We start from the raw sequence: 57,671 nt of genomic DNA, 5'->3' as shown, positions 1-57,671 counted from the left end.
TCGACGATGCGCTCCGCGGCAAGCCTGGTGAAAGACTCGCGGAGGGTATTGCGCGAGCAGTGAAAGCGCTCAGCCGCCTTGACCTCGCTGAGCTGCTCGCCCGGCTGAAACTCGCCGGCGGAGATGGCCTCGCGCAACTCGGAGGCGACAGACTGGGAAAGCATGACCACAACTGTACTAAAAAGTTATGCACCTCACATTCAAGATGAGGTGCATAACGATGGAGCGAGCGCTAATCGATGGTCGCGATGACCTTGGAGGAATCCAAACGGTCACCTTCTGCGGCCAGGAGCTTGATGGTACCGCCGCGCGGAGCCTTGATGGCCGATTCCATCTTCATGGCCTCGACGGTGGCGATTGCATCGCCCTCGGCCACGGTATCGCCGTCCGCGACGTTCCAGGCCACGAGGTTGGCCTCGAACGGGGAGGTGACCGCATTGTCATCGGTGGACTGCGCGCCGGCCGAAGATGGTGCGGTGGAGGCAGAACCACCGGCCGAGGCGGCGCCCGGCGCGGCGAGGAAGTCCACGGGGACGCCGACGTTGACCAGCTTGCCGTCGATTTCTACGGCCACAGTGCGGCGCTGGGTGTAAATGGCCTCGACCTTTTCTACCTGGTTGGCGGCAGACGGGCGGTAGTTGTGGTCCACCCAGTCAGTAAATACGCCAATCTCGGAGGCGCCGGCGGCAGCGGCATCGTCTGCTGGGGCGGCGGTGCCGATGAGTGCAGGCTCATCCATCATGTCGCGGTGGAACGGCAGCACGGTGCGCACGCCGGTGACGGTGAACTCACGCAGGGCAAAGCGGGCGCGAGCCAGGGCGATCTCGCGGGTAGGGCCCCACACCACCAGCTTGGCAATCAGGGAATCATAGTACGGCGGGATGATAGAGCCAGAGCGTACCGCGGAATCTACGCGGATGCCCGGGCCGGTCGGCGGCTCGAAGGAGACGATGGTGCCGGGGCACGGGGCGAAGCCATTGAGGATGTCCTCGGCATTGATACGGAACTCAAAAGCGTGGCCGTGGGACTCCGGATCCGCATCGAAGGACAGCGGCTCGCCGGCCGCGATGCGGAATTGCTCGGCGATGATATCGGTGCCGGTGACTACCTCGGTAACCGGGTGCTCGACCTGTACACGGGTGTTGACCTCGAGGAAGGAGATGGTGCCGTCTTCGGAGACGATGTATTCCACGGTGCCGGCGCCGGTGTAGCCTACCTTGGAACAAATGGAGCGGGCGCCTTCGATGATGCCGTTGCGTTGGGCGTCGGAAAGCGCGGGCGCCGGAGCCTCCTCAATGAGTTTTTGGAAGCGGCGCTGGGTGGAACAATCGCGGGTTCCGAGCACGCGCACATTGCCGTGCGTATCGGCCAGCACCTGGGCCTCGACGTGGCGCGGGTGGGTGAGGAACTTCTCCACATAGCACTCCGCGCGGCCGAAAGCCTCCATGGCCTCGCGGCCGGCGGAGTTAAATGCTCCCTCGATCTCTTCCATATTGTCCACGACCTTCAAGCCGCGTCCGCCACCGCCATAAGCAGCCTTGATGGCAATGGGTAGACCGTGCTCTTCGGCGAAGGCGCGGGCCTCCTGCCAGTCATCGATGGGATCGGAGGTACCCGGTGCCAGTGGCGCGCCGACTTCCTCGGCCACGCGGCGCGCAGCGATCTTGTCACCGAGCAACTCGATGGACTCCGGGGAAGGGCCAATCCAGATCATGCCGGCCTCGGTAACCGTGCGGGCGAAGTCGGCGTTTTCGGACAAGAAGCCGTAGCCCGGGTGGATGGCATCGGCACCGGCGCGCACCGCGATATCAAGCAGCGCGGGCACGTTCATGTAGGTATCGGCCGCGGTATTGCCCGGCAGCGCATAAGCTTCATCCGCTACTTGGGTATGCAGGGCACCTGCGTCCGCTTCGGAATAAATGGCGATGGACTTAATGCCCAAGTCGTGGGCGACGCGGGCGATACGCACGGCAATCTCGCCGCGGTTAGCAATGAGGACGGTTTTAATCTGCATTCTGTTCTCCAGTGTTCAAGGCTTGGGGTGCAACGAGTTCAAAGTTCACGCGCGCGCCGGGTGGCAGCTGCGCGGCAATATCAATATCTTCTTCCAAGACGGTGGCGATGACCGGGTAGCCGCCGGTCACGGCATGATCGCGCAGGAAGACGACGGGCTTGCCATTAGGTGGGATTTGGATGGAGCCGGCGACCATGCCCTCGGAGGGGAGCTCGCCGTCTTTAACGCGTTCAATCGTCTCTTCGCCATCGAGACGCAGGCCCACGCGGTTGGAATCCGAAGTGACGTTCCACTCGGTGTCCAGGAAGGCGGAGACATTATCGCCAAACCAGTCATCGCGCGGTCCGAGCACGCAGCGCAAGGTGGCGCGGGTTTTGCCGTCGGAGCTTTCGCGCACGCGCAGTGGGTTGGCCAGCTGGGCGTCGGTCATGCCGGTAGAGCGCGGCAGCACGCCGATGACATCGCCGGTGGTGACCGGGTCCGGGCCAAGGCCAGAAAGGACGTCGGTGGCCGCGGAGCCAAGCTCGGATTCAGCAATAATGCCGCCGCGGATGGCCACGTAATTGCGCATGCCTACTGTTGCAGGGTCTACCGTGACGGTGTGCCCGGCCGTGACCAGCACGGGGCGGGCGAGGTGGACCGGCATCTCGCCGAGGCGCACACGCGCGGTCGCGCCGGTGACACAAATGACGGTATCGGTGAGCGCGTGGAGCTTAATGCCGCCGATATTCTCCAGCACTGTTGCCCCGCGCGGATTGCCCACGGCCACGTTGGCGGTCGCGGCGGCGGCGCGGTCGGCAGCGCCGGAGGGGGTCACGCCGAGATCGCCCACACCGGGGCGGCCCAGGTCTTGGTAGAGGGTGAGTAGGCCGGCATCGATAACCTCCATGCGCGGCAAGCGGGCAGGGGCGCGTTTCGAGCGGGCAGAGTGATCAACGAGCTCCGGCAGCTTATCCACGCTGCGATAGCGCACGCGGTCGCCCGGCTGTACCAGCGCCGGCGGGTTAGCATTGGAATCCCACATCGGCGTATTGGTGGTGCCCAGCAACTGCCAGCCGCCCGGGGAAACGCGCGGGTACACCGCGGAAAACTCACCCGCGATACCCACAGCACCGGCCGGAACTGCGGTACGGGGATTGGACCGGCGGGGCACCGCGCGCGCCTGGGAGGGGTCCGACGGTGCACAGTAGGTAAAACCCGGGGCAAAGCCACCGAATGCCGCGGTCCACTCGGTAGAGGTATGCCAGTTAATGAGCGCTTCGCGCGAAAGCCCCAGCAGGTCTGCGGCCTCGTCCACATCCTCGCCGTCATAGAGCACATCAATTTCTACCGTGCGCGCCTCCGCAGCCGTCGCGGCGGCAGGGGAGAAGTCCTGCAAAAATTCCGCCGCATCGCGCGCCGAATCGGGTGCTTCAAAGGTCAGCAGCAAGGTGGTGGCGGCCGCGATGCAGTCCACCTGATTCTTCAACGGCTTGGCAGAAAGCGCCGCGTGCCAATCCATCACCTGGTTCAATCCATCCAGGTCAATGAGCAACGCGCGCGTGCCCACAAAATTAATGTGCATTAGATAAAGCTCCGAATCTCGATGCCTTCTTCCCGCAGGCGCTCCACTACGCCGCGCAGCAACTTCACCGCGCCGGGCGAATCGCCGTGGGTGCATACGGATTGTGCATCTACCTCTAACTTCGTGCCATCCACGGCCGTGATCGACCCGGTCTGCGCCACCTCCAGTACTCGCTGCACCACCTCATCGGCGCTACCCAGCACCGCATTGGCTTCCTTGCGCGAGACCAGCGTGCCATCGGGGTTGTAGTTGCGGTCTGCAAAGGCTTCACGGATGACGGTAAGCCCGCTGCGCTTGGCGACGTCCACCGCTACTCCCCCCGGCAGTAGCATCACCGGCAAGTCACCAAAGGCCTTAATGCCCTTGATGACGCCTTCTGCCTGCGCCTTATCCTTCACGATGGCGTTATACATCGCACCGTGCGGCTTCACATAGGAAACCTTGGTGCCATTGGCGCGGGCCAAAGCGTCGAGCGCGCCAATTTGGTAAGTCACCTCGTCTGCGAGTTCGTCGGGGTTGTAATCGATAAAGCGGCGGCCGAAACCTGCGGCGTCGTTATAACCCACGTGCGCGCCTACGGCTACACCTGCTCCTGCAGCCGCCTTGAGCGTGCCGGCAATCGAGTGTGGGTCACCCGCGTGGAAGCCCGTGGCCACGTTTGCGGAGGACACCATCTCCAGCATCGCCGCGTCGTCCGCGACCGGATTGCCCGCGGTCGTTTCTCCCAAGTCCGCGTTCAAATCAATATGGAGCGAGGACATTCAACACCGTCCTTTAAAATTGTTGAACAATTTGAATGCCTTTTAGTGTAACCCTCGCCACTGTCATTTGTGAAGATGGTTACTTTTCATTTACCCGCGTGCGCACCCCCACCTAGGCATGAGAAAACCGCCCCGCCCCGGGTAAGAGGTCCGGGAGGGGGCGGGGTGGCCCGCTAGAGCCCAAGTGCCCGAAGGCCCTAGCTTGTGAAAACTTTAGCGGCCGTAGTTCTGGACAGCGTAGAGCTTGCCTTCAGAGTTGATGGCAACGCCAACGCCGATGGTCTTGGCGCGTGGGTCGAGCATGATCTTGCGGTGACCCGGGGATTCGTACCAAAGCTTGACCAAGAGGGCATCGGAGTAGTCGCTCCATGCCTGCAGTACGTTCTCGCCGCCGGCCGGGATGTTAGAAGGGTAGTAGTTCCAGTGCTGCGGGCGGTGGCTGAGCTTATTGGCGCGGACCAGCTGGTTTGCCCAATCCTGAGCCAGGCCATTGAGTGCACCATTGGCGCGAACCGGGCGCAGGCCGTGTGTCTGGCGGTAAGCGTTGGTGTGATTGATGATGCTCTGTACGCGGTTGGAGGCCGGAGCTACTGGCTTTGCGGCGGCAGCCGGAACGGCAGGCGGGTTGACGGATGGTACCGGAAGGTTCACGCGACCGAAGTCGCCGAAGGAGCTGGACGCCTCTGCAGGGGCAACGCCAAAACCGAGAGTGACGGCTGCTGCAAGTGCTGGGCGACGAACTTCTTGGCGGAGAAGTGAACTTTGGGGGTAAACATGAGCGGTACCTTTCTACTGGGACCTAGCGGGAATCTATAGGGCGGGGATCTTGGAGTGTTAACGGCTAACTTCCGTTCCTCTTCACTTAAAAGTTAATCAATTCCGCCCGGGTGAAAGCCAGATGAACAGAAAATATTGGTCTTCTTAAAGTTGATGTCGCGTAAAACTAATTGCATCTTAGTTATTTCTCGCTTTGAGCTAGGAAACCCCTAAATTCCCTCAGTGATGGCGCTTAGATCCCCGCCCCACGGGGGTAAATTTCAACAAATATCTCAGGTTCCTAGACGAATGAGATTGTTTTAAGGTATGAAACCCTTGTTTTAAGTTCGTTGCTGGCAAAACCGGTGCGATTCTTGGCAAACCTAATAAGGAACCTTGTAATTCTCTGTCCGCCTAAGGAACGTAAGAGCGCGGCATGACGATGCTTGGTCTCGCTTGAGGTCGCCTCACTATCGCTGAAACTCCCGCGAAACCGCCCTTCCGCCGCATACCTCCGTGGTGTGGGCATAAGAAAAGCGCCCAGCGGGGACAATCGCTGTGCGCTTTCAGTTACAAGACAATTTAGGCCGGGGTGGTCGAGGCTGCCTTGTCAGTCGATAGTGCAGGGGAGAGTACCGAGGAAATGATGTTGGCGGCTTCTTTGCGCGTCTTCGCTCCGTGGAGCTGTGCGCGGAAGTCTTCTTTCATGATATTGCGGGCCAGCTTGGACAGCAGCTTGAGGTGCTGCTTACCAGCGTTATCCGGAACGGCAATAAGGAAAGCCAAGGTAGTTGGGTCCTCACCCTCTGCCCACGTGACGCCCTGCGGCAGGCGGGCGAAGGCGAGCGTTGGTACCTTCACTCCTGCAGATCGAGCGTGCGGAATGGCTACGCCGTGGCCCACACCAGTGGAACGGGTAGATTCGCGTTTCAATGCGGCGCTAGCGACCGCCTCCGCATCGGACATGCGCGCGGAGGTGAGCTTCACCATGGAGCGAATGACTTCTTTGCTAGAGGAACCCAGATCCTTATCGAGGCTGATCGTATCTACAGCAACAAGCGGCTTATCCTTGCGTTGCGTCAGTCCCACGAGCAGGAGAATAAGGCCAGCACAGACAGCGATGCCGGCAAGCATGGCAATGAAGAAGCCAACGACGTTATCTACCGCGCCGAGCACCGCGACGATCGGGCCGCCGTGCATGACGTGGTCTTGTGCACCAAATAGACCGGCGAGCGCACCAGCTACGGCGCCACCGGCGACGTTGGCAGGGATAACCTGTAGCGGGCGTGCGGCCGCGAGAGGGATGGCGCCCTCAGTAATGCCGAAGAATCCCATGAACAATGCGGCGATGCCCGAATCATTTTCGGCCTTGGTAAACCACCGGCGGCGCAGGAGCGTAGCTACACCAACGGCGAGAGGCGGTACGGCAATCGCGCATGCTGCCATGCCCATGGGTGCCGCATTGCCGGCCGCGATCATGCCGCCGCCAAAGAGGAAGGCTGTTTTATTAAAGGGACCACCCATATCGAAGGCGATCATGGCGCCCAGGATAAGACCCAGCACGATGACGGAGGAGCCCTGCATTCCAGCGAGATAGTTGGTCATTGCCTCGAACGCAGCCGAGACCGGTGCGCCAATGAGCAAAATGAAGATGAGCCCCACGATGAGCGTGGTGAAAATCGGGATGACGATGATGGGCCAAATCGGTGCGATGAACTTGTGCACCGGAATCTTCTTAATGGCAAGAGCCACATAACCGGACAAAATACCGGTGACAATGCCGCCCAAGAATCCGGCACCTGCCTCAGAACCGTAAAGCGAGCCGGTGGTGGCGATGAGTCCGGTAATAAGGCCAGGGGCGAGGCCTGGGCGATCCGCGATGCCCACTGCAATGTAGCCGGAGAGTACCGGGACCATAAGCGAGAACGCCAGGGCGCCGAGCTCATTGGCCGTGCTCCAGAAGCTATCTTCCGGAATCGCCATGCCCTCAGACGTGGGCGTGCCGCCGATAGAGAGGGCGACCGCGATGAGCAGACCACCGGTCACCACGAACGGGATCATGTGCGAGACGCCGTTCATCAGTGCCTTGTACAAGGTTTGACCTACGCTGTTTTTACGCGGTGCCTCTTGTTCCGTTTGCTCGGAAGTGCCCTCCCAGCGCGAGGCGCTCAAGGATCTGCTTAGCAGTTCCTTCGGGTGTTTGATGGCCTCGTCCACACCGGTGGCTTCGAGGCGTTTGCCGTGGAAGCGGTCTTTGGAAATTACCGTATCGGCACCAATGACAATGGCATCGGCCTCTTCGATATCTCGCTTGCTAAAGGTTCCTTCGACGCCGATGGAACCGTGAGTTTCAATCTTGATGCGGTAGCCCAATTCTTGGGCTGCGGCCTCGAGGTTTTCGGCCGCCATGTAGGTATGCGCGATGCCCGTCGGACACGCCGTGATGGCGAGGATGAGGGGCGATGACTCTGAAGTGCTCATGACTCTCATTAAACGGCAAACGTTTGCGCTGGCACAAGAGGCAGTGATCCACTTCTTGGACTGTACGCTGGAAGCACTCCACTACAGAAAGGGAACGCTCGCCTGTGAGTAAAGCATCGCCGGATAATATCTTGCTCTACCTGCCGCAAAAGCAGGAAGACCAAGTACGCGAAATCTTTGCCGGCCTTGCAGAGCGCGGCTTTCCCGTCCAGCAGCAACGCCCGCACATTACTGTGACCTTTTCGCCGCATATGCAGTCGGAGGTCGTGGATTTAGCAGCGCAGCTGTTGCCGGCCGTCATACCGGCAGATTTCCGGCGGGTAGGAAACGTCATTTTCGGCACCAAGCGCAAGCAGACGGTGGCTTGGCTCCTTGAAACGACCGATGAGCTAGAAATTGCCGCGCGAAAAATCAGTGCCGCTAATCCGGATGGGCGCGGGCCGCGGTGGACCCCGCATCTGACTATGGGGTTGCGTCTGCCGCGTGAGGAGGTTCCTGGCTATATCCAAGCAATGGATGAGCTCACCTCATCGCATTTCAAGGAGCTTAGCGCTGTCGAGGCCGCCTATTGGCGGCCGCGCACGCAGGAAAAGACAGTGCTGGCCGAGGCCTAGAGCAGGGCCTGCAGAGCGCGGGCAACGCGCAGCACGGTCAGGTCCTCGCCCGGCTTGCCGACGACCTGCACCGCATCACCCACACCTTCTTCCTCTTCGCCGCGCAGCGGCACCGTAATCGCCGGCCATCCGAGCACGTTGAAAGGCTCGGTCCAGCGCCGCAGGCTCGCGGCCGATTCCGCAGTATTTTCCGCGGTGATATCGGACCACTTGAGGGGGCCGGAATCGAGGGTAGGGGTGAGGATAATGGGGACGTCGCCAAGCAGGGCAAGCGCTTTCTCGCGCAGCTCTTTCACGCCCTGTGCGGCCGCGTCATAATCTTCTTGGCTGATATTTTCCCCGCCCAGTACACGCTGCAGGATCACGTCCTGGTACTTATCGCGTTGGTCCAGCAACGGCCGGTGGACGTCATAGACCTCCTTCAAGCGCATCGGCTCGTAGAGCTCGGCTGTGGCGGCGATGGTGTCTTCCAAATCCACGCTCTCGGTGAGCTCAAAGTCCGATTGTTCCAGCGCCGCCAAAAGATCCGCGAAGCGCTCTCCCTTGGCCTTAAGAGCCGTGACATCGACAGCAGAAACGTCTTGCGCTGCGGCCGGTTCCTCATCTGCAGTGGCGATAAAAGCCTGCTCAATCAGGTCAATTGAGCTGGCAAAGAATCCAACGCAGTCAAAGCTCGGGGCGAAGGGAAAGACGCCTTCTACCGGAATGAGACCGAAGGTGGGTTTGAAACCCAGCACGCCCTGGCATGCGGCAGGCACACGCACCGAGCCGGCGCTATCGGAACCCACCGTAAGCTGCAGCGCGCCGCACGCCACCAAAGCTGCGGACCCAGAGCTAGACCCACCGCCGCACACTTCGGGATCCCGCGGATTGATAACTCGTCCATACGCGGAGGCATCGCCCAAAATGCCATAGGAAAATTCCTGCAGATTCGCCTTTGCCACCGGCAGCGCACCCTTCGCCGTCAAGCGCTGCACCACTGGCGCATCCTTGACCGGTGTGCGGCCAACATTGACCTTGGTGCCGCAGGTAGTAGCCACGCATCCCACATCCACGATGTCCTTGAATGCCACCGGTTGTCCCATGAGCGTGGGCGATTCATCCACCGCGTGCTCATCAAACGGGATGATGGTGATCACCGCGTTAAAATCCTGCTGGGCTCGGTGCAGGCGATCCGAAACTGTAGGCATAACGGAAGCTAAGTCCTTTCAACGTCGGCGTCCTTTGCTGCTGACGATGTAGTAGAAGGATGCAGATGTTACTACCGTACATCAGGGGAACGTTCTAGCAGCAAAGGCTGGAAATGCGTGGGTTATGTGCCAAACAGTAACGGTGACCAGAGGCCTTATCCCCTTTACGTTGGGCTAGACGCATGCCATCTGGCGAACACAGCGGGTCCCCTTGAAAGCTGCAGAAGCTGCAGTGCAACACCAAGGAATTGAGCCAAGCTTTCCACTATCGAGCGCAGGATTCATCAACTACGTTTAAAACCATGACTTCCACCGCCTCTGAGCCTCCAAAGCTCCAGCCCAGCTCCTATATCCCGTTGATGTTCGCACTGCTCACGGCAGTGTTTGCCTTCCAGCTCAATGCGTCGATGCTCTCGCCCGCCCTGGCGACGATGGAAGACGAGCTAGGCGCTACCACCGCACAGATCGGCTTGACGCAAACTGCGTTCTTTACGGCCGCGGCACTATTCTCACTATTCCTGCCGCGCTGGGGCGACCTTATCGGACGCAGGAAGGTCCTCGTCGGCATGATGGGCGTTGCTGCGCTGGGCTGTGTGGTTTCGGCTATTGCGCCGAACGTCGCCGTGTTGCTTATCGGCCGCATCATTCAGGGCGTGGCCGGACCTACGGTTCCGCTGTGCCTGATTATGCTGCGCCAGCAAGTGCTCAATGAACAGCAGTATGCCTTGCTGCTGGGAATTGTCACTTCCGTCAATGGTGGCATCGCTGGCGTGGACGCCCTAGCTGGCGGCTGGCTGGCGGGCAACTTTGGCTACCGCTCGGTCTTTTGGACCATGGCAGTACTATGCACCATCGCAGTAGTAGCGGTGCAGGTATTTACCAAGGAGTCCACGGCCACCGAAACCCCGCGCATGGACTGGGCGGGCGTTGTGCCCCTTGCCGTGGCGCTGGGCTGCGTTCTCACCGCATTCAACGAGGCCGGCAAGCTTGCCGAGGCCAATTGGTTCCTCGTCATCATCCTTCTCCTCATTGGCGCCGCCGGCTTCTGGGCTTTCTGGAATGTGGAGAAGAAGGTCGCCGATCCGCTCGTACCGGTGGCTTACCTGAAGCAGCGCCGCACGTGGGCACTGCTTTCTACCACGTTGCTTACCATGACCGGCGTCTTTGCAGTAATGAACGGCCTCATTCCAAACCTCGGCCAGGACCCAGACGCCGGTGCCGGCATTTCCGCCAGCACCATTTCCTGGGTCACCCTTACTCCGTACGCCCTCGCCGGCCTAGTCTTCGGCCCCATTGCCGGCTGGATGGCCTCCAAGCTGGGATATAAGTACGTCCTGCAAACCGGCCTCATCGGCACCGTCGTCGGCCTGATTATTTCTATCTTCGTGGTGGGCGTTCCGAACGCGTGGACCCTGCTCTTCGTCTCCATTTTCTTGGGCGTGACCTACGCCGGCATTGCCAATATCATGCTCAATGGCCTGGGAATTGTGCTTTCGCCAGCCGATAACCAGGGCTATCTTCCCGGCATGAACGCCGGCGCCTTCAACCTAGGCGCGGGCCTGTCCTTCGCGGTGCTCTTCGCAGTTTCTGGCTCCTTCGAGCATGGCTATCGCGCGGGCATGATCGCCGGTGTCATCATCCTGCTTGCGGCCCTGGCCTTGTCCTTCCTCATTCCGCGCCCGGAGTCCATCGATGACACCGTGGCGGCCGTCAACGCCCGAAAGTAGGCTCGTGGCATGACGCGAAAAATTATTCTGGACTGCGATCCCGGCCACGATGATGCGGTGGCCCTGCTCCTAGCCATGGGCAACCCCAACATCGAGCTGCTGGGCATTACCACCGTGGGCGGCAACCAGACCTTGGATAAGGTCTCCCACAATGCCCTGGTGGTCAAGGAAATCGCTGGTCACCCTGAGATTCCGGTTTATGCCGGCTGCGATCGCCCCCTCGTGCGCCCCGTTGAGGTCGCCGAGGCGATCCACGGCTCCACCGGCATGGACGTGGAAGGCGTCCAACTTCCGGACCCAAGCACCGCGCTTGCCGACGCCCACGCCATCGACTTCATCATCGACACCATCATGTCCCACGAGCCCGGCACCATCACGCTGGTGCCCACCGGCCCGCTTACCAATATCGCGATGGCAGCGCGCAAGGAGCCGCGCATCGTCGAGCGCGTTAAGGAAGTAGTCCTCATGGGTGGTGGCTACCACGAGGGCAATTGGTCCCCAGTCGCCGAATTCAATATCAAGATCGATCCTGAGGCCGCCCACATCGTCTTTGAAGAGCCTTGGCCCGTCACAATGGTGGGCCTCGATCTCACCCACCAGGCGCTTGCCACCCCGGAGGTCGAAGCCGAAATCAAGGCTCTGGGTACCCCAGTCTCAGAATTCGTCGTCGGTCTCTTCGGTTTCTTCCGCAAGGCCTACCAGGCCAACCAGGGCTTTGATAACCCACCCGTCCATGACCCGTGCACCATCGCTTACCTCATCGATCCGAATATAGTTCGGACCCGCAAGGCTCCCGTTCACGTCGAGCTCGCCGGCGCCCTTACCACCGGCATGACCGTCACCGATCTGCGCGAGCCTGCCGACGCCTCCTGCCACACCCAAGTCGCCACCACCCTCGACCATGCTGGTTTCTGGCGCTTGGTTACCGACGCCCTCAAAAACCTCGGCTAGGTCACCTTCGGCCCCGCGAGCCATCCAACTTTCAGCCACGTTATAGTCCTTGAACTATCAGTTTGAGGCAATAACGTGGCTGTTTTGTATCTTGAGAAAAATATTGGCCTCGGCACTAGATGCGGTTACTTAACCTGAGTTCGAGGGCTCTGCCTAAACTTGAAAGGAACACAATCAACCCAAGGAGCCACCATGAACCAGCACTGTTTTCGCCACATCGTAGTGATGGGAGTATCCGGCTCGGGCAAGACAACGGTGGGGGAGGCGCTGTCGCCGTTGGTAGGTCTGGAGTACCGTGATGGCGATGATATGCACCCCAAGGCCAATATCGACAAGATGGCTGCGGGGACACCGCTCAATGATGCGGACCGGGAGCCGTGGTTGAAGCAGATTGGTCAGTGGCTGGCGGATAGGCCAGAAGGCGCGATGGTGGGCTGCAGCGCGCTGAAGCGCAAGTACCGGGATCTGATTCGCGAGTACTGCCCAGCCGTGGTGTTCGTTCACGTGCACGGCGACTTTGATGTGCTGCATGAGCGGATGCAGCACCGGCCGGGGCACTTTATGCCGGCGTCGCTCTTGCAGTCGCAGTTCGATACCTTGGAGCCGCTGGAAGAAGACGAAACTGGCCGCGTCTTTGATGTGACGCGGCCAGCCGAGGAGATTGCACAAGAGGCTGCTGCTTGGATTAAGGTCGGGGCCTAAAAGAGCGCTGCTACTCCGTAGAGCACCAAGACCAGGGCAAAGCCGATGACGGAGATCAGAATTTGGTTGACCGTCCAGGTCTTCAGCGTGGTGACCGTATCCATGCCCATCAGGCGGCCGACGAGCCAGAAGCCGGAGTCGTTGACGTGAGAGCCGAAGACGGAACCGGCGGCGGTGGCCACGACGATAAGGGCGAGCTGTAGCTCATTGAATCCGCCGGCTTCCACGGCGGGAACCATGAGGGCGGCGGCCGTGGTTAGCGCCACGGTGGCCGAACCTTGGGCTAGGCGCAGTGCCACGGCAATGAGGTAGCAGGCAAGGATGACGGGGATGCCAAGGCCGGAAAGCGAATCGGCCAGGGCGTCGCCAATGCCGGAGGTACGCAGAACGCCACCGAACATGCCGCCGGCACCGGTGATGAGCACGACGGAACAGATGGGGCCAAGCGAGGAATCGACGAGCTTTTCCAGTGCAGTCTTTTCTACGCCGCGGCGCAGGCCCAGGACCACGAGTGCAATGAGCACGGTGATGAGCAGCGCTATCGGGGTCTGGCCCAGCATGACAAAGAACCGCACCCACGCGGCGTCGGCATCGATGGTGCCATAGGACGCCAGGGCATTGAGGCCGGTGTTGAAGAAGATGAGCACCATCGGGATGAGCAGGAGGGAAATCACCGTTGGGGCAGAGGCCGGCTTGAGGGGTTGCTCTTCTTCCGAAAGCACCGGGCCGGCGATGGCATCAGTAACCTTCAGCGGGAGTTTCTTGCCGGAAAGCAGGCCGAAGCGGTAGCCGGAGATATACCAGGTAGGAAGCGCAAGTAGCAGGCCAACGAGGAGGACGAGGCCGAGGTCGGCACCGTAGAACTCGCTCGCCGCGACGGGGCCCGGGTGCGGCGGCAGGTAGACGTGCATGACGGAAAACGCGCCGGCGGCGGGCAATCCAAAGGCAAGCACGGGGCCGTCTAGGCGGCGAGCAACGGCGAAGATAACCGGAAGCATCACAATCAGACCGGCGTCGAAGAAAATGGGAAAGCCCATAATTAGCGAAGCCAGGCCCAGCGCAAGAGGTGCTTTGGCTTCGCCGAAGCGGTGAACCATGGCGTCGGCAAGCGATTTGGCGCCACCGGAAGCCTCCACGAGCCGGCCAATCATGGCGCCTAGACCCACCAGCAGGGCCACCGAGCCTAGGGTGGAGCTAAAGCTCTCGGTCATGGTGGGCACGATGCCCTCGAGCGGAATGCCTGCGGCTAGCGCTGTAAGCGCCGACACCACCAGCAGTGTGAGAAAAGCGTGGAGCTTGAAATAGATAACCAGCACCAGAATTAAGGCGATGGCTGCAACCGCAATGCCTAGCAGCGGGCCGGTCGACAGGGTGGGGTCCCACGTATCCATAAAGCAGGGTCCTTTTCTATTGCAAACCTTTGAATAACGGCAACGTTAGCAGCAGCCCTGCTTGCCGACGCCCCCCTTCTCCCAAATGCGACCAACCCGACACCTTTGGTGGGGCTGGGAATACAAAAATTCCCTAGGCGCCGGTACGGGAACCTAGGGGAAGTGAAGGACGTTTTAGTCGAATTGGCCCTGGACGACTGCCGCCGCATCCAGCGGGGTCACGTGGTAGGAAATGGGGTTCTGGTTAGCACCGGCCATCAGGGCGCCGGCACAGGAGTGGCCTGCACCCATCATGTGGCCCAGCTCGTGGGCAATGGTGCCCTGCAATGCCTCTGGGTACATTGCGTTAGCCATCTTGATAAAGACCATCTTGTGATCCGGGTAAGCCGACCCCTGCACGTGGCCGTTTGGCTCCGGCTTGTAGATGATAGCGACAGTGTCATCGTCAGCTTCGGAAGGCTTAACTTCCTTCAGGGAAGCCTTGCCATTGAGGGCCTTGTTCCACTCGTCAACCGCGGCGTCCAACTGCTTGCGGTAGGGGAAGTCTCCGACCACCTTGTACTCCAGCACGCCGTCTTGGAAGTACGGCTTCACGGAGTCCTCATCGTGGAGGATGGAAGGATCTGGCACAGGCTTGCCATCGTTGGCCAGCTTGGTGATGGTATTACAGGTGCCTGGAGAGGTGACGGAACGAACTGGGTCGCTCTTGGCACTTGCGGCAGGTGCGGCAATGGTGCCAAGGATTGCGGCAGCAGCCACAGAGGTGGCAGATAGCTTCTTGAGGGAAGGCATGGGTAGATAGTTACCTTTCAGTTGATTTTAAGGTTCTCGGTGTGCAATTTTGTCAACAATGACCGCGCTTAGAGGCATTGTGTAAGCATCTTATGTGAGCGAGCATATATCAGGTTCTTATTGTTCGCAAAGGGAAAAATAAGAATTAAAGGAACTAACTTCCTTTTTATCGTTTTTAGTTCAGGCGTTCACCGGTGGTGGTGCTAAACAGATGCACTCGTTCTGGGTCCGGGGAAACATAGAAAGAATCGCCCACCGCATAGCGGCTGCGGGCATTTACAAGGATTCCTGTCTGCCCGCCCATGCGGGTTGAGGATTTGAGCACGCCATCCGCGGAGCTCTTTCCTGCGGCGTCGTTAAGATCGCCATAAACGTAGGTTTGATTGCCTAGCTCCTCGATGTGGACGATTGTGAACTTCGCTCCGCCACTGCCGGTATCGCTTAGCTGCCAGTCTTCCGGGCGGATGCCCACGGTAACGGTCTCAACGCCCTCAAAGTTGTAGTTGACCAGATTAATGCGGGTAGAACCGATGGTGAGCTCAGAGGAGTTATGAGTCAGATCGTAGATATTCATCGCTGGGGAACCAATGAATCCGGCGACAAAAACGTTCTGTGGGCGGTCATAGATGGTACGGGTGGTATCCACCTGCTGTAGGACGCCGGCATTAAGGACAGCGACGCGGTCACCCATGGTCATCGCCTCGGTCTGGTCGTGGGTGACATATACGGTGGTGGTACCAAGGCGGCGCTGCAGGTTAGAGATCTGCGCGCGGGTGGAAACGCGCAGCTTGGCATCCAGGTTGGACAGCGGCTCGTCCATGCAGAATACGGCTGGCTCGCGGACGATGGCGCGGCCCATGGCCACGCGCTGGCGCTGGCCACCGGAAAGTTTAGCCGGCTTGCGGTCCAACAGGTCTTCCATCTGCAGGATCTTCGCGGCCTCGTGCACGCGGGATTTAATCTCGTTCTTCGGGACCTTGCGGTTTTCCAGCGCGAAGGACATATTCTGCGCTACGGACATATTGGGGTAGAGGGCATAGTTCTGAAAGACCATGGCCACGTCGCGGTCCGATGGGCTTACCCCGGTGACGTCCTTACCACCGATGCGGATGGAGCCGCGGTCGGTGGGCTCAAGACCTGCCAGCATGCGCAGGCTGGTGGACTTGCCGCAGCCGGATGGGCCAACGAGGACCAAGAATTCGCCATCGGCAATATCCAGGTTGAGGCGGTCAACGGCGGGGCGTTCCGCGTCCTTAGAGTAGATGCGGCTTGCGCCATCGAAGGTGACAGTAGCCATGGTTACCTTTCAGAAACTAGTGGGGAAGGGGAGTGGCTGCGAGAGCCTATTTATTGATGACGGTCTTGACCTGGTTGTCATAGATGGACTGCAGGGTCTTTTGCAGATCGGTCAGCACCTTGGTGACGTCATCGCGGTTGGTGACGATCTTTTCAAAGGCGCCGCCGATTTCCTGGTCCGCGCCGGGCAGGAAGACGCGGGCATTGTCCTGCGGGCGGGTCTCAGGCAGCTGCTTGATAGCGGTTTCGAAGTTCGGGTTATCCTTCCTGAACTTTTTCTGGTCCTCGTTGTCCACCGCGGTGGAGCGCACCGGCATGTAGCCGACGTTCTGGGACCAGTAGCAGGTGTTTTCCTCATTGGTGATGAAGTCAATGAGCTTGATAGCAGCCAGCTGGCGGTTCTTGCTGATGCCAGCCGGGATGGCCAGGCCGGCACCACCGGTGGGGCAGGCGCCGTCGCCAGTCGGGTTAGGCAAGAAGGCGGTGCCGAGCTCGAACTTGGCGGTATCGGTCAGACCCGCCAGGTCACCAGTGGACAGCACAGTGGCGGCGGCGCGACCGGTGCCGAACTCCATGGCCATGTCATTGCCCACGTAGGAGTAGCCCTTCTTCTCATCGGTGACGTCCTTGAGCCACTCGACGGCCTTGATGGTCTTATCATCGGTGAATTTCAGGTCCCACTCATCGGAGTAAGCGCCGCCCTTGGACCACAGCGGGCCCTGGAAGATCCAGCCCAGGTAATCCACGGCATCGCCCCATCCGAAAGGCTTCATCGTGGAATCAGCCTCAGCCAGCTTCTTGGACCACTCATCCATCTCATCCCAGGACTTCGGGCCGCGGTCCGGCAGACCGGCCTTCTTCCACGCGTCCTTGTTGTAGTAGAACAACGGCGTGGAACGAGCGAAAGGAAGCGCAAAGTGGCCGCCGTCGTAGTTGTAGTCCTCATAAAGGGGCTGCACGTAGGTAGACAGGTCGATGCCTGCTTCCTTGGCAAGGTCGTCCACGTTGGCAATCTGGCCATTGATGGCAAAGTTGTACCACCAGACATCAGACAGCACCACGATGTCCGGCAGATCCTGGCCGGTGAGCGCAGCGTTGAACTTCTGCGCTGCTTCTTCGTAGTTCTTGCCGGCATCAACGAGGTTGACCTTGATGTCCGGGTTCTCCTTTTCAAAGCGGGAGATGATCTCCTTCTCAATGTCCTTGGAGGTGCCCGGGTGGTTGGACCACCAGGTCAGCTCGGTGACTTCACCGTCACCGCCCTTGTCGTTGCCACCCTGCGGATTGGTGGACGAGGTGCCGGCACAAGCAGCGAGTGCGGTGGCAGAAGCGGCCGTAGAGGCCAGGGCGAGGAATTTGCGGCGTAGCATGTAGTTCTCCTTAAAAAGCGTGGTTAAGGGGTGGAAAATAAAGCAAGCGGAAACGGCGAGCGTGGGTGGGGAAGAAGCCTTCTAACCCTTCACGGCGCCAGTGGTGAGGCCTTGAATCATGTACTTTTGCAAGGCCAGGAAGATGATGACCATTGGGATGATGGTGAGAATGGTGGCGGCCATTACCGGGCCCCAGTTGGTCACGCCATCGTTGTTTTGCAGCATGGTCAAACCCACCTGCAGCGGGGCAACGTCCTCTGTATCCGCCATGAGGAAGGGCCACAGGTAGGTATTCCATTCATTGACCATGGTGATGACGGAAAATGCGGTCAGCGTGGGCCATGAGACCGGTAGTAACACCTTGGTGAGCAGGCGGATAGGGCCGGCGCCGTCCATGCGGGCGGCTTCCACCAGCTCATAGGGCAGGGACAAAAAGTGGTTGCGCATCAAGAAGGTACCGAAAGCCACGCCAGCCAGCGGCACGATGATGCCCACGAAGGTATTGCGCCAGCCCAAGGAATTGGCCAGGGCGTAGTTGGAAATGACGGTGATTTCGCTTGGCACCATGAGCGAGGAAATGACCAGCAGGAATACCAAGTGGCGGCCCGGGAAGCGCAGGATGGCCAGCGCATAGGCGGAGATGACGCCCAGCACAATCTTGATGATGGACAGCACTGCGGTAATGAGCACCGAGTTGCGCAGGTAGGTCCAGAACGGCACACGGGTGGTGGCATCGGAGTAGTTCTCGGTTTCCCACACCGGCGGAAGCCAATTGACCGGGTCGGTATAAATATCGCCCTTGGCCTTAAACGAGGTCATCAGGATCCAAAACAGCGGCAGGCCAATGAGGAGTAGGACCGCCAGGATGCCCAGGTAGCCACCGGCGATTTTGGCGCGGCGGGCGGTGGGGGATTCATCCGTGACCATGTGAAGGGTAGAAGTAGCCATGTTGGGTTAACCTCGCTTATCCATGATGCGGACCTGGATCAGGGTGATGATGAGCAGGATGAGGAACAAGATGGTGGCGGCAGTCGCACCGTAGCCGGCGCGGAAGTTGACGAAGGTCTCGTTGTAGATCTGGAAGACCAGCGTCTGCGTGCCATTGCCCTGCGGGCCGCCACGGGTCATGACGTTGATGATGTCGAAGACCTGCACGGAGTTGAGCAGCACCGTAATGGATAGGAAGAAGGTGGTATTGCGCAGCTGCGGCATGGTCACGCGCCAGAACTTGCGCCAGCGTCCGGTGCCGTCGATAGCGGCAGCTTCATCTAATTCCTTATCCAGGCCCTGTAGTGCTGCCAAATAGATGACAAAGGTATAGCCCAGGTTCTTCCACACAAAGGTAAAGGTCACCATGAACATGGCCCAGCCCGGTACTGCGTAGAAGTTGGGGGAGTCCACACCGAACCAGCCCAGTATTTCCTGGATGAGGCCAAAGTTGGGGTCGAAGACGAATTGGAAGGCAATGCCAATGGCCGCGCCGGAGATGGCATAAGGGGCAAAGACCACCGAGCGCGCAAAGTTGCGGCCCTTAATGCTTTGGTTCAGCAGCAAGGCCAGCGCTAGGCCGATGACCATGGAGCCAATCACTGCGAAGAAGGTAAAGACCAGGGTGTTGAGCACGATGGTCTTCGTGTCATCGCGGCTAAACCACTCCACATAGTTATCCAAGCCCACGAAGGTGGAGGTGGGGCTGGAGATATTCCAATTGAAAAAGGAGAGGCGGATATTGTCCAGCAGCGGCCGGTAGGTAAAAACGGCCAGCAAGATAAGGTTCGGCGCTAAGAGCGCTGCGGCCAGTAACCATTCCTTGTGGCGGTTGCGCTTGGCCTTGCGGACAAGTGCCGCGGAATCACCGGAGTTTTCCGCGCGTGCGGGAGATGCGGTTGTAGTGCCGGCGACACCGGCACCGAGAGAGTCTTCCTGAAAAGTCACTCGGTCAATCTAGGGCGGGCAGGTGACGCCCAGCTACACAGAAAACAAACATCTGATGAATAATAAGAAGCCGATGAGTTAAAGGTGGACACGTCATCAAAGATTCTATAAAGTCGCAGCGCAACCCCCTATGGCGCCGGTCGCTCCGCTGCCCAACTATGTCTGCCGTTACAAAGATGTCCCGCTTGCCGGCGCCACCTTCCTGCCGCCCCACTACACTGGCTCCATAGTCCACCACGTGCCCACCAGGAGGAAGCAATGTCTGTCCGTACCATTTGCAGCAACTATGACTCCGTCAAAGCCTGGCAGGAGCCGCTCTATAAGGATCTGCACCGGCACCCGGAGCTATCCATGCGGGAAGAGCGCACGCTGGGCATCATCAAGGACAAGCTTTCTGACCTTGGCTTTCACCAAATTGAAGTAGGCGGCGGCGTGGTCGGTGTCTTAGAAAACGGTGCTGGGCCTACCGTCATGCTGCGCGCGGATTTCGATGGCCTGCCGGTTAAGGAGGATACCGGTCTGGATTACGCCTCCACCGATACCGCCGTTGACCAGGAAGGAAACACGGTCCCCGTCATGCACGCCTGCGGCCACGATTCCCATGTCGCCAGCCTGCTGGGCATGGGCGCGCTCATGGCACAGGCCACCGACCAGTGGTCCGGCACCCTACAACTCATTTTCCAACCGGGTGAGGAGATCGCCGCCGGTGCCCAATCCATGGTGGATGACGGACTTGTGGACAAGGTCGCCGCGCCGGATGTAGTACTTGGCCAACACGTCTTTGCCAGCAACTTTCCCGCCGGTACGGTGGCGCTGGCCTCCGGCCCATTCATGTCCACCGCGGTCAGTATGGACGTTAAGATTTATGGTCAAGGTTCGCACGGCTCCATGCCGCACCTCAGCGTCGATCCCGTTGTACTTGCTAGCTCCATTGTCATGCGTTTACAGACGGTCATCTCCCGCGAACTCAACCCCTCCGAATTCGGCGTGCTGACCGTGGGTGCCATCAATGCTGGCTCGAAAGCAAATATCATCCCCTTCGAGGCCAACCTGAAGATCAATGTGCGCGCCTATAGCGAGCAGGTGCGCGATAAAATCACCGGCGCCATCGAGCGCATCGTCACTGCCGAGTGCCGGGCCGCCGGCAGTCCGCACCCCGCTGAGTTCAGCTACCACGATTCCTACCCGCTTACCAGCAATGATAAGGGCACCACGGAGCGCCTTCAGGAAGCCTTCACGTCCCACTTCGGACCCGACCGTGTTCTCGACGCTGAGCCCCTCACCGCCTCGGAGGATTTTTCCACCATTGCCCGCGCCTTCGGCGTTCCCTACTGTTTCTGGGTATTTTCCGGCCGAGAAGAAGAAAAGGATGTCCCCAACCACAGCCCTCACTTCGCCCCGTTGCTCCAGCCCACTCTGCGCACCGGCACCGAAGCCCTTACCGCTGCTGCGTTGAGCTACCTGGGAAACGGCTAACCGCAAAGCTGCATTTGACCCCACAGCTCCAATGGGGTGTGCGGCCATTCCTTTTGGCATGCGCGCTGTATGCGACGGCGGGGTGGGGGAGTAGTCCGCAGGATCCATAACCGCGAATCTGGGCCCTGTATCGCTTTCCGACGCCCACTTCTTCCTCCACGCCCCAACCTGCAGACCCCTAAAACAGCTCCAACGCCCGGGCCTCGCTTGGGGCCACAGGGCGCTGGAACTGGTTCTCTCTATCTCTCTTGCGTTCTCTCGAACACTAAATTCAAGATAACGCGCTAGGCTGCCATGGGTCTGAAATTTGTCTGTGAATATAGTGGCAATCATTTGGTGGAGAGTAAAAATGGCTCAATCAGCTTACGAGTATAAAGGTGGAGGCCTTTGGATTGCTGAACATGATTCACAAGAGGCTTCTTTTGCGTAAGATTCTAGGAATGCTACAAGTGCGCTATCGGGTTGGGGTCGACAAGTCTTTAATTGTGCGCCGAGAGCAATGTTAGAGGAGGAGATATGGCACAACAATTTGATCCAGAGATGCATCGGCAAATGGGTGTCGAGGCGGACGTTGTATTGCGGGTGGGAATGCTCCTAATGGGTGCCGGCACCTCTGGTTATCGCGTACTTAGAGGGATGAAACGGAGTGCGCGAGCTTTGGGCTTTGACCATCTAGATGCCACAGTGGGTCTGACGCAGATTACCTGTACGTTTCACCGCGGCGAATACTTCCGGACGGTCATTGCTCGACAACATTCGCCTGCAGTTGATGCCTCTCGGATTGAAGCCTTGGAAGATTTAACCCGCAATCGCCTCTACGCAGGGATCACTGCTCAGGAGTTAGCGGCGATGTTGGATACTATTGAGCATAATGTCAAAAAGCGCTGGGGCGGTCTAATCCTTTCTTTCGCCGCCGCGATCGCATGTGCGGCGTTTGCGTATCTTAATTTTTTCCCGCTGGAAGCAGTGGGGTTGGTTGCTTTGGCGGCGTTTGCAGGCCAGTTTGTTCGTTATACAGTTCTCCACCGTCACGTTCATCAAATTGGAGGAGTGATTGCTGGTGGAGCGACGGCAAGCATTGTTTTCTTTTTGTTGACGGAGATTTTCGGAGCTTTAGGTTCGGTGGAGCCTAGTGAATTGTCCTCGGGCTTTGTAGCAGCTGTTCTATTCTTGATTCCTGGGTTTCCACTTTTCTCTGCTTTGATCGACATAGCCCGCTTTGATCTTGATGCGGGTATTGTCAGGTTGGGGTATGCGTTTACCGTTATATTTACGGCCGCCTTCACGGTCTCAATGGTTAGCTGGCTGACTAAACTTAGCCCTGACCCACCTGCACCTGCACAGGATATGCAATGGTTTCTGTTGGCGCCGCTGGCAAGTTTTCTAGGCATTGCTGGGTTTGCTTTTCTTTTTAACTCTTCGCGCCGCATGGTCTTAGTAGCGGCGTGTGTTGGAACCGTGGCAAATGAGCTTCGTTTGATTCTAATTCACGCGGGAACAACCATTTTCTTTGCAGCCTTTGTTGGGGGAATGCTTATCGGGTTGCTGGGGGCAGTAGCTTCTAAAAGGGCGCGTCTTCCTCGTATTACAACCACCGTTCCGGCCGCGGTGATTATGATCCCAGGGGTGACAATGTTCCGGGCAGTGTTTTATTTGAACGATGGTCAGATGGATCAAGCATTGGCCAATGTAGCAACTGGAATGATGGTGGTTGGATCTATTGGTGCCGGTTTGGTCTTTTCTCGCCTGCTTACTGATAAGGATTGGGCGCTGGGCCGTCTCATTGATTTTGATAAAAAGCTTCCGCAAAGGCCTTCTTCCGCGTGATGCTTAGACTCTTGTTAGAGAGTCCTGTTGCCCTGTGGAAACTGCAGGGGGTCTCTATCTCTCATATGTGCTCTCTCAAACGCGCGAAATCAGTATGCGGCACTGGGCCGTAGCGCCCATGAGGTCTAGCTGTTGGGTTGCTGTTAGTAGTTGGGAATGGGGTGGGGAGGGCGTCGGAAAGCGGGGCAGAGATAGAGCTGTGCAACATTGGAACATGAAAGTGACGTAGAACATAGTTCGTTTCTGTAGGTTGGAAGATATGCGCGCAGTCTGGCTGCGCCGTTTTACATGCTTGTAGAGCTACAGAATTGAGGTGAGGAGCATGTCTCCTCTCACAGCACAACCCCCAGCCAAGAACGCCGTGCCGGCACAGGTGGAAGATACAGAAGTTACGAAACGCCAACATCGCTCGGCCATCAAGGCGGCGTTTATCGGCACCTTCATCGAGTGGTTCGACTACGCGGCCTATATCTATATGTCCGCGATTATCTCCCGCGTGTTCTTTCCGGAGATGGAAGGCCGCCGCGCGCTGATTATGACGTTTGCGCTCTTCGCACTGTCATTCCTGGTGCGGCCGTTGGGGGCATTGTATGGGGTCACTTTGGCGATAAATACGGGCGCATCCACACGCTGACGGTGTCTATTGTGATGATGTCGGTGGCTACCGCGTGCATCGGATTCCTGCCGGGGTATGCCACCATCGGCTTTGCCGCCTCCATCTTGCTATTGCTGTGCCGCATGGTGCAGGGATTTTCCGCAGCCGGAGAGTATGCGGGCGCGGCCACGCACCTAGCTGAGATTGCCCCGGCCGGCAAGCGTGGCATCTATTCGGCGGTAGTACCGTCCGCGACGGCCTCGGGTTTGCTCTTGGGCTCGCTCATTGCGGCACTGCTGACTGGAGTCCTCGATGATGCCGCCTTGGATTCCTGGGGTTGGCGCGTACCATTCCTCATTGCGCTGCCTTTAGGGATGTACGGCCTGTGGATTCGCCGCAACACGGAAGAGTCCTCCCACTTTGAGGATCAAGATGAGCCGGAGGAAGCCCCGCTGCGTGAGGTCCTCAAGTATCCCAAGGCCCTGGCCATTGCGTTTGCGGGCGCGGTGCTCAACGCCATTGGCTTCTACGTCATTTTGACCTACCTGCCCACTTACCTGTCGGAGGAGTTGGGCATGGCCGCGACGCCGGCGTTTATTGCGTCCTCGGTGGCGTCCGCATTCTATGTGGGCTTTGCTTTGCTTACCGGCATGCTTTCGGATCGTCTTGGCCGCCGTACAACGATGCTGTGCGCGGCCGCGTTCATGGGTGTGACCATCATTCCGGCCTTTATGCTTCTCGATGGCGCCGGGCTCCTCCTCGTCATTATCATCCAGGTGTGCTTGGGTGGCGTGCTGGCGCTTAACGACGGCGTCCTGCCCTCCTTCCTTTCCGAACAATTCCCCACGCACGTGCGCCTGTCCGGCTTCACGCTGACGTTTAATACGGCCAATGCTGTCTTTGGCGGTACCGCTCCCATGATTGCCACCTGGCTTATTGATGTCACAGGCCTGCAGCTTGCTCCCGCCTTCTATTTGGTAGCTGCGGCGCTGGTGACCGGAACTGCGGTGCTATTCGCTTCGAAACACAATAAGCTGCACCAGTAGCGCTTCGGCACAAGGTAAAACGCCTGCGGCCCTCGGAACCAAAAGGAACCGAGGGCCGCAGGCGTCTCTCTCTACAAGGTGTTTCCATGTATCGGCTTAAGCCGCCCTCTGGAAACTGAGGGGTTCTCTCTATCTCTCTCGTATGCGCTCTCTCAAACGCATGATTTAAGTATGGGGCATGGGGCTGCTACCACAATGGATTGTGCCTGATAAGTCCCTGCTAGTTGCTGAAAGTTTACTGCTAGCCCATCTGCGGCTTAATAGTCATAACTTTCGGCAGTGTTTGCATCTGCGCCAATGCGTTGCAGGTGTGTGCGTCGCTTTAAGCGGATAGCCGGGCGGGCTGCCATGCCGAGGCTGCCCAGAAGGTAGAAGACGGTAGCGACCATCGACAAGCCGGCAAGTGTTAGCACCGAGCCGAGGATAAAAACCACGGAGATGGCGATGTCATTGGCGATGGAAAACGTCTCGTATTTGTTTTTAATTTTGATTTCGTTGTTCTGCCCGAGCTTAATCTTTAGGTCGGGGTCCTTTTCCTGTTCTGACATGATGCCTCCCACCTTGCCAGACAGGAAAAGTCCTTGTCGAGCCACGTTTTTGTGGGATTATTGGAACATTCCCCAGATGGTGGCAAAGAGCACGATTAAGCCCATAACTGCCACAAAGTAGTTGGTCTTTTTACCGCGGAAGCGGGCTAGTGCCTCCACGCGGTAGATGACCCAAATAGGCAGCAGGTAGGTCATGAAGGCGAAGAAGACGCCGCCTACGACAGAAATCATGTCCAGGATTGAGGGGTTGAAAATTCCTACTAGAGACGTGGTGATGAAGATGAAGAGGTAGGTCCACAGGTCAAGTGTGCGCGCAGACATCTTCTTTGTGGCTTTCGGGGCGGCCAGGTTGAAGAGGTACTGGGTACCCTCGATGGTGCCAAGGGCGTGGCCGAAATAGGACGAAGCCACTGCGCAAATAACCACGACGGGCGCCATGTAGGCCATAAATGGGGTGCCGGTTTCGTTAGCGAAGTAGGAAAGTACCGGCAGGTTCTTGTCATTTGCCTCTTGCATGCCGTCTGCACCCATGGCCAGAGCGCAGGACCAGACAAAGAACATAGTGAAGATGGTCAGCAGGATGGCGGAGTTGCGGATAACCTTATCGGACTGTGCGTGGTGGTCCGCGCCATATTCCTTTTCCATGCCCAGCGAGAACTGGGAGATCGCAGCAACGAAGGAAAAGGAGAAAACCAATACGGGAAGGATAAGGATGATGGCCTTGATAACGCCGCCAGCGGTGTGATCGCCGGCCTCCATGAAGGAACCGAGGTCCCATTGCGGAATGAGGTAGAGCGATACCGCTGCGAGCGCCACGATGAGCGGGTAGACCACGAACTGGGCAATCTTCAGCATGATGGCATTGCCAAAGGCCAGCGCGAGTGTCATGAGGCCCACGCACAGCGGCGCCAGGATGTAGCGGGAGATTTCCGGGCCACCCAGCTGGTTGACGATGAAGCTATCGACCGTATTCGTAATTGATACGCCGTAGATAAGTACCACCGGGAAGATGGTGAACCAGTAGATGATTGCCAGGATGATGCCATTGCCGCGGCCGAAGAAGTGGGTGAGTACCGCGAGGACGTCCTCGCCATGCAGCGGCGAGTAGCTAATGATCCAGGAGAAGGCGCGGTGGGCTAAGTAGGTCATCGGGAAGATGAGCAGAGTGGCTACCAGTAGCGGGATGAAGCCGAAGCTGCCGGCAGAAATCGGCAAGAAGAGGATACCTGCGCCCACGGCAGTGCCGAAGAGTGTGATTGTCCACTGGCTATTGACGGCCTTATTGGTGGTCACCTGGCTGCTGTTGGGGGTGTCTGCGCCGCCGGTAGCGGGTGAACTCGCCGGTGAAGCAGGCGCATTCGCAGTCGTGTGAGACATAGAATTCATCCTTCAGTACTTGTGAATGAGCTAACATAAACAATCTATCTGAAGGTGTTAGCGAACGAAAGCAAATTTGTGATCTAAGTTAAATAAATGTTAAAGGCCGCCGCACCGTGGGTGGTGCAGCGGCCTTTGGGAATCTTGTTAAGGTGCCGCAGCTAGTCCGCGATCAGGTTTTCTTCCTGCAAGAAATCGAGAGACGCGGTGGTGTAGTCCTCGCCATCGACGTCGACGCGGGCATTGAGTTCCTGTATCTTTTCGTCGTTAAGCAACTGCGAAAGGGGAGCGAAGAGCTCTTCAATCTCTGGGTGCTCGTCCAAGACCTCGGTGGGAACATCTGAAGCGGAGTGGTGACGCGTATGGGTAGGCGAGGGTAAGAAAGAAGGCCGCCGCACCGTTTGATGGTGCAGCGGCCTTCTGGATGAGACTGGCTAGGAAACTATGTTCCTAGGCTAGAAGTAGGGTGTTCTTAGAACAGGCCCTCGTTCTTCTTGCCAAAGTCATTCAGGGTGTGCTCGCGGGAGTCAACGTTCTGGTCGTTGTGCTTGGAGTCATCACCCTTGATGCGGGAAGTCTGGGTTACCTCGATGTTGTTGATGAGGCGGCCTTCCTTGGTCTTGCCATCGCCGAAGTCCAGGTTGGCGATGCGGGCCTCTTCGCCAGCGTTAATCGGGTTAGCCAGGGTTACCTCGAAGGAGCGGGTGGAGGTCTTCTCGTTGAAGCCCAGGTCACGGATGTGAGCGCCGTTGGAGGAACGCGGGGTGATGAGGCGGTCAACGCCCTTCGGCCCCTTAGCGGTCTTCACGTCCACGCGGAACTGGGTAGCTGGGAATTCGCCGTAGTAACGCTCGGAGCCAACGTTCTTAGCGCGCAGAGCAACGGTGCCTGCGAAGCCAGCGTGCTTAGCGCCGGAAACGGTCAGGTAAGGCTCGAGGTCGAGTTTGTGCTTGGAGTCCTTCTTGTCCTCCTTGGCGTCAACCTCTTCCTGCTTCTTCTTGTCAGCAGCCTCTTCGTTCTTGCCCTCTGCTTCAGATACCTTCTCGGTTGCTTCCTTGGCGTTACCCTCGGACTCCTTGACTACCTCTGCGTCAGCCTCGAGGTTCTTGTCCTCTTCAACGACCTTCGGGTCATTGACGTCGGTGGTGTTCTGAGCGTCCTTGTTGGGAGCGTAGGAGTCAGACAGCTTGTCGTACAGCTTGACGCGAACCTCGTTCTTTACCGGCTGCATTGCGTTCCAAGCAGTCGGGGTGGACCAGGTGCCGTTTGGCTTGCAGTACTGCTGGGTACCAGTCATGTTCAGCACGCGGAAGCCGTAGGTAGCCTCGCCGGTGTGGTTTGGCGGAACGTCGTAAGGTCCGATGGACTGGCCAGCATCCCAGGACAGGGAGTAGGAAGCGCTAGCGCCAATCTTGGTGGCGATTTCGTGAGAGATGCCTGCGGAGCCCTCTGCACCCTTGCCGGAGCCCTTGCCGCCCAAGTTCATGGATGTGGTCTCAGTGCGGTCACCGTTGACGGAAACGGAGATGGACTGAGACTTGGACAGATCCTGCTGCAGCGGGATGTCCTTCTTAGTCTGGTTGGTGGTGGAGATGGTGCCGGCCGGCAGGAAGCGATCGGAGACCTTGTAGACCACGGTGCGGTGGTCCTCCCACGGGTTACATACCGGGCGAGGGTTGAGGATATTCGCCTTCATGTGGTCGGAACCGTGGGTGGTGTGGATGATTGGCAGATCCGGGTTTAGAGCTGGGGTCTCCGGGTATGACTCGGTCTGGGTAGCTGCGCCAGCCAGCGGTGCCGCGAATGCGGTGCCGGCGACGATGAGGCCGGCGGTCAGGCCGGTCATGCGACGACGAATCGACATATAGAACTTCTCCTAGGCAGGTAGAAAATGAATGAACTTATGAATGAAATCCAGCAACTCTCAATGTTGCGCTGAGAAAACGCTAAAACAGGCTCAGGATTAAATCACCTCTTAGATGTCTATATATTTGCAGATATGGAGGGTGGGTGTTCTTTATATAGACCAAGCTGTTTATTGGGGTTTGTTCCCGCTAAGTGGCTGGTAGTGCGTGAAGAAATATTGATGGATAGTTGTCTATACAATGATGTTCCGGTGTGAATTCAGTAGCCCCCATATAGGGGTGTTTAGATAGTCGCTGAAGGCGGTTCGGGGGCCTGTTAAAAAGTTGTGGACATGTCACAATATGCGCCGTACGCTGCATTTAGACGGGTGGTAAGGGGTTATAAAATACCTGGCCGTGAATGTTACGTGCCATAAGTTGTGGGTGTTTACATGACAGAGGTTAGCGTGTTTCGCAACTGGAATCTGCCGGGGTCTTCCGTTGAGGGGTGGGGTGCGGGGCTAGGATAGGGCCGATTCGACAATCAGCACGAGCGCCGCGGAGATGGCCACGATGATGACGATGCAGTTGAGGAGGTGCCTATCTATAAAACGGTTGAGGTAGCTGGCGGCAATGAGCCCAACGACGACTAGGGGAAAATAGGCTGCCGCAGCGGCCATCTGAGTGCTGGTGATCTGCCCATTGAACGCCAGAATAATAAGAGAAATTAAGGTTCCGACGACAAAGGTGCCCGCTAAGGTGCCGCGTGTGCGGTTGGGGTCAAAGCGCTTCATGATCAGCGCCATGGGCGGGCCGCCGATCGAGGTCGAGGTGCCCAGGATGCCGGAGGCTACGCCAGCGACGAGCGTATTGGCGGTGGTGGGGCGAGGGCTCCATCCCAAGCCGGATAGCGTCATAGCAAGGAGTACGGTACAACCGATAAAGATGGACAGCCCATCAGGAGAGAGGCTGGCAATTGCCCAAGCGCCCACTAGGGAACCGGGAATGCGGGCGAGGGAGGAAATGCCCACAACGCGCCAGGACGTCTCGCGGTAGGTGCGCGCGAGCGTATAACTGGAAATGCACAGCGCGAGCAGCAGAATGAGCGTGGGCACGAGCTCAGGACGAATGAGCGCGATTATGGGCGTGGCAATGGTGCCTAAGCCAAAACCGATGGTGCCTTGAGTAATGGTGCCAGCGAGGATGAGGACGCCGATGAAGATAGAGGACCATGCGTCTACAGAGATTCCCAGAAACATAACGAGGGCTAAGTGTATCTGGGCCCAGTCTGCATTCTGAAACTATTAGAGGCGGGCGGTGGCCTTTTCATTGGCGGCGATTTCCTCCAAGCGTTCGGTCGGGCACATGCCGGCAACGATGACCGCGGAACCGCCAGCGGCTAGGGGCTCGAGCACGGCACGGGAGAAAGACTCATTATTGGACCAGCCGGTAGAAAGCAAGCGCTCGGCAGATGCGGGGGCATCGACAAGCTGGGGCAGTGGTTGGGTTTCGCCGAAGTACTGATCGCCGTAGAAGCGCACGGTGGGTCCAAAATCGATGGCGCCGGTGGGCAGCTCCCCGCCGGACTCGACGACGCCGCGGCCAAAGGGGTCCTCGCTAATGAGCACGATGTCGGCCTGGGGCTGGCGCTCGTGGGCGGCCGCGTAGCGGGAGGGGGAGGTAAAGACGACGTCGGCAAGCGGGGCAGATTCGCCAAAGGTATAGGAAGGGCCAGACGCAAGGGCACCCAAGGCTACAACGGCCGCCTGCCACGAGGAAGGAAGATCGATAGCGATGGTGGAATCCGCCTCTAGATCGAGCTCTTCTTCCAACATATTGGCGATCTTGGCCACCCAATTGTCGAGCGTTTGCGCGGAAAAATCCATGCGCGCGCCGGTCGCCTCGTTGTATACGGTAAGCCGCGGGGAGGCGGCGTCGGCACGCAAAAGATGGGCGAGTAGTTCCATACCCGCCCATCGTAGGGGAGAAGTGCTAGTTCACGCAGCGCGGGCCGTCGCCACCAGCGTCAATTTCCGGGGAAACCTTGGCGGTGCCGAAGTCATTGCCCGGGGTGCCTACCGGCTGGCTGGACTTATCTGCCTCCGGCTCCTGGTCGCTAGCTTCCTTATCGGAAGGTCCCTGGTAATCATCGGTAGCAACCACGATGAGGGTGTCATCGTCGAGTTGCGGATTCTCTGCCACCGGCAACCCACCCAGCTTCTTGGCCAAGGCCTTAGCATCCTCGCTTGTCGGATCGGCGGCGACGACCTGTGACTCGCTGTAGATGCCCGGCTGCGCGTTCGCGGAGCGCTCCACCGTGTAGCCCTTGCCTTCCAGCCAAGAGCCGATGCCTGATGCCAAGCCATCAATATTGCCGGCGTTGAGGACGTGAATATTGATATTCGGATCGACGTCCTTGTCCTTGTCTGCCTTTTCTTGCTTGTCCTTATCTTCGGCCTTGGACTCATCGGTGGCTTCATCGTGGGTCTTGGCCAGGTCATCCATGAAGCGGTGGACCTCGGCGGCATCGATGGTGACGATGGATTCGCCATAATCGCCCTGGCCGTCGATGGAGGTTACCGGGATAGTGGTGAAGGTGACATTGCCGCCAGCCAGCCCTGCCAGCTGGGTGACAAAGCCCATGATGTCCCAGCCATCATCGATGACCACGGAGCGCTCTACTGCCTTGGCAATCTTGGACAGCTTGGAAGGATTGGCCAGGGTGTCATTGTCCAGGATCTTATTGACTAGGGAAGCCATGAAGGCCTGCTGGCGCACGATGCGGTCGAGGTCGCCGCGCGGGAGGTTATAGCGCTGGCGCACGAAAGCTAGGGCCTTGGCGCCGTCGAGGGTCTGCTTGCCCTTGCTGAACTTAGCGCCAGACATGTCATCATCAACATCATCGTTGAGGCAGACATCTACGCCATCGACGGCGTCAGTCAGCAGGGTAAAGCCCAACAGGCCCACCTCCGCGTAATGATCGATGGACACACCAGTCAAGGTGCGTACCATGGCCAGCAATCCTTCGCGGCCGGCTTCGACGCCCTGCTTTTCGATGTCCTTATCCGAGTGCGGCTTCTTTTTACCCTTAGCCTCCGCCTCGGCATTTTCCTGCTCGAGCTCTTCCACCTTGGCGTTCTTATGGGAGGCGAAGACAGCATTCATCTTCATATTGCCGTAGTCCGGATCCTTGACATAGGTATCGCGCGGAATGGATACGGCGGTAGCGCGGGAACCGTCCTCCGGAACGCGGATGAGCATCATGGTGTCGGTATTTTCCTCACCATCGGCCACGCCGGCGTGCAGGTCCGCCAATTCCTTCTCAGAGAGGGGATCGCCTTTGGCGTCGGTACGCGAATCCTTGCCCACCAGCAAGATATCCACTGCGCCATCGAGCGAGTTACCCGACAAGCCCTGGCCGTCCAGGGACAAGTCCGTGGCCGAAGACATGCCATTATCCAGCCGGCCCACGGTGGCATAACCCACGCCAGAGACCACCAGGATCAAGGCAGACAGGAGTGCCACGATCGCCTTGATGGCCGTGGAACCTTTTTGCTTTACCGCACTAGCGGCAGAGGGCGCCGGCTGGATGGTGCGCGCCCGGCGAGTGTTCTCAGAAGTCACAAGTGGAGGCTTTCTAGATTGGTGGGGATCTGGAGACAGTTTAGGGCAGAACGGGCAAAAATTAGTGATCCGTGTCCGATTTCGCGTGTTCGGGTAGTGTCCCTGCCCCGTGCGAGGAGCGCCAGTGACTAAGCTCGGGGCCATTGTGACTACACCAAATCAATCCCCGCTGGCCGTGATCACCGTGACCTATAGTCCCGGTGAATACCTCGGTAGTTTTTTGGACTCCCTGCCGGGCGCCTGCGCTCGCGGCACGAAGGTCGTGCTTGCGGATAATGGCTCCACCGACGGCGTGCCCGAGGCCGCTGCCCGCGAGCACGCTGAGGTGGACTTTCTCAATACCGGCGGAAATATCGGCTACGGTGCTGGCATGAATGCGGGTGCCCGCTTCGCCCGCGAGCGCGGTGGCGTGGATGAGGAATTTTTCCTTATCTCTAATCCCGATGTCACCTTTACCCCGGGATCTATTGACCGGCTCATCGAGTGCGCTCGCCAGTGGCCGGATGCTGCGGCCGTGGGCCCGCGCATCGTGGAACCGGATGGCAGCAATTATCCCTCGGCCCGCGCCGTGCCCACCGTGGCTACCGGCATTGGGCACGCACTCTTTTCTTCGATCTGGCCGTCCAATCCATGGTCGCGCGCCTACCGCGATGAAGCTGATATGACCGCCCAGCGCCCGGCCGGATGGTTATCCGGTTCCTGCCTTCTTGTGCGCTGGTCGGCCTTCGACGCCATCGGCGGGTTTGATGAGCGCTATTTCATGTACCTCGAAGACGTGGATCTAGGAGATCGCTTCACGCGCGCCGGCTACCAGAACATCTTCTGCCCGGAGGCCGTCATCAGCCACGCTAAGGGGCATTCCACCCAAGCGCACGCCGGCGCGATGCTGCGCGCCCACCACAACTCCGCCTATCGCTTTCAGGCTGACCGCCACCCCGCATGGTGGCAGGCCCCACTGCGCGGCGCGTTGTGGCTGGGACTGCGAGTCCGCGGGCTTATCGCCTCGGCTTCGGCGCGTTCTTAAGGTCCGGTGCGCGTGCCGTTGACCTGGATTGCGCGCCATACGCTCTACACTGTCCCTCAGAAAATCACAGAATAAAACTGTCCGCATACATAAGGAAGACTATGACTGAAGCAGCCACCACCCACGGTGCCAGCACGGATGCAGTGATTCTCGTCGGCGGCCGCGGCACCCGCCTGCGCCCACTAACCATCGGTACGCCGAAGCCGATGCTGCCGACAGCAAACTACCCGTTCCTGCAGCACCTGCTTGCCCGCATCAAGGCCGCCGGCATTGAGCACGTCGTCATGTCTACCTCCTATAAGGCCGAGGTCTTTGAGGAGTACTTCGGTGATGGCTCCGATCTGGGCTTGGAGATCGAGTACGTGGTGGAAGAGACCGCGCTCGGCACCGGCGGCGGCATCCGCAACGTCTACGACAAACTGCGCAATGACACGGTCATGGTCTTCAATGGCGACGTGCTCTCCGGCATGGATCTGGAAGGGATCCTCACTACGCACCATGACAAGGACGCCGATGTCACCATGCACCTGCTCAACGTGGCTGACCCGCGTGCGTTTGGTTGCGTGCCGACCGACTCTAACGGCCGAGTCACCGCGTTTCTAGAAAAGACCGAGGATCCGCCAACCAACCAGATCAACGCCGGTTGCTATGTATTCAAGCGTTCCGTCATCGAGTCCATTCCGGCCAACCGCGTTGTTTCCGTGGAACGCGAAACCTTCCCAGGGCTCTTGGCTGAAGGCCGCTTGGTTGTCGGTCACGTAGACAACTCCTACTGGCGCGACATGGGTCGCCCGGATGACTTCACCCGTGGTTCCTCTGACCTGGTGCGCGGCATCGCGCCGTCCCCGCTGATTGAGGGTAAGACCGGCGAGTCCCTGGTGGATCCCTCCGCCGGTATCGCCGGTGGCGTGCTGCTGCTGTCCGGTACCGCCGTGGGCCGTGGCTCCGAGGTGGGCGCGGGTTCCCGCCTAGAGGGCACCGTTGTCTTCGACGGCGTGCGCATTGAACCAGGCGCCATCATCCACAACTCGATCATTGCCTCTGGCGCCCACATTGGCGCCAACGCGGTCATTGAGAACTGTGTCATTGGTGAAGGCGCCCACATCGGCGCACGCTGCGAGCTTCTCGACGGCATGCGTGTCTTCCCCGGCGTTTCCATCCCTGATGCCGGCGTGCGTTTTAGCTCCGATGCTTAACGCTTTTGCAGCGGTCTGGGCACTGCACTAGGTCCAGCTGACATAGGCCGAACTGAGGACAATGGAGCCTCGGTTCGGCCTCTCTTTTTATGGGGCCACCGAGCCCGCCTGTCCGCACCAGCCGACATGGTGCGAACTCTGCACAGATCTGAAGCGCATGGATCCCTTCTTTGCGGGGTTGTGCGCGCGACACGCCGGGATTTCCTGAAAATTGTTGACAGAAAAACAGGGTACCACTACATGTAGTACCCCCTACCTACACCCCCACGGGGGATCTGTTGTTACAGATGTGACGGATGGGGATCGTGTGCTGCGTTTTTGCCGGAAAGCGCGAAGAAGCCGCCAATTCGGGTTGACGATATTTAGTGATCCGGTGTGAAATTACATCAGTGAAAGAAACAGCGGCCGGCGCCGTTACTTCCGCACCATCCCGGCGGGGCTACCCAAGGAGAATGTGGTGTACAGTCGGTCGCACTGATGAGAATTACCCAACCTCGGAGAAAGGAAAAGGCGTGGACAAAATGGCTAATAACAACGCCATTCTCCGTGGCGGTGCTGCTGCAGAGATGTCGCTCGATGAACTCTTCGGTGCCGTCGAGCAGGAGTGGCAGGACCAGGCGCTGTGTGCGCAGACCGACCCTGAAGCGTTCTTCCCTGAAAAGGGAGGCTCTACCCGTGAGGCCAAGCGCATCTGCCAGGCCTGCGCGGTGCGCGATGAATGCTTGGAGTACGCGCTGGAGCACGATGAGCGCTTCGGTATTTGGGGCGGGCTATCGGACCGTGAGCGCCGCCGCCTCAAACGTGAGATTGGATAATTAAGGTGTCCAGTAAGGCCCCCGGCTAGCACGTAACGTGTGGCCAGGGGCTTTTCTGCTGCGCCGCGAAATTTCCCGGGGGCTACCAGCTATAGCGCGGGTCCACTTCTTCGGGGTCCAAGTTGAGGTAGTTGGCCACCAGCGCGGTAATAACGGTGCCCAGGAGCTCGGAGCGCTCGGACGGGGTAGAAGCACGTTGCTCGATGGGCATGCGGAAAATGACCAAGCGTGCGCGGGTGGGCTGGCCCTCGGAATCTACGCCGGCGGGAACCACGCGGCCGAGGGGAACTGGACCATCGGCGATGATCTCATCCGGTAGCACGGTCATATCGGGCGAAAGTCGCATGCGCGGGATGGTGTCTACAGCCAAGTCGAGGCCCCGCAATTGTGGCGCGAAGGCGTTTTGGATGGGGGCATAGGCCTCCAATACGGCCATGTCGAAGTGCTCGCGCGCGCTGCGGTAGCGCGGGGTCTGCTGGGGGAGGAGAGGTCCGCGCATGCCGTGGCCGTGGCGGTCGCGGGCGGGGCGGATATGCGGGCGAGCGGCGGTCATGACCCTGATTCTAAGGCGCTGGCGGGCTGGATTTAGCGGAGCCACGCCGGGGCGAAGACTATCTAAATCTCAACTAAGGGTTTAGACTTATGCGCTGTGACTATTTCTCGCCATTGCTCCCGCCCAGGCTGCGGCCGCCCCGCCGTGGCGACATTGACCTACGCTTACGCGGACCAGACGGCCGTCGTTGGGCCGCTGGCGGAAGAGGAAAACCCACACAGCTGGGACCTATGCGCCACCCACCGCGACCGCATCTCCGCCCCGGTGGGTTGGGAGCTGGTGCGTGTGGACCGCATTGAGCTGGATGAGGAAGATGATCTGATGGCCTTGGCAGAGGCGGTCAAGGAAGACGGCCGCGTGACCACCGGCTTGGTGGATGACCGCAGCGCCGGCTCCGGTGCAGACCCTATTGACTATTCCGCGACCTTTGATGGAGCGGACCCTGCCAATTCGAATCACCCGGTCTTTCGTACCCGCCGCGTGGCTTATGCCAAAAAGGCGCGCCGCGCGCACCTTTCGGTCGTGCCCGATGAAACGACGCCCGCGGAACCAGAACAGGACTGACACGAACCCCGTGGTGCGGTAGTTTCTCAGCGGGCGGGAGTACTATTGCAGGTTATGCGAACTCGTGAGCATCTTGATGCAGTAATTAAGGCCTATGACGTCCGTGGCGTGGTGGGCGAAGATATCGATGAGAACTTCGTGCGCGATACGGGCGCCGCGTTTGCCGCCATCCTGCGGGAAGAAGGCGAAAATACCGTAGCAGTCGGACACGATATGCGCCCGTCCTCGCCGTCTCTGGCGCGCGCTTTTGCTGAGGGTGTGACCTCCCAGGGCCTCAATGTGACCTTGCTGGGACTAACCTCTACCGACGAGCTCTACTACGCCGCCGGTTCCTTGAAGTGTGCGGGTGCTATGTTTACCGCCTCTCATAACCCGGCCAAGTACAACGGCATTAAGCTCTGCCGCGCCGGTGCGGTACCGGTGGGTCAGGTGACCGGCTTGGAGCAGATTAAGCAGATGCTTATCGACGGCACCCCGGAGTTCACCGGCACCGAGGGCGCAATTGCCGAGCAGGAGATTCTTGCCGGTTATGCCGACTTCCTGCGCAAGCTGGTGCCGCTGGAGGAGTCCAAGCCGCTTGTCGTAGCTGTCGATGCCGCCAACGGTATGGGTGGCCACACCGTGCCGGCCGTCTTCAAGGGCTTGCCTTTCGACGTCCGCGATTTGTACTTCGAGCTCGATGGCACTTTCCCGAACCACGAGGCGAACCCGTTGGATCCAAAGAACCTCGTAGACCTGCAGAAGTTCACCGTGGATCAGAAGGCCGATATTGGCTTGGCCTTCGACGGTGATGCGGACCGCTGCTTCGTGGTGGATGAAAAGGGCCAGCCGGTTTCTCCGTCTGCCATCTGTGCACTGGTGGCGGAGCGCTACCTAGAGAAGTTCCCCGGCGCTACCATTATCCACAACCTGATTACCTCCAAGACCGTGCCGGAGCTCATTAAGGAAAAGGGCGGCACCCCGGTGCGCACCCGCGTGGGCCACTCCTTCATCAAGGCGCAGATGGCCGAGCACCAGGCCGCCTTCGGTGGCGAGCACTCCGCGCACTACTACTTCCAGGAGTTCTGGAACGCCGATTCCGGCATGCTTGCTGCGATGCACGTACTGGCCGCTCTGGGCCAGTCCGATAAGCCGCTGAGCGAGCTCATGGCGGAATACTCCCGCTACGAGGCCTCCGGCGAGATCAACTCCACCGTGGAGGACCAGAAGGCCGCTACCCAGGCAGTACTGGATGAGCTGGCGGATAAGATTGAGTCCGTCGATGAGCTCGATGGAGTGACCGTCGAGCTCAAGGGAACCGAGGCATGGTTCAACGTGCGCGCGTCCAATACGGAGCCGCTGCTGCGTCTCAATGTAGAGGCAAAGACCGCCGACGAGGTGCAGTCCATCGTCGACGAGGTCCTTGCCATCATTCGCCGCTAAACTTCGGCGCGCGAGTGGGAGACCATGTCCTCCCACTCCACAAACTTCTTACGCTCGCGGCCCTCGCGCTCGCCTAGGGCGCGCTCGGCCGCGTCCAAGCGCTGCCAATCCTGCCACGTCAGATAATCGATACCGCGCTCGGCAAAGACTTCGGTGATATCCGCGGCGCTGGAGGGGGAGGGGAGGGTGCCAGAGGCGGCGTCGGCAAGCAGCATGCCAATCGTTTCCGTGGCATCGGACTTGGTATTGCCAATCAAACCCACCGGGCCGCGCTTAATCCACCCAGTGGTGTAGAGGCCCGGCACTACCGCGCCGGACTCATCAACGACATGGCCACCGTCATTATTGATGACGTTCTTCTCTTGGTTAAAGGGCACGCCATCGACCGCATCGGAGCGGTAGCCGGTGGCGAAGTAGACCGCCTGCACCGGCCATTCGGTGAATTTGCCGGTGCCGTGCACTCTGCCATCGCCGTTGAGCGCGGTGCGCTCGGTCTTGATGCCGCTGACCTTGCCGTCCTCGCCCAAGATCTCTACCGGCTGCTCAAAGAGGTGGATCTGCAGGGTGTGCGGCGCCTTTTTGGGATCGCGGATGGCGTATTGCTCAAGGACTTGGCATACCAAGTCGGTGGACTTGCTTTCCTGACGCGCGGCCAGCGAGGCTTCGTCATAGTCAATGTCCTCGGGGGATACCACAACGTTAATGGACTCGGAATGGTCCAGCTCCTTGAGTTCCTGCGGGGTGAATTTGGCCTGCGCCGGGCCGCGGCGCCCGAAGACGCGCACGGTCTCGGCCTGGTTCTTGGCCAGGGACTCGTAGACATTATCGGGGATCTCGGTGACCTTGAGCTCATCGCCGGTCTTGGCCAAGATGCGGGAGACGTCCAAGCCCACATTGCCCACGCCAATGACTGCCACCTCCTTGGCGGAGAGATCCCAGTCTCGCTCGAAGCGCGGGTTGCCATCGTAGAAGCCCACGAACTCGCCGGCGCCATGCACGCCGTCCAAGTCCGCGCCAGGGATATCGCGGTGACGGTCGCCCACGGCGCCGGTGGCAAAGACCACGGCATCGTAGTGTTGCTGTAGCTCGTCGACGGTGATGTCACGGCCGATGTGCACGTTGGTCAACAGTCGAATTTGCTCGGTGTCGAGCACGCGGTGCAGGGACTTGATAATGCCCTTAATTCGCGGATGGTCCGGCGCTACGCCGTAGCGGATGAGACCGAAGGGCGCGGGCATCTGCTCGATGAGGTCAATCTGTACCTCGCCGCCGGTCTTTTTCACCAGGATATCGGAGGCGTAAATGCCTGCCGGGCCTGCGCCGATGACGGCTACCTTCAAGGGCTGATTCATATTGCGTGGATGCCTTTCTCTTAATCGCGGGGGTCTAGACCGCTAGGTTCATTTTTGTGGCTTATCTTTCTGGCAATTGAACCGTTTAGTCTAGGTTGCGGCAAGGGGTTGAATTAGATTCTAAAAATGGTCTCCTTTTTGTCCAGTTCAGGGCGATTTTTTACTCGAAAATAAAAAAGACCGCTTTGTCTGCCCAATTTAGACGGGTAGGTTGTCTTTCAATACTTTGGAAAGGCAGGTTGAGATCTACACCATGACCACCGCGACTAGTACCAAGCGCACGCCCCGCGCCAAGAAGCCCGAAGGCCAATGGAAGATTGACGGCACCGAGCCCCTCAATAATGATGAGGTAATTAAGCAGGAAGACGGTGGGCTTTCTGCCAAGCAGCGCGTCATCGATATCTATTCCAAGCAGGGATTTTCCTCTATCCCAGCTGATGACTTAGCCCCTCGCTTCAAGTGGTTGGGCCTTTATACTCAGCGCAACCAGAACTTGGGCGGCGAGATGACCTCCAAGCTGTCTAACGCGGAACTGCAAGACGAGTATTTCATGATGCGCGTGCGCTTCGACGGCGGCCGTGCCGATCCTGCCAAGCTGCGCGCCGTCGGTGAGATCTCGCGCGATTATGCCCGCTCCACGGCGGACTTTACCGACCGCCAGAATATCCAGCTGCACTGGATTCAAATCGAGGATGTGCCCACCATTTGGGACAAGCTCGAGTCGGTAGGTTTGAGCACGCTCATGGGCTGCGGCGACGTGCCGCGCGTCATTTTGGGCTCTCCGGTTGCCGGCGTGGCCGAGGACGAGATTATCGATGCCACCCCAGCCATCGAAGAAATCAAGAATAACTACCTGCCGCGCGAGGAATTCCATAACCTGCCGCGCAAATTCAAAACCGCTATTTCCGGCAACGCTCGCCAAGACGTTACCCACGAGATTCAAGACGTTGCCTTCGTGGGCGTGAACCACCCAGAGTACGGTCCGGGATTCGATTGCTTCGTTGGCGGCGGCCTGTCCACCAACCCGATGCTCTCGCAGTCCCTCGGCGCTTGGGTTCCCTTAGAGCGCGTGCCAGAGGTCTGGGCCGGTGTAGTCGGCATCTTCCGTGACTACGGCTTCCGTCGCAATCGCAACCGTGCCCGCCTGAAGTTCTTGGTAGCCAAGTGGGGCATCGAAAAGTTCCGCCAAGTGCTAGAGGAGGAATACCTGGACAAGCCGCTGTTGGATGGCGTCCCACTGGAGGTCGAGCCTGGCTCTCGCGATCACCTTGGCGTGCACCGCCAGAAAGACGGCAAGTTCTACGTCGGCGTAAAACCCACCGTAGGCCACGCCACCGGCGAGCAGCTCATCGCCATTGCGGACGTGGCCGAAAAGTTCGGCATCAGCCGCATCCGCACCACCCCGATGAAGGAATTGCTCTTCCTCGATGTGGCGGAAGAAGACATTCCGGCGCTCTCCCGCGCGCTCGATGAAACCGGCCTGTACTCCCAGCCCTCCGAATTCCGCCGCGGCGTCATTTCCTGCACCGGCCTAGAGTTCTGCAAGCTCGCGCACGTGACCACGAAGGCCCGCGCCATCGAGTTGGTCGACATCCTGGAAGACACCTTGGGCGATTTGGACGTGCCGATTTCCATCGCGCTCAACGGTTGCCCCAACGCCTGTGCGCGTTCGCAGGTATCGGACATCGGCTTGAAGGGCCAGATTGTTACCGATTCCGAAGGCAACCGTGTCGAGGGCTTCCAGGTCCACCTGGGCGGCGCCCTTGGCCTGTCCCCGGATTGGGGCCGCAAGCTGCGCGGCCACAAGGTCGTCGCCGATGAGGTGCCCGAGTACGTCATTCGCTTGGTCAATAAATACAAAGAACAGCGCGAGGAAGGCGAGCAATTCCGCCACTGGGTCTTGCGTGCCAAGGAGGAGGACCTGCAGTGAATTTTCGCCGCCAGCCCAACCCCAACCGCAACCATCCCAGCTTCTGCCCTTATTGCGCCGGCACCGACCTCTTCCCGGATGAGGAAGATGACTTTGCCTGGAAGTGCCAGGAGTGCCTGCGGATTTTCTCCGTGCGCTTTCACGGCCAAGACGATGCCCCGGTAGCCCCCGCACCGGCCGTGTCATCCAATGAGGCCCTAAAGCGCTCGCTTGCCCGCCGCGGACACTCCACGGCGCCGAAGGCTTAAGGATGTCTCCATGCCCGCACTTATTACCCTGTCCCACGGTTCGCGGCACCCAGGCGCCGCGGCCGGCATTGAGCGCCTGACCCAGGCCGCGGGTCTGCGCCCAGCCCGCGCGGCGCACCTGGAATTCAACGAGCCTGACCTCACCACGGCCGCGCTCGAGCTCGCCCAGCTAGGGGAGACCGAGGCCGTGGTAGTTCCGCTGCTTTTTACCCAGGGCTACCACCAGCGCGTGGACGTCCCGCGCGCGCTTGCCGACGCCTCCAAAACCTCCCACCTTTCCCTCCACCTCGCCCCTGGGCTCGGCACCGGCGAGGACCTCGCCCGCGTGCTCGCCTCCCGTACCCGGCCTGGCGATGCCCATGTGGTCATCTATTCCGTTGGTTCCTCCGATTCCACGGCGAATGATGCCATCCGTGAGCTCGCCCACCGCACCTTCACGCTCACCGGCGTGCCCATCTCGGTGGAGTTTGCCACCCGCGGTGGCCGCGAAGGGATTGAGTCCCTGTGCCGCGAGCATAAAGACCCCGCCTGTGTACGCGTGATCCCGCTCTTCGTGACCGAAGGCCTGCTCTTGGACCGGTTGGCGGGCGTACCCGCGACCGTCGACCGTCCGCTAGGCACCGACCTCGCAGGCCTCGTCGCAGATCGCTTTCACCACGCCCGCGGTGTCGCACAGGAGGTGTTCGCGCCATGTTAACTCTCATCCTGATCGCGCTCGCCGGTGCGGCCGCAAACCTCGTGGACGGTGGCATCGGTATGGGCTTCGGCGTCACGTCGACCACCATGTTGTTGTTGGCGGGCCTTGGTCCCGCGCAGGCGTCGGCCGTCGTCCATACCGCCGAGCTAGGCACCACGGCCATCTCCGGATTGAGCCACGCGCGTTTCGGCAACGTGGATTGGAAAACCGTGGTCCGACTGGGCGTGCCGGGCGGGATCGCAGCCTTTTTGGGCGCTACGTTGCTGTCGAATATCTCCACCGCGGCGGCCGCGCCGGTGACCGCACTCATCTTGGTCGGCATCGGCGCCAACCTCATTTGGCGTTTCTCCCAACCGCGCCGCCGTGGCTCCGCCTATAAGCGCACCCACTCCACGCCGTTTCTCGCCGGCCTTGGCCTTGTGGGCGGATTCGTCGATTCCACCGGTGGCGGCGGCTGGGGTCCAGTGTCGACTTCAACGCTCATGGCCATCGGCCGCGAGCAGCCGCGCCGCATTGTGGGTACGGTCAATGCCGCTGAGTTTCTAGTGACCTTTGGCGCTACCGCAGGCTTTATCGTCGGGCTCTGGCACGATATCGTCGCCAACTTAGCCGCAGTCATCGCCCTGCTCATCGGTGGCGCCATCACCGCGCCCATCGCCGCGTGGCTTATCTCCCGCATCAACCCCGTCTTGCTCGGCGGACTCGTCGGCACGGCCATCGTGAGCCTCAATATCAGCAAGGTCATTGGTGGCGCCGAGACGTACTTCGGCTGGGCAGTGCCTTCAGCAATCACCCCGGCGTTCGTCGCCGTCGTGGTCGCGGCTGGTGTGGCCGCCACCATCCGTGGCGCGCTGCGCACCAGGCGTGCACGTGCGGCGGAATTGGAAGCCGAAAACGCCGAGGAAGCCGCTCATGCTGATTTCCATGCGCCTGATTATCCGGAGCGCGTCGCCGCCCACCGCGTCCACGGTTCGCGCCGGTCCGGCGTCGCCATCGTGCAGGACAAGGCGCCTGAAAGCCCCGCCGCGGACCGGACGTAGTGCTTTCACCGCGACCTTTGGCCACAATAAAGGTCGAATGGTGGCCCCGCCGAGGGAGAACACGGCCAAAAGTTGGCTTGCGGGCGCCGAAAACCCGCTTCCTACTGGCCGCTAGAGCCCGGCCACCTCGCCGATGACGTAGACCGCCGGCGCGGAGATCTCGTGCTCGGCCATCGTTTGCGCCAGAGTGCCCAAGGTGCAACGGTAGGCGCGCTCGGTAGAAAGCGTGCCTTCTTGGATGACGGCGCAGGGAGTAGAGGGGGAGAGGGAGGCGTCGATTAGCGCACTGGCAATCGCAGGGGCATTTTTCACACCCATGATGACCGCGAGCGTGGCGCCAGAGCGGGCGAGCGCTGCCCAGTCCACCAAGGACTTCTCATGGCCGGGCGGCAGGTGGCCGGATACCACCGTGAATCCGTGGACGATGCCGCGCTGAGTTACCGGGATGCCCACGGCCGCGGGAACGGAAATGGCGGAGGTCACGCCCGGAATGACCGTGGCGGGAATAGACGCTTCCGCTAGCGCTTGCACTTCTTCAAAACCGCGCCCAAAGACGAAGGGATCGCCCCCCTTAAGGCGGGCCACCTTGCGGCCAGCACGGGCGTGCTCGATAAGCAGCTCGTTGATCTTTTCCTGCGAGATTGACTTCTTATAGGGGAGCTTAGAGACGTCAATAAGCTCTTTGGAAGAAATATCACACAGCTTATCGAGCTGCGCCGTAGGTCCCAGGTGATCGGCAAGAATAACCTCTGCTTCCTGCAGGGCGCGCATGCCGCGCACGGTAATGAGGTCCCACGCGCCGGGGCCGCCGCCAATCAGGGTAACGGGATGGATCTGTGCGGAAGTCATAGGACTTCATCTTAGTGGGCGCCCGACTATGCTTGGGCCACATGGATACCGGTAATTATGATGCCGAAACCGTGCGCTTTTTTGATGTGGCGCACGAAGGCGCCCAAATCCGCCTTGTGGCCGGAGAAGTGGAGCGCTGGGGTGAGGCGCTCAGTGGTCTCAATCCCCGTTCGCTGGTCATTATCCCCACCGATGCGATTGCCCGCCAAGCCGCCCACCTAGGCGTCGGCCTAGCCGAGCCGCTGCGAATCCCGATTGTGGTGACCGAATCGCTCCCGCGTTACGTGGGGGCGCTGGACGTGGTGGTGGTCGTCGGCGAGCCCGACGAGTGCGACTGGGCGTCGCGCGCCCTCATTACTGCCAGCCAGCGCGGGGCCACCACCGTGCTCATCGGGCCGGCCAAGGGCCCACTGGTGGAGGACTGCCCGGAGGATACGCTCGTCGCCCCTTGCTTACCGACGGCCGAGGGGAACTCGCCCGCGCGCAGCATTGCCGCCCTGCATGCACTGTGCTGCCTGCTCTATCAGGGCCCGATCGCGGTGACGGAAACCCTCGAGGACCTCGCTGCGGCCGTGGACCGCGAGCTTGCACAGCTTTCTCCCGAGCGCGATGCCACCACCAATCCGGGCCGCCAATTGCGTGAGTTTATCGACGGCGCCCGCATCATCCATTCCTGTGTGCTCGACCCGTACTCTTATTCTGAGCGTCGCGAGCACGTGCAGCTCGATGCCCTCGTGGCCCGCATGGCCGCGACCATCTGGGCCGTACACGGCCTGCCGAGTGCTTATGTGGACCCAGCCGAATTGCGCCGCGCGCTCGATCGGGATTCTGATAGTTCCCCGGCCAATGATCTCTTTTATGACCCCTTCATTGATGGCGATGGTGCCGAGGGTGCTTTGGTACCCTTGAAGGTGGTTTTCTGGGGGCAGGAAGAGGCGAACCTGCCCAACTCGCTTGCAGTGCGCAGCATCGACTCGGAGCCGGGCTTGGGGCACCTTGCCCGCTCACTGCAGCTTATTACGCGGAGTTTTGCCGCGACCGCCTACGAGATTTCTAAAGGATAGAAACACATGCAGCTGTTGCACAGCGCCACCCGCAACTATTCCTGGGGCTCGCGTACCCTTATCCCGCACCTGCAGGGCCAGCCCGATGCCGATAAGCCCGTCGCAGAGCTGTGGTTCGGCGCCCACCCCGGCGACCCTTCCACGGTGGATGGCCGACTGCTCAATGAGGTCATTGCAGAGGATCCGGCAGGGCAGCTAGGTAGCCGCGTATCTGCCGAGTACGGCGAGCGCCTGCCCTTCCTCCTCAAGGTGCTTGCGGCCGAGGAGCCGCTGTCCTTGCAGGCGCACCCGTCAAAGGCGCAGGCAGAAGAGGGCTTTGCCCGCGAAAACGCCGCCGGGATCGAACTCACCGCGTCTAATCGCAATTACAAGGACGATAATCACAAGCCCGAGCTCATTGTCGCGCTCACGGATTTCTATGCCATGGCCGGCTTCCGCCCCTTGGCGCGCACCCGCGAGCTTTTTGCCGCCCTTGAGTGCCCTGAGCTGGACCACTACGTTGCCATGCTTGACGACGACCCCTCGGCAACCACCGAGTCCGCCAACCTGCGCGTCCTTTTCACCACGTGGATTACCATTCCCTCTGCCAAGCGCAAGGAGCTCATTTCCGCCATTGTTGCCGCCGGCGAGCGCCTGATAGCTGCGGACCCGGCCGATTGGAAGTCCCGCGTTATGTCCACGGTGTTGGATCTCAACCAGCGCTACCCAGGCGATATCGGTGTGCTGGGCGCATTGCTGCTCAACCACATCGAGCTCTCACCCGGCGAGGCCGTCTACCTAGATGCCGGTCAGCTCCACGCCTATGTCTCTGGCCTCGGCGTGGAGATCATGGCGAACTCCGATAACGTGTTGCGCGGTGGCCTGACGCCTAAGTTCGTGGACGTTCCAGAGCTGGTCAAGGTCTTGACTTACGCCGCTGCCGACGAGCCGCGAGTGCAACAACAAGATAAGTCCGCCCAAGACAATGTCCACGATGCTGCCGCATGGTCGTACCCGGTACCCATCGAGGAATTCCTGCTAGACCGCGTGGAGCTCACCGGTTCGTCTTTTGTGGATCTTGATTACGACGGCCCGACCATCGCCCTGTGTACCGCAGGTTCCGCAACCTTTACCGACGCTGCGGGCAAGACCCTCACCGCGACCCCAGGCCAGGCAGTCTGGCTGCCAGCCTCCGAGGGTCTTGTTACCGCTACTGCGGAATCCGACGCCGCGGATCTCTTCGTCGCCCGCGCCTAGTCCGCGTTTAGCCCACGCGAGCACGCTTCGCCGCCGCCCTTTGGTTTCAAGCGAAGCGTGCTTTTCAGTCTTCGTTACGGCCGCATTTCGGCCGGTTCCTTCAATTTTCAAGTGCACATTGTGGCTGCGTCGTAATGACCGCATTCCTGCGCATACAAAGCAAGCACGTTTCCTCGATTTTCTGCCTTTAGAATCGAGGAAACGTGCTTGCTTTGTTCGTCTACGGCGAGAACCGGCTCCGAATTAGCGCGAAGGCGTCGCTTCGTTCGGAGCCTGCTGGGCTGTGGCAGGTGCCTGCTTGGTTGGCACCAGGTCGGTTGGCTCTTGGTTCTGATCGGCGGAAGGTCGCTCTGCAGCGACATGGCCGGAGAGCTGTTCTTGCTCCGCCTTCTCGGCCTCGTGTTGCTCCGTGCCGGCTGGTTCTTGGACTGAGGTGTCGGAATCCTTGCCCGAGTTATCTTGCACGCCAGGCGCCTCAGGTGAGGGCTGTGGGGTAGACGGGGCAGTGGTGGTCGGCGGGGTGGTGCCGCCCTGGTTGTTCTGCGGGGCGCCCGTAGACTGCGAGCCGTTCTGGTTACTCGGGTAATCGGGTGTCAGACGCTGATTGCCCTGGCCGGTACCTTGACCACCTTGGGTGGTGTTATTGCCTTGCGGGGAGGTGCCCTGCGGGGAGATATTCTCCGGGCGGTATACCTTGGTGGGCTGGGTTGCTGCCTGTGGGCGCATGACCGCATTAGGGGCGAGAAACGGATCGTTGTTGTGAGGCTGCTGGTGCTTGGCATCACCGGACGAGGCGGTGGAACTCGTAGCATGCGTGGAGTGCTGCTTTGAAGGTGAACGGTCCGTGGAAGAAGTGGTGGTCTCCTCGGCTGCGGTGTGGGTCGGGGAGACGGAGGTGGTCGCGGACTGATCCGCGGCATTGGAATAGTTGGCACTCGGCGAGCTCATACGCCAGACGGCGACTCCGACGACGGCCGCGGCGATCAGTCCGGCCACAATGAACACGTAGACGCGGCGCGAATCTGGCTTCATCGTGGCTGTCCTTTCTACGAGGCGGGCCGTTACAGCCCAAGGGGGGAGGGCGATACAGCGCCCCGGTAACAAGTTGGTAACGAGACTATCATGTTTGGGAAACATTGCGACGGCGTCGCAATTCTGTGATAAGTAAACAAAAAGGCAGTCCGCGGGCGTAGAAGGCCATGCAAACCTTTTCATCGTCTGCTTTCTTTCGCCAAGAAAGCGTGTATAAATGGCGCTGAAAGCACCGAAGGAGTCAAAAAGTGAGTACTTGGGACGAAAATATTTTCAGCACGGACCTTAACGTCGATTTCTTGGACGAGATGGCAAACCTCGATGAAGAAGGGGTAATTCGCGCCGTCGAGGATGCCTGCGAGGTCGCACACAGCAAACCAGAACTCAGCGAAGAAGAGGAACAGAATGCTCAAGCGGCGGCCACCATTGCTGCCATTTGGGCTGGTGCGCCCTTTAGCGCGGGCGAAGTTGTCGAAGACTACCCCTATATTAGGGAACTGGTGGGCTCTGGCAGCGAGACCTTGACGGAAAATGCCCTCGAGGTGCTCGAAAACGTCGAGGAAGAATATGACCTCGAGCCTTTCATTGAGGCCCTGTCCTAAGCCGAACCTGCTGCCTGCGGCAGCGGTCGCGAGACAGCGGCCCCGCGGATGAAATAACAGAAGGGAAGATAGCCCACACCTATGCTGATCAGCATTGAAGGAATCGACGGTGCCGGTAAAAATACGTTGGTCTCCGCACTCAAGGAGTCGTTGGACCGGCCCGTAGAGGTTATTGCCTTTCCGCGCTATGCAGATTCGATTCACGCGCAGCTAGCGCAGAAGGCACTCTATGGAAAGATGGGCGACCTCACGGATTCGGCTTATGCCATGGCGACGCTATTCGCGTTGGATCGCTATGGCGTTAAGGACCAGCTGCAGCGCGCCAAGGAATCTGACACTGTGGTGCTCCTAGATCGTTACGTGGCCTCCAATGCGGCGTATTCGGCGGCGCGGCTCGAAGACGATGCGGTGATGGAGTGGGTGCACGATCTGGAATTTGGCACCCTCAGCCTGCCGCAGGCGGACCTGCAAGTGTATTTGGATACGGCGGTAGAGGTGGCGTCGGAAAGAGCGCAGGCACGAGCCCAAGCGGACGCCAGCCGGGAACGCGACCGTTACGAACGCGATGGCGGGTTGCAAGAACGCACTGCTGCGGCCTACCGGCGCCTAGCGGATGCGGGCTGGGGTGGACGCTGGATCGCTACCGCCGATGCGGATACTATTATTTCAGCGATAAAAGACCTTGTAGGAGAATAAAACGTGGCGCCCAAGATTTTGGTTGTCGATGACGATCCGGCTATCTCAGAGATGCTGACCATAGTGCTCGAGTCCGAGGGACTCAAGCCCATTCCGGTCATGGACGGCAATGACGCCGTGCCTGCCTTTGAGCAGCACGAGCCGGACCTCATCCTGTTGGACCTCATGCTTCCGGGCATGAACGGCGTAGATATTTGCCGTGCCATCCGCCGTGAATCCTCCGTGCCCATCGTTATGCTGACCGCCAAGACCGATACGGTTGATGTGGTACTCGGCCTTGAATCCGGCGCAGATGATTACATCACCAAGCCATTCAAGCCCAAGGAACTCATCGCTCGCATCCGTGCGCGCCTGCGTCGCACCGATTCTGCGGAATCTGGAATCCTGGAGGTTGCGGACCTTGTCATTGATGTGCCGGAACATACTGTTCGCCGCACCGATGGCACCGAGCTGAACCTGACCCCGCTGGAGTTTGACCTGCTGCTGGAGATGGCGCGCCGCCCCGGCCAGGTACACACGCGTGAATCGCTGTTGGAATCCGTGTGGGGCTATCGCAATGCTTCTGATACCCGCTTGGTAAATGTGCACGTCCAGCGCCTGCGTGCCAAGATCGAGCACGATCCGGAAGATCCGCAGATTGTGCTGACCGTGCGCGGCGTGGGGTATAAGACCGGCAAGGCCGGCGCCGGGGAGTAAGGATCATCGGCATCATTGAGCGTCTAAGGCGCATTCGAGACGCCTTCATTACAACGTGGCGCACCTCTTTGCAGGCGCGCGTCATTGGCATGATCTTGGTCGCCTCCTCGGTGGTCATGATCATCTTGGCCTACGCGCTGGTGTCCGTGCTTACCCAACGCCTGGTCAGCCAGAAAGAAGACGTGGCCCAACAGGAGCTGGAGCGCGCCCGCACGGCTGTGGAACAGCAGATTGATGCCACCAGTTCCGCCAATTCGGTGCAGGTACGCATCAACTCTGCGCGTGCTGCGTTGGGCCAGCTCTCCGCCCAGCAGGGCGATACCCAGACGGTCTATGAGCCAGTCATCGTGGTGGAAAACCAGGATGGCTCTGTTACCACTTCGCCCGAGGATTTCCCGGTGCCGGATCAGTTGCGGGAGATGGTGGATCAAGGCCAGATTGCGCAGCAGTATTTCCCGGCGCCGCGCGAAAATGGTGATTACTACAACGCTTTGCTGGTAGGCACGCCTACCGATACCGATATTCCCCATACGCAGGTCTACCTGGCGTTGTCCATGGAATCGGAAGAATCCACCATGGCGTTGATGCGCGGTCTGCTTTCGGCGGCCGGTGTGGTCGTCGTGGTGCTGCTGGTGGGCATTGCCTGGCTAGCTACCCAGCAGGTAATTACGCCAATTCGCTCGGCCTCGCGCATTGCGCAGCGCTTGGCGGCGGGTCATTTGAAGGAGCGCATGGCCGTCGATAGCGATGATGAGATGGGTCGCTTGGCCGCGTCCTTCAATAACATGGCCGATAAGCTTTCCTCCCAAATTGCACAGCTGGAGGAGTACGGCGATTTGCAGCGGCAGTTTACTTCTGACGTCTCCCATGAGCTGCGCACCCCATTGACCACCGTGCGCATGGCCGCGGACATGATTGAGGCGGAGAGCGATAGCCTGCCGTACGGCGCCCAGCGCGCTTCCCGCTTGATGTCGAGCGAACTCGACCGCTTCGAGGAATTGCTCGCGGACTTGCTGGAGATTTCTCGCCACGATGCTGGTGTGGCGGATTTGTCTACGGCAGCCATTGATCTGCGCTCGTGTGTGGAGGCGGCCTACGGGCAGGTGGAGCATTTGGCCCGCGAGCTCGACGTGGAGGTCCAGCTCAACCTGCCGGAGGAGCGCATCGGAGTCGAGGCCGATTCCCGCCGCCTTGAGCGCATCTTGCGCAACCTTCTGGCCAATGCCATTGACCACTCGGAGGGCAATCCAGTGGCGGTAGACGTCGCAGCCACGGATACTGCGGTGGGCGTTACCGTTACGGACCATGGCGTGGGCTTAAAACCTGGCCAGGAAGAGCTGGTTTTCAACCGCTTCTGGCGTGCGGATTCTTCCCGCAAACGCCATTCTGGCGGCACCGGTTTGGGCCTGGCTATCGCCCGCGAGGATGCCGTCCTGCACGGCGGCACGCTAGATGCCACCGGCTACGAGGGATTTGGTTCTCGCTTCCGCCTCATTATTCCACGCACCCCGAATACCGAGGTGGGCGAGGCTCCCATCGCTGTGGAGATTCCCGGCGCACCCGTCACCAGCACTGCGGATGGTAGTGAGCTGGCAGAATCGCGACCAGAACCCGATGCTGCAGCTGCAGAAGCACCGGGCCCTGGCGCCACCGAGCCGGATGGCGGGCCCGTTTCTGCAACGCCGGCCATTTCATCCGGCATGAGCTCACCGCACGTCGAGAAGAGTGACAGGGACACCGATGGTGAGGTAGAAGGCGATGGCATCCTCTGGCCTTCGGAACGTGAGCTTAACCGCGGCGCGGCCGCCCCGGACAGGCGCGCCTATAAGGCTCCGGACTTTGAGGGCAGGAGGAAATAAGCGTGTTGAGAGCGAAGTATCGCAAGACCGCAGTTGTCGGCACCGCAGCGGCCGTGCTTTTTGTCAGCGGTTGTTCCACCCTGCCGAATAACACCGGTCCGCAAGTAGTCGGTACCTACCAGCAGCAACCGGAAGGCTCGGAAGGAGTCATTGCACCGCAACCCGGCGATGACCCGGACTTGACGTTGCGCGATTTCTACCAGGCTTCCGCCGTGCCGGGAAACGACCATGAGGTCGCGCGCGGCTTTCTGACCGATAACGCCCGCGAAGCCTGGGACGCCAGCGGCGATGTGATGGTGGTCGATAGCTTGGACATCGTTACCGCGCCCGCTAGTAAGCAAAGCTCGAGGGATAATGAGCGTGCCTTCACGGTGCGCGGCACCATCATCGGCCGCCTTAAATCCGGCGGTGCGTACGTGCCGGAAAATGAGGGCTACGAGGCCGTCATCTACATGAAGATGCAAGACGATAGATGGCGCGTCGATGGTTTGCCGGCCGGAGTAGTAATGGAGCGCAATGAAATGCGCAATCACTACACCCCGCAATCGCTGTACTTCTTTAAGCAGAGCAACGATGTGCTGGTTCCAGACCGTCGCTGGCTGTATAAGGGTGGCGAACAATCGGAGTCGACGCTCCTTACGCTGTTGATGGAGGGACCTTCAGCTAGCATTGCGCCCGCTACCCGCCGGGCAGCGGGGGAGAAGGTCACCTTCGCCGGCTATGACCGCGAACAGGGCTACCAATTCGAGGGCCTTGCTGACCTGGACTCCCGTGATCGCACGCTCTTTGCGGCCCAGTTGGTGTGGACGCTTACGGAAGCCGGCCATACCGGGCCCTTCAAGGTCAAGGCCGATGGCGGTGACTTGGTGGAGGGCATGGATAGCCTGAGCGTGGATGACTTCGCGGACTATAACCCGGAGGAAAGCAGCACCTCTTTGTCTAAGCTCTACGCCCTCAATGAGGGCAACCTGCTCGAGGTAGACGATGGTGTGGCCGAGCACGTGGATTCCACGCTGGGCAGCAGTGGTGACGTGCAATCTGTGGATGTTGCCGATAGCGGCCTTGTTGCGGCCGTGCGCCGCAAGTCTAATAATGACTTTTCTCTGCAGATAGGCGAGCTTGACGGCCAGCTGCAGGATTCGGTGGACGGACCCACACTGGCACGACCGACCTTCGAGTACAACGGGCAAGCCGCCTGGACCGTGGTCGATGGCGATCGCATCGTGCGCGTGGTGCGCTCCAAGACTACAGGCCGCATCACCGAATCCGAAGTGGATGCCCGCAGCATCGACGATATTGAGGGCGAAATCTCCGTTATCCGCTTGTCCCATAGCGGTGCGCGCGTGGCCATGATTATTGATGGACACGTGTATATCGCGGCCGTTGCTCAATCCAGCAGCGGTGATGAGCGCATCGTCAACGCCCGCGAGGTAGGCCCCGAAGTATCCGGCTCGGCACTTTCGCTGGACTGGAATGCGGATGGCTCGCTCATCGTTGGCACTTCCTCAAGTCAGTCGCCCGTATGGCGCATCGAGCAGGATGGTTCCTCGGCTTCGACCATGCCTACCGGCAATATCACCGCCCCTGTGGTGGCCGTGGCAACCTCGCCTACCAAGCTCTTTATTACTGATTCTCACGCCATGCTTGAGCTTCCTTCCACCGTCATGGACGAAACCAACTGGCGCGAGGTCTCCGGCCTGCAGGGCCGGCGTTCTTCCCCTATCGTTTCTAATTAGCCGCCAGAGGGCCTGCGCGGCTGGGGAGAGGCGAGTATGAGCTTGGGGGAACTTATTTTTCCGCGTGCCTGCGCTGGCTGCGGCGCGCCGGGTGAGGTTTTGTGCCCACAGTGCCGCGATCACTTGCGGCAGCTGCCCTACATGGTGGCACGACCCCGGCTACTGGGCGCGCCTGTCTATGCTCTCGGCCCTTATTCCGATATTCGTCGCCGCATCATTATTGGCATGAAGGAACGAGGCAATCAGCCGGTTCGCGAGTACGTGGGCGCCGTCTTCGCGGCTGGGTTGGCCCATCTGAGCGCCCGCGGCGATATTCCGCGCGAGTTCACCCTCGTTCCCGCGCCTACTCGGCCGCGTTCGGCGCGGGCACGCGGGGGCGATCCGGTGTCCGCTGTGTGTCATGCCGCGGCGCAGCACCAGCGCGTGGGCGTGTGCGCGGCGCTTACCATGGGCCAGTCCACCGCGGACCAGTCCGAGCTCAATGCCCAGGATAGGTGGGCAAACCTGCAGGGCCGAGTTCGCGTGCGCACCCCAATTGCGCAGGTCCCTGTATTGCTTGCCGACGACGTCATTACCACCGGTGCCACCCTCGCCGCGAGCATCGCCGCCCTGCAGGCCGCGGGTGTAGAAGTCTGCGGGGCATTGGTCTTTGCGGATGCCTAGATAGGGCCGGTACCTACCCTCGAGGTGGGGGAGCGGATTGAAAATCCACCCTCTCAGGTCATAACCAGTGCTATCATGAGGAGTGTCACAGAGAGATAGTTACTGTGATTGATTCTAGTCCCCACTACTCAAGGGAGGCATCTCAATGTCCCAGCCAAACAAAGCTCAGGTAACGATTACGGGCCGCAACGTCGAGGTTCCCGAACACTTCCAAGAGCGAGTTAACGACAAGCTGGCCAAGATTGAACGCCTTGACCCCACCCTGACCTTCTTCCATGTGGAGCTACAGCACGAACCAAACCCGCGCCGTGACTCCGAAGCGGAGCGCATTCAGATTACCGCTACCGGTAAGGGGCACATTGCCCGCGCCGAAGCCAAGGAAGATTCCTTCTACGCAGCGCTTGAAACCGCCTTGGGTAAGATGGAGCGCTCCCTGCGCAAGGTGAAGGTGCGCCGTGAAAACGTCAAGAGTGGTCACCGGGCGCAAAAGGGCACCGGTGAGATTGCTGCTGAGATGGTGGCCCAAGCCGAGGCTGAGCGCGCCAAGGAAGAGCGCTACGTTGACCCTTATGCTGAGACAGTGGAGGACGTTCGACCAGGCCAGATCGTGCGTACTAAGGAGCACCCGGCTACCCCGATGAGCGTGGATGATGCCTTGAGCGAGATGGAGCTGGTGGGCCACGACTTCTTCCTCTTTATTAATGAGGAGAACAATAAGCCGTCCGTGGTCTATCGCCGCCACGCCTACGACTACGGCATTATCTCCCTATCGGAAGACGCTGAAGCTTAAAGAAGCTTCTACTTCTCTTAGTTAATGACCCTGCTGCGTGTATGCAGCAGGGCCGAATTTGTGGTTAGGAGAGGGGCGCCGGCAAGCAGGTTCCGGGGGATATACAGGCTGAACGGAGGCTGTGCGCTTGCCCTAGGTGCTAGGCGGGAGATGCTTTGTGAAAGCGAGTGAGTACAATAGCGACGAGTTAACTTTATTGTCGCGACTAGAAGGACTAACTAACCGTGTTTGGACTTTCCAAGCTGCTGCGCGCGGGCGAGGGCCGTACGGTCAAGCGCCTGGGCAAAATGGCAGACGATGTAATTGCCCTTGAGGATAAGTACGCGGAGCTTTCGGACGACGAGCTTAAGGCAAAGACCGACGAGTTTAAGACTCGCCTGCGAGACGGCGAGGAGATGAATGACATCTTGCTCGAGGCTTTTGCCACCGTCCGTGAGGCTGCTTGGCGCGTCCTCGATCAGAAGCACTACCGCGTGCAGATCATGGGCGGTGCGGCCCTGCACTTCGGCAACGTCGCCGAGATGCGCACCGGTGAGGGAAAGACCCTGACCTCGCTGCTGCCCGCCTACCTCAACGCTCTTGATGGCAAGGGCGTCCACATCGTGACCGTTAACGATTACTTGGCAAAGCGCGACGCCGAGATGATGGGCCGTGTCCACCGCTGGCTTGGTCTGTCCGTGGGCGTCATCCTGTCTGAGATGCGCCCGCCAGAGCGCAAGGCTGCCTACGATTGCGACATTACCTACGGCACCAATAATGAGCTGGGCTTTGACTACCTGCGCGATAACATGGTCCGCTCCCTTAATGATGTGGTCCAGCGCGGCCACAACTTCTGCATCGTGGACGAGGTTGACTCGATCCTTATCGATGAAGCCCGTACCCCACTCATTATCTCCGGCCCGGTTGACGGTTCCTCTCAGTTCTACAGCGTCTTTGCTCAGCTAGCACCGCGCATGCGCGAAGGCATCCACTACGAGGTGGACCACAAGAAGCGCACCATCGGCGTGCTGGAGGAGGGCGTGGAATACGTCGAGGATCAGCTCGGCATCGATAACCTCTACGCCCCCGAGCACTCCCAGCTGGTGTCCTACCTGAACAACGCCCTGAAGGCCAAGGAGCTTTTCACCCGCGACAAGGACTACATCGTTCGCAATGGCGAAGTCATGATCGTGGACGGCTTCACCGGCCGCGTGCTGGCCGGACGCCGCTACAACGAGGGCATGCACCAGGCCATTGAGGCCAAGGAGCAGGTGGAGATCAAAAACGAGAACCAGACCCTGGCTACCGTTACCCTGCAGAACTACTTCCGCCTGTACGAGAAGATCTCCGGCATGACCGGTACGGCAGAAACCGAGGCTGCCGAGCTGCACTCCATCTATGGCCTAGATGTGGTGCCGATTCCTACCAATAAGCCGAATCAGCGTGCCGATCACTCCGACCGCATCTACAAGACGCAGGAAGCTAAGTTCGCCGCTGTAGTGGACGATATTGCCGAGCACGTCGAGTCCGGCCAGCCGGTTCTGGTCGGTACCACCTCCGTGGAGCGCTCCGAGTACCTGTCCCAGCTGCTGTCTAAGCGCGGCATTAAGCACAACGTGCTCAACGCTAAGCACCACGAGGAAGAGGGTCAGATCATCGCCCGTGCGGGCCGCCCCGGCACCGTCACTGTGGCTACCAATATGGCCGGCCGTGGTACCGATATCGTGCTCGGTGGCAACCCTGAGGTCATCCTCGATGAGAAGCTGCGTGAGCGCGGCCTCGATCCATTCGAGGATGAAGAGAAGTACCAGGAGGCCTGGGAAGCAGAAATCGATTCCGAGAGGGAGCGCTCCCAGAAGCTGGGTGACCAGGTGCGCGAGGCCGGTGGCCTCTACGTGCTGGGTACCGAGCGTCACGAGTCCCGCCGCATTGATAACCAGCTGCGTGGTCGTACTGGCCGCCAGGGTGACCCGGGTGAGACCCGCTTCTACCTGTCCATGCGCGATGAATTGATGGTGCGCTTCGTGGGCCAGTCCATGGAGAACATGATGAACCGCCTCAATGTGCCGGACGATGTCCCCATCGAAGCCAAGATGGTCTCCAACTCCATCAAGGGCGCCCAGGCGCAGGTGGAGAACCAGAACTTTGAGATGCGTAAAAACGTCCTTAAGTACGACGAGGTGCTCAACGAGCAGCGCAAGGTGGTCTACGCTACCCGCCACGACATCCTCGATGCCGGCGATATTCAGCACAATATTCGCGGCATGATCGATGACACCGTGTCCGCTTATGTCGCCGGCGCTACCGCCACCGGCTACGTGGAGGACTGGGATTTGGACGCGCTGTGGAATGCGTTGGATTCCCTCTACGGCCCCACCATTTCACATGAGGAGCTGGTGGAAGGCTCCGAGTATGGTTCCCCGGGTGAGCTTTCTGCTGAGCAGCTTCGCGACGCCTTGGTACAGGACGCCAATAATGAGTACGACAAGCTCGAAGAGTCTGTGACCGCCATTGGCGGCGAGCAGCAGATGCGCAATACCGAGCGCATGGTCATCCTGCCGATCATTGACCAGAAGTGGCGCGAGCACCTCTATGAGATGGACTACCTCAAGGAGGGCATCGGCCTGCGCGCGATGGCGCAGCGCGACCCGCTGGTGGAATACCAGAAGGAGGGCGGTGAGATGTTCAACGCCATGAACGATGGCGTGAAGGAAGAGACCGTCCGCCAGCTGTTTATGCTGCGCAAGCAGTTCAAGCAGCAGGAAGAGGAGCAGGCCGGCGAATCCGCTGCTACCGCTTCCGGCAACGGCGAGGGCACCGTAGAGGCATAGGTCTCGGCGTCTTTCCTTCAACCACGCCCAACCCCGTCCCGCCCCCGCTTGTGATTGAACTGCTCCCCATTAGTTGGACTGAGAAATTAGTTTCCGATTAATGGGGAGTAGTTTTCATTGAGAGCTCGAAGTTTGGTGAGTGAGCATCAGCGGGAGCAGTTGGTTGAACTATTTGAGCAAGGCATGGGCTATCGTGCCGCTGCTACTGCTCTTGGTGTCTCCAAATACGCCGCCCGTATGCTCTGTCGTCGGTTTAAACTGCATGGCAGACTATGTCTTGTGGAAAAACCGACTAAGCAGCAGTATTCGTTCGAAATCAAGAAGGAAGTTGTCCAACGCCACCTTTCTGGTGAGACAGCGATGAATCTTGCGCGCGAGTTTGGCCTGTCATCAGAGAATCTGGTCAGCGGATGGTCGAGGAAATGGCGTAATGGTGGCGATGAGGCACTAAAACCGAAGCCGAAGGGCAGGCCCAAGGGCTCGGTCACGCCGAAGCCGCTCTCGGAGGAAGCGAAACTGCGTCGCCAGATCGCGCGGTTGGAAGCGGAAAACGCATATCTAAAAAAATTGCGGGACTTGAGGAATCAGGGACACGCCTGAAAGTTCAGGCGATTGTCATCCTCAAGTCACGGCATCGTCTGCAATACCTTTTGGATGCGGCAGGCATGCCGAGATCAACGTTCTTCTACCACCAGAAACGACTGCGCGAGCCGGATAAGCACGCTGCGCTCAAAGACGCGATCTTAGAAAGCTTCGAGCGTAACAAGCATCGCTACGGCTACCGACGAGTGCTACTTGACCTGCGCAACCAGGGGTGGGTGGTCAACCACAAGCTCGTCTACAAACTCATGAGCGAAATGGGGCTTCGAGCCAAGGTCCGCCGGCGCAGGCCCTATGTTTCTTATAACGGGACGAC

The 57,671-nt window shown here is 59.6% G+C and carries 49 protein-coding genes and 2 pseudogenes (1 of these 51 running past the window's edge); 27 read left to right on the top strand and 24 right to left on the bottom strand.

Annotated elements, in window-relative coordinates:
• The 6 genes from QP934_RS00255 to QP934_RS00230 form a co-directional block, all read right to left on the bottom strand.
• Window positions 1-164, bottom strand: partial view of a GntR family transcriptional regulator gene (locus tag QP934_RS00255; RefSeq protein WP_419126474.1) — the start only. It extends 457 nt beyond the left edge of the window; the window shows 164 of its 621 coding nt (coding positions 1-164); its start codon is at window positions 162-164; its stop codon lies off the left edge, out of view.
• Between the two features lie 68 nt (window positions 165-232).
• Window positions 233-2,014, bottom strand: coding sequence for a biotin carboxylase N-terminal domain-containing protein (locus QP934_RS00250; protein WP_419126473.1), 1,782 nt, complete (start codon window positions 2,012-2,014; stop codon window positions 233-235).
• Window positions 2,004-3,578 (bottom strand): 5-oxoprolinase/urea amidolyase family protein, encoded by a 1,575-nt coding sequence (locus tag QP934_RS00245; protein WP_340419264.1) that lies wholly within the window; start codon window positions 3,576-3,578, stop codon window positions 2,004-2,006. Before QP934_RS00245 ends, QP934_RS00250 begins: the two co-directional genes overlap by 11 nt.
• A complete protein-coding gene (locus QP934_RS00240; protein ID WP_337888279.1) occupies window positions 3,578-4,339 on the bottom strand; it encodes a 5-oxoprolinase subunit PxpA in 762 nt (253 codons plus the stop codon). Before QP934_RS00240 ends, QP934_RS00245 begins: the two co-directional genes overlap by 1 nt.
• 213 nt (window positions 4,340-4,552) lie before the next feature.
• Window positions 4,553-4,990: a CAP domain-containing protein gene (locus QP934_RS00235; protein WP_419126472.1), complete on the bottom strand. Its 438-nt coding sequence runs from the start codon at window positions 4,988-4,990 to the stop codon at window positions 4,553-4,555.
• Window positions 4,991-5,677: 687 nt separating this feature from the next.
• Window positions 5,678-7,576: a fructose-specific PTS transporter subunit EIIC gene (locus QP934_RS00230; RefSeq protein WP_419126471.1), complete on the bottom strand. Its 1,899-nt coding sequence runs from the start codon at window positions 7,574-7,576 to the stop codon at window positions 5,678-5,680.
• 104 nt (window positions 7,577-7,680) lie between these two features.
• Here QP934_RS00230 and QP934_RS00225 point away from each other — a divergent pair, with 104 nt between their 5' ends.
• Window positions 7,681-8,190, top strand: a complete 510-nt coding sequence (locus QP934_RS00225) for a 2'-5' RNA ligase family protein (protein ID WP_340419261.1) — start codon at window positions 7,681-7,683, stop codon at window positions 8,188-8,190.
• Here QP934_RS00225 and QP934_RS00220 read toward each other — a convergent pair.
• Entirely contained in the window at window positions 8,187-9,380 is a 1,194-nt protein-coding gene (locus tag QP934_RS00220; protein WP_419126470.1) for an amidase, read from the bottom strand. The two genes, QP934_RS00225 and QP934_RS00220, sit on opposite strands and share 4 nt — an antisense overlap.
• A gap of 302 nt (window positions 9,381-9,682) precedes the next feature.
• Here QP934_RS00220 and QP934_RS00215 point away from each other — a divergent pair, with 302 nt between their 5' ends.
• The 3 genes from QP934_RS00215 (at window position 9,683) to QP934_RS00205 (ending at window position 12,760) form a co-directional block, all read left to right on the top strand.
• Window positions 9,683-11,107, top strand: coding sequence for an MFS transporter (locus tag QP934_RS00215; RefSeq protein WP_340419259.1), 1,425 nt, complete (start codon window positions 9,683-9,685; stop codon window positions 11,105-11,107).
• A gap of 9 nt (window positions 11,108-11,116) precedes the next feature.
• Window positions 11,117-12,058, top strand: a complete 942-nt coding sequence (locus QP934_RS00210) for a nucleoside hydrolase (protein ID WP_340419258.1) — start codon at window positions 11,117-11,119, stop codon at window positions 12,056-12,058.
• A gap of 192 nt (window positions 12,059-12,250) precedes the next feature.
• A complete protein-coding gene (locus QP934_RS00205; protein ID WP_340419257.1) occupies window positions 12,251-12,760 on the top strand; it encodes a gluconokinase in 510 nt (169 codons plus the stop codon).
• On the opposite strand, the gene QP934_RS00200 is transcribed toward QP934_RS00205, so the two are convergent.
• From QP934_RS00200 to QP934_RS00175, 6 genes are all read right to left on the bottom strand, one after another.
• On the bottom strand, window positions 12,757-14,151 hold the full coding sequence (locus tag QP934_RS00200; RefSeq protein WP_419126469.1) for a GntP family permease: 1,395 nt from the start codon (window positions 14,149-14,151) through the stop codon (window positions 12,757-12,759). The genes QP934_RS00205 and QP934_RS00200 overlap by 4 nt on opposite strands.
• A gap of 174 nt (window positions 14,152-14,325) precedes the next feature.
• Entirely contained in the window at window positions 14,326-14,943 is a 618-nt protein-coding gene (locus QP934_RS00195) for a reprolysin-like metallopeptidase (RefSeq protein ID WP_419126468.1), read from the bottom strand.
• Between the two features lie 175 nt (window positions 14,944-15,118).
• Entirely contained in the window at window positions 15,119-16,240 is a 1,122-nt protein-coding gene (locus tag QP934_RS00190) for an ABC transporter ATP-binding protein (RefSeq protein ID WP_419126467.1), read from the bottom strand.
• A 46-nt stretch (window positions 16,241-16,286) separates the two neighbouring features.
• A complete protein-coding gene (locus tag QP934_RS00185) occupies window positions 16,287-17,609 on the bottom strand; it encodes an ABC transporter substrate-binding protein (RefSeq protein ID WP_419126466.1) in 1,323 nt (440 codons plus the stop codon).
• A gap of 81 nt (window positions 17,610-17,690) precedes the next feature.
• On the bottom strand, window positions 17,691-18,536 hold the full coding sequence (locus QP934_RS00180) for a carbohydrate ABC transporter permease (RefSeq protein WP_419126566.1): 846 nt from the start codon (window positions 18,534-18,536) through the stop codon (window positions 17,691-17,693).
• Between the two features lie 27 nt (window positions 18,537-18,563).
• Complete coding sequence (locus QP934_RS00175; protein ID WP_419126465.1) at window positions 18,564-19,544, bottom strand: carbohydrate ABC transporter permease; 981 nt, start codon at window positions 19,542-19,544, stop codon at window positions 18,564-18,566.
• Between the two features lie 258 nt (window positions 19,545-19,802).
• Between QP934_RS00175 and QP934_RS00170 the strand changes: the two genes are divergently transcribed.
• The 3 genes and pseudogenes from QP934_RS00170 to QP934_RS00160 all read left to right on the top strand — a co-directional run bounded on the left by QP934_RS00170 (window position 19,803) and on the right by QP934_RS00160 (window position 24,488).
• Complete coding sequence (locus tag QP934_RS00170; RefSeq protein WP_419126464.1) at window positions 19,803-21,020, top strand: amidohydrolase; 1,218 nt, start codon at window positions 19,803-19,805, stop codon at window positions 21,018-21,020.
• Between the two features lie 516 nt (window positions 21,021-21,536).
• The gene (locus QP934_RS00165; protein WP_337888265.1) at window positions 21,537-22,847 is read left to right on the top strand and encodes a threonine/serine exporter family protein; all 1,311 of its coding nucleotides are present in this window, start codon (window positions 21,537-21,539) and stop codon (window positions 22,845-22,847) included.
• A gap of 322 nt (window positions 22,848-23,169) precedes the next feature.
• A pseudogene (locus QP934_RS00160) lies at window positions 23,170-24,488 on the top strand (MFS transporter).
• Between the two features lie 257 nt (window positions 24,489-24,745).
• Here the strand turns inward: QP934_RS00160 and QP934_RS00155 are convergent.
• From QP934_RS00155 to QP934_RS00125, 7 genes are all read right to left on the bottom strand, one after another.
• The gene (locus tag QP934_RS00155) at window positions 24,746-25,036 is read right to left on the bottom strand and encodes a YrhK family protein (RefSeq protein ID WP_234288124.1); all 291 of its coding nucleotides are present in this window, start codon (window positions 25,034-25,036) and stop codon (window positions 24,746-24,748) included.
• Between the two features lie 57 nt (window positions 25,037-25,093).
• Window positions 25,094-26,413: an amino acid permease gene (locus QP934_RS00150; RefSeq protein WP_419126463.1), complete on the bottom strand. Its 1,320-nt coding sequence runs from the start codon at window positions 26,411-26,413 to the stop codon at window positions 25,094-25,096.
• Window positions 26,414-26,574: 161 nt separating this feature from the next.
• Entirely contained in the window at window positions 26,575-26,811 is a 237-nt protein-coding gene (locus QP934_RS00145; RefSeq protein WP_340419248.1) for a glycine betaine ABC transporter substrate-binding protein, read from the bottom strand.
• A 74-nt stretch (window positions 26,812-26,885) separates the two neighbouring features.
• Window positions 26,886-28,277 (bottom strand): hypothetical protein, encoded by a 1,392-nt coding sequence (locus QP934_RS00140; protein WP_419126462.1) that lies wholly within the window; start codon window positions 28,275-28,277, stop codon window positions 26,886-26,888.
• A 501-nt stretch (window positions 28,278-28,778) separates the two neighbouring features.
• Window positions 28,779-29,516 (bottom strand): sulfite exporter TauE/SafE family protein, encoded by a 738-nt coding sequence (locus tag QP934_RS00135; protein ID WP_340419246.1) that lies wholly within the window; start codon window positions 29,514-29,516, stop codon window positions 28,779-28,781.
• A 45-nt stretch (window positions 29,517-29,561) separates the two neighbouring features.
• Window positions 29,562-30,224: a TIGR03089 family protein gene (locus QP934_RS00130; protein ID WP_340419245.1), complete on the bottom strand. Its 663-nt coding sequence runs from the start codon at window positions 30,222-30,224 to the stop codon at window positions 29,562-29,564.
• Between the two features lie 25 nt (window positions 30,225-30,249).
• Window positions 30,250-31,881, bottom strand: coding sequence for an LCP family protein (locus QP934_RS00125; protein ID WP_340419244.1), 1,632 nt, complete (start codon window positions 31,879-31,881; stop codon window positions 30,250-30,252).
• A gap of 124 nt (window positions 31,882-32,005) precedes the next feature.
• On the opposite strand from QP934_RS00125, the gene QP934_RS00120 reads away from it, so the two are divergent.
• The 3 genes from QP934_RS00120 to QP934_RS00110 all read left to right on the top strand — a co-directional run bounded on the left by QP934_RS00120 (window position 32,006) and on the right by QP934_RS00110 (window position 34,916).
• Window positions 32,006-32,905 (top strand): glycosyltransferase family 2 protein, encoded by a 900-nt coding sequence (locus QP934_RS00120; RefSeq protein WP_337888257.1) that lies wholly within the window; start codon window positions 32,006-32,008, stop codon window positions 32,903-32,905.
• 101 nt (window positions 32,906-33,006) lie between these two features.
• Window positions 33,007-34,101, top strand: coding sequence for a sugar phosphate nucleotidyltransferase (locus QP934_RS00115; protein WP_179387501.1), 1,095 nt, complete (start codon window positions 33,007-33,009; stop codon window positions 34,099-34,101).
• Window positions 34,102-34,667: 566 nt separating this feature from the next.
• Window positions 34,668-34,916 (top strand): WhiB family transcriptional regulator, encoded by a 249-nt coding sequence (locus QP934_RS00110; protein WP_005528147.1) that lies wholly within the window; start codon window positions 34,668-34,670, stop codon window positions 34,914-34,916.
• 82 nt (window positions 34,917-34,998) lie between these two features.
• Here the strand turns inward: QP934_RS00110 and QP934_RS00105 are convergent, their stop codons facing one another.
• Window positions 34,999-35,469 carry a metallopeptidase family protein gene (locus tag QP934_RS00105; RefSeq protein WP_005322429.1) on the bottom strand — a complete coding sequence of 157 codons (471 nt, stop codon included), beginning with the start codon at window positions 35,467-35,469 and terminating at the stop codon, window positions 34,999-35,001.
• Between the two features lie 96 nt (window positions 35,470-35,565).
• Between QP934_RS00105 and QP934_RS00100 the strand changes: the two genes are divergently transcribed.
• On the top strand, window positions 35,566-36,033 hold the full coding sequence (locus QP934_RS00100) for a DUF3499 domain-containing protein (protein ID WP_150850639.1): 468 nt from the start codon (window positions 35,566-35,568) through the stop codon (window positions 36,031-36,033).
• A 54-nt stretch (window positions 36,034-36,087) separates the two neighbouring features.
• Window positions 36,088-37,455: a phosphomannomutase/phosphoglucomutase gene (locus QP934_RS00095; protein ID WP_340419241.1), complete on the top strand. Its 1,368-nt coding sequence runs from the start codon at window positions 36,088-36,090 to the stop codon at window positions 37,453-37,455.
• Here QP934_RS00095 and QP934_RS00090 read toward each other — a convergent pair.
• Window positions 37,452-38,807 (bottom strand): FAD-dependent oxidoreductase, encoded by a 1,356-nt coding sequence (locus QP934_RS00090; protein ID WP_419126461.1) that lies wholly within the window; start codon window positions 38,805-38,807, stop codon window positions 37,452-37,454. The genes QP934_RS00095 and QP934_RS00090 overlap by 4 nt on opposite strands.
• A 253-nt stretch (window positions 38,808-39,060) precedes the next feature.
• Between QP934_RS00090 and QP934_RS00085 the strand changes: the two genes are divergently transcribed.
• The 4 genes from QP934_RS00085 to QP934_RS00070 are packed head-to-tail and all read left to right on the top strand — an operon-like array spanning window position 39,061 to window position 42,722.
• The gene (locus tag QP934_RS00085) at window positions 39,061-40,737 is read left to right on the top strand and encodes a nitrite/sulfite reductase (protein WP_419126460.1); all 1,677 of its coding nucleotides are present in this window, start codon (window positions 39,061-39,063) and stop codon (window positions 40,735-40,737) included.
• A complete protein-coding gene (locus tag QP934_RS00080; protein WP_049378751.1) occupies window positions 40,734-40,985 on the top strand; it encodes a hypothetical protein in 252 nt (83 codons plus the stop codon). Before QP934_RS00085 ends, QP934_RS00080 begins: the two co-directional genes overlap by 4 nt.
• Before the next feature lie 10 nt (window positions 40,986-40,995).
• On the top strand, window positions 40,996-41,682 hold the full coding sequence (locus QP934_RS00075; protein ID WP_419126459.1) for a sirohydrochlorin chelatase: 687 nt from the start codon (window positions 40,996-40,998) through the stop codon (window positions 41,680-41,682).
• Complete coding sequence (locus QP934_RS00070; protein ID WP_340419239.1) at window positions 41,676-42,722, top strand: sulfite exporter TauE/SafE family protein; 1,047 nt, start codon at window positions 41,676-41,678, stop codon at window positions 42,720-42,722. Before QP934_RS00075 ends, QP934_RS00070 begins: the two co-directional genes overlap by 7 nt.
• A gap of 111 nt (window positions 42,723-42,833) precedes the next feature.
• Here QP934_RS00070 and cobA read toward each other — a convergent pair whose 3' ends face one another.
• Window positions 42,834-43,571, bottom strand: a complete 738-nt coding sequence (gene cobA, locus QP934_RS00065) for a uroporphyrinogen-III C-methyltransferase (protein WP_337888250.1) — start codon at window positions 43,569-43,571, stop codon at window positions 42,834-42,836.
• 41 nt (window positions 43,572-43,612) lie between these two features.
• Between cobA and QP934_RS00060 the strand changes: the two genes are divergently transcribed.
• Complete coding sequence (locus QP934_RS00060; protein ID WP_419126458.1) at window positions 43,613-44,635, top strand: exopolyphosphatase; 1,023 nt, start codon at window positions 43,613-43,615, stop codon at window positions 44,633-44,635.
• A gap of 6 nt (window positions 44,636-44,641) precedes the next feature.
• The gene (manA, locus tag QP934_RS00055; RefSeq protein ID WP_419126457.1) at window positions 44,642-45,871 is read left to right on the top strand and encodes a mannose-6-phosphate isomerase, class I; all 1,230 of its coding nucleotides are present in this window, start codon (window positions 44,642-44,644) and stop codon (window positions 45,869-45,871) included.
• Window positions 45,872-46,114: 243 nt separating this feature from the next.
• On the opposite strand, the gene QP934_RS00050 is transcribed toward manA, so the two are convergent.
• Window positions 46,115-46,903 (bottom strand): hypothetical protein, encoded by a 789-nt coding sequence (locus QP934_RS00050; protein WP_419126456.1) that lies wholly within the window; start codon window positions 46,901-46,903, stop codon window positions 46,115-46,117.
• Between the two features lie 248 nt (window positions 46,904-47,151).
• Here QP934_RS00050 and QP934_RS00045 point away from each other — a divergent pair, with 248 nt between their 5' ends.
• The 9 genes and pseudogenes from QP934_RS00045 to QP934_RS00005 all read left to right on the top strand — a co-directional run.
• Entirely contained in the window at window positions 47,152-47,505 is a 354-nt protein-coding gene (locus QP934_RS00045) for a DUF4259 domain-containing protein (protein ID WP_049378757.1), read from the top strand.
• 81 nt (window positions 47,506-47,586) lie between these two features.
• Entirely contained in the window at window positions 47,587-48,201 is a 615-nt protein-coding gene (locus QP934_RS00040) for a dTMP kinase (protein ID WP_198492663.1), read from the top strand.
• A 3-nt stretch (window positions 48,202-48,204) separates the two neighbouring features.
• Entirely contained in the window at window positions 48,205-48,897 is a 693-nt protein-coding gene (mtrA, locus tag QP934_RS00035; protein WP_419126455.1) for an MtrAB system response regulator MtrA, read from the top strand.
• 68 nt (window positions 48,898-48,965) lie between these two features.
• A complete protein-coding gene (mtrB, locus tag QP934_RS00030) occupies window positions 48,966-50,756 on the top strand; it encodes an MtrAB system histidine kinase MtrB (protein ID WP_419126454.1) in 1,791 nt (596 codons plus the stop codon).
• A gap of 2 nt (window positions 50,757-50,758) precedes the next feature.
• A complete protein-coding gene (lpqB, locus tag QP934_RS00025) occupies window positions 50,759-52,492 on the top strand; it encodes an MtrAB system accessory lipoprotein LpqB (protein ID WP_419126453.1) in 1,734 nt (577 codons plus the stop codon).
• 36 nt (window positions 52,493-52,528) lie between these two features.
• Window positions 52,529-53,155, top strand: coding sequence for a ComF family protein (locus tag QP934_RS00020; RefSeq protein ID WP_419126452.1), 627 nt, complete (start codon window positions 52,529-52,531; stop codon window positions 53,153-53,155).
• Between the two features lie 145 nt (window positions 53,156-53,300).
• The gene (gene hpf / locus QP934_RS00015; protein WP_049378762.1) at window positions 53,301-53,945 is read left to right on the top strand and encodes a ribosome hibernation-promoting factor, HPF/YfiA family; all 645 of its coding nucleotides are present in this window, start codon (window positions 53,301-53,303) and stop codon (window positions 53,943-53,945) included.
• A 224-nt stretch (window positions 53,946-54,169) separates the two neighbouring features.
• Entirely contained in the window at window positions 54,170-56,755 is a 2,586-nt protein-coding gene (gene secA / locus QP934_RS00010) for a preprotein translocase subunit SecA (RefSeq protein WP_337887741.1), read from the top strand.
• Window positions 56,756-56,918: 163 nt separating this feature from the next.
• A pseudogene (locus QP934_RS00005) lies at window positions 56,919-57,671 on the top strand (IS3 family transposase); the annotation flags it as partial.

Source organism: Corynebacterium sp. MSK122 (genome assembly GCF_030229435.2).
GTDB lineage: Bacteria > Actinomycetota > Actinomycetes > Mycobacteriales > Mycobacteriaceae > Corynebacterium > Corynebacterium marquesiae.
This window is presented reverse-complemented; position numbering and strand designations above follow the sequence as displayed.

What these genes read in the sequence shown, in the direction of transcription:
- QP934_RS00165 (WP_337888265.1), top strand. Translation starts at nt 21,537, where the DNA reads ATGGCACAACAATTTGATCCAGAGATGCATCGGCAAATGGGTGTCGAG.
- QP934_RS00150 (WP_419126463.1), bottom strand. Translation starts at nt 26,413, where the DNA reads ATGTCTCACACGACTGCGAATGCGCCTGCTTCACCGGCGAGTTCACCC.
- QP934_RS00130 (WP_340419245.1), bottom strand. Translation starts at nt 30,224, where the DNA reads ATGGAACTACTCGCCCATCTTTTGCGTGCCGACGCCGCCTCCCCGCGG.
- QP934_RS00245 (WP_340419264.1), bottom strand. Translation starts at nt 3,578, where the DNA reads ATGCACATTAATTTTGTGGGCACGCGCGCGTTGCTCATTGACCTGGAT.
- QP934_RS00250 (WP_419126473.1), bottom strand. Translation starts at nt 2,014, where the DNA reads ATGCAGATTAAAACCGTCCTCATTGCTAACCGCGGCGAGATTGCCGTG.
- QP934_RS00085 (WP_419126460.1), top strand. Translation starts at nt 39,061, where the DNA reads ATGACCACCGCGACTAGTACCAAGCGCACGCCCCGCGCCAAGAAGCCC.
- QP934_RS00200 (WP_419126469.1), bottom strand. Translation starts at nt 14,151, where the DNA reads ATGGATACGTGGGACCCCACCCTGTCGACCGGCCCGCTGCTAGGCATT.
- QP934_RS00180 (WP_419126566.1), bottom strand. Translation starts at nt 18,536, where the DNA reads ATGGTCACGGATGAATCCCCCACCGCCCGCCGCGCCAAAATCGCCGGT.
- QP934_RS00105 (WP_005322429.1), bottom strand. Translation starts at nt 35,469, where the DNA reads ATGACCGCCGCTCGCCCGCATATCCGCCCCGCCCGCGACCGCCACGGC.
- QP934_RS00110 (WP_005528147.1), top strand. Translation starts at nt 34,668, where the DNA reads ATGTCGCTCGATGAACTCTTCGGTGCCGTCGAGCAGGAGTGGCAGGAC.
- QP934_RS00020 (WP_419126452.1), top strand. Translation starts at nt 52,529, where the DNA reads ATGAGCTTGGGGGAACTTATTTTTCCGCGTGCCTGCGCTGGCTGCGGC.
- QP934_RS00195 (WP_419126468.1), bottom strand. Translation starts at nt 14,943, where the DNA reads ATGCCTTCCCTCAAGAAGCTATCTGCCACCTCTGTGGCTGCTGCCGCA.
- QP934_RS00070 (WP_340419239.1), top strand. Translation starts at nt 41,676, where the DNA reads ATGTTAACTCTCATCCTGATCGCGCTCGCCGGTGCGGCCGCAAACCTC.
- QP934_RS00210 (WP_340419258.1), top strand. Translation starts at nt 11,117, where the DNA reads ATGACGCGAAAAATTATTCTGGACTGCGATCCCGGCCACGATGATGCG.
- QP934_RS00115 (WP_179387501.1), top strand. Translation starts at nt 33,007, where the DNA reads ATGACTGAAGCAGCCACCACCCACGGTGCCAGCACGGATGCAGTGATT.
- QP934_RS00240 (WP_337888279.1), bottom strand. Translation starts at nt 4,339, where the DNA reads ATGTCCTCGCTCCATATTGATTTGAACGCGGACTTGGGAGAAACGACC.
- QP934_RS00060 (WP_419126458.1), top strand. Translation starts at nt 43,613, where the DNA reads ATGGATACCGGTAATTATGATGCCGAAACCGTGCGCTTTTTTGATGTG.
- QP934_RS00135 (WP_340419246.1), bottom strand. Translation starts at nt 29,516, where the DNA reads ATGTTTCTGGGAATCTCTGTAGACGCATGGTCCTCTATCTTCATCGGC.
- QP934_RS00185 (WP_419126466.1), bottom strand. Translation starts at nt 17,609, where the DNA reads ATGCTACGCCGCAAATTCCTCGCCCTGGCCTCTACGGCCGCTTCTGCC.
- manA (WP_419126457.1), top strand. Translation starts at nt 44,642, where the DNA reads ATGCAGCTGTTGCACAGCGCCACCCGCAACTATTCCTGGGGCTCGCGT.
- QP934_RS00095 (WP_340419241.1), top strand. Translation starts at nt 36,088, where the DNA reads ATGCGAACTCGTGAGCATCTTGATGCAGTAATTAAGGCCTATGACGTC.
- QP934_RS00205 (WP_340419257.1), top strand. Translation starts at nt 12,251, where the DNA reads ATGAACCAGCACTGTTTTCGCCACATCGTAGTGATGGGAGTATCCGGC.
- hpf (WP_049378762.1), top strand. Translation starts at nt 53,301, where the DNA reads ATGTCCCAGCCAAACAAAGCTCAGGTAACGATTACGGGCCGCAACGTC.
- QP934_RS00140 (WP_419126462.1), bottom strand. Translation starts at nt 28,277, where the DNA reads ATGTCGATTCGTCGTCGCATGACCGGCCTGACCGCCGGCCTCATCGTC.
- QP934_RS00090 (WP_419126461.1), bottom strand. Translation starts at nt 38,807, where the DNA reads ATGAATCAGCCCTTGAAGGTAGCCGTCATCGGCGCAGGCCCGGCAGGC.
- QP934_RS00220 (WP_419126470.1), bottom strand. Translation starts at nt 9,380, where the DNA reads ATGCCTACAGTTTCGGATCGCCTGCACCGAGCCCAGCAGGATTTTAAC.
- QP934_RS00190 (WP_419126467.1), bottom strand. Translation starts at nt 16,240, where the DNA reads ATGGCTACTGTCACCTTCGATGGCGCAAGCCGCATCTACTCTAAGGAC.
- QP934_RS00040 (WP_198492663.1), top strand. Translation starts at nt 47,587, where the DNA reads ATGCTGATCAGCATTGAAGGAATCGACGGTGCCGGTAAAAATACGTTG.
- QP934_RS00155 (WP_234288124.1), bottom strand. Translation starts at nt 25,036, where the DNA reads ATGTCAGAACAGGAAAAGGACCCCGACCTAAAGATTAAGCTCGGGCAG.
- QP934_RS00050 (WP_419126456.1), bottom strand. Translation starts at nt 46,903, where the DNA reads ATGAAGCCAGATTCGCGCCGCGTCTACGTGTTCATTGTGGCCGGACTG.
- QP934_RS00075 (WP_419126459.1), top strand. Translation starts at nt 40,996, where the DNA reads ATGCCCGCACTTATTACCCTGTCCCACGGTTCGCGGCACCCAGGCGCC.
- QP934_RS00230 (WP_419126471.1), bottom strand. Translation starts at nt 7,576, where the DNA reads ATGAGCACTTCAGAGTCATCGCCCCTCATCCTCGCCATCACGGCGTGT.
- QP934_RS00215 (WP_340419259.1), top strand. Translation starts at nt 9,683, where the DNA reads ATGACTTCCACCGCCTCTGAGCCTCCAAAGCTCCAGCCCAGCTCCTAT.
- QP934_RS00170 (WP_419126464.1), top strand. Translation starts at nt 19,803, where the DNA reads ATGTCTGTCCGTACCATTTGCAGCAACTATGACTCCGTCAAAGCCTGG.
- cobA (WP_337888250.1), bottom strand. Translation starts at nt 43,571, where the DNA reads ATGACTTCCGCACAGATCCATCCCGTTACCCTGATTGGCGGCGGCCCC.